The organism is Lysobacter spongiicola DSM 21749 (assembly GCF_900167055.1).
GTDB lineage: Bacteria > Pseudomonadota > Gammaproteobacteria > Xanthomonadales > Xanthomonadaceae > Novilysobacter > Novilysobacter spongiicola.
This window is the reverse complement of sequence record NZ_FUXP01000001.1, coordinates 1-53797: the sequence shown is the minus strand read 5'-3', so window position 1 is coordinate 53797 and position 53797 is coordinate 1. Positions and strand designations below refer to the sequence as shown.

Annotated in this window: 62 protein-coding genes (1 of these 62 cut by a window edge); 30 read left to right on the top strand and 32 right to left on the bottom strand. The window is 68.2% G+C overall.

Translation table 11 applies throughout. The annotated features are described in order from the left end of the window. Positions 1-336, top strand: partial view of a DEAD/DEAH box helicase gene (locus tag B5D37_RS00305; RefSeq protein WP_078756735.1) — the end only. Its footprint begins 1620 nt before the window's first position; the window shows 336 of its 1956 coding nt (coding positions 1621-1956); its start codon lies beyond the left edge, outside the window; it ends in the stop codon at positions 334-336. Further along, positions 337-780 (top strand): MgtC/SapB family protein, encoded by a 444-nt coding sequence (locus tag B5D37_RS00300; protein ID WP_078756734.1) that lies wholly within the window; start codon positions 337-339, stop codon positions 778-780. A 24-nt stretch (positions 781-804) separates the two neighbouring features. On the opposite strand, the gene B5D37_RS00295 is transcribed toward B5D37_RS00300, so the two are convergent. From B5D37_RS00295 to B5D37_RS00285, 3 genes are all read right to left on the bottom strand, one after another. After that, positions 805-1287: a DUF421 domain-containing protein gene (locus B5D37_RS00295; RefSeq protein WP_200809154.1), complete on the bottom strand. Its 483-nt coding sequence runs from the start codon at positions 1285-1287 to the stop codon at positions 805-807. A 53-nt stretch (positions 1288-1340) separates the two neighbouring features. After that, on the bottom strand, positions 1341-2228 hold the full coding sequence (locus tag B5D37_RS00290) for a pseudouridine synthase (RefSeq protein ID WP_234987654.1): 888 nt from the start codon (positions 2226-2228) through the stop codon (positions 1341-1343). 95 nt (positions 2229-2323) lie between these two features. Further along, complete coding sequence (locus B5D37_RS00285) at positions 2324-3649, bottom strand: erythromycin esterase family protein (protein ID WP_078756732.1); 1326 nt, start codon at positions 3647-3649, stop codon at positions 2324-2326. A 146-nt stretch (positions 3650-3795) separates the two neighbouring features. On the opposite strand from B5D37_RS00285, the gene B5D37_RS00280 reads away from it, so the two are divergent. The 3 genes from B5D37_RS00280 to B5D37_RS00270 all read left to right on the top strand — a co-directional run bounded on the left by B5D37_RS00280 (position 3796) and on the right by B5D37_RS00270 (position 6708). Beyond that, entirely contained in the window at positions 3796-4341 is a 546-nt protein-coding gene (locus B5D37_RS00280; protein WP_078756731.1) for a YaeQ family protein, read from the top strand. Between the two features lie 53 nt (positions 4342-4394). Beyond that, positions 4395-5525 (top strand): BaiN/RdsA family NAD(P)/FAD-dependent oxidoreductase, encoded by a 1131-nt coding sequence (locus tag B5D37_RS00275; protein ID WP_234987653.1) that lies wholly within the window; start codon positions 4395-4397, stop codon positions 5523-5525. 67 nt (positions 5526-5592) lie between these two features. Further along, the gene (locus tag B5D37_RS00270; protein WP_078756729.1) at positions 5593-6708 is read left to right on the top strand and encodes a sterol desaturase family protein; all 1116 of its coding nucleotides are present in this window, start codon (positions 5593-5595) and stop codon (positions 6706-6708) included. 45 nt (positions 6709-6753) lie between these two features. On the opposite strand, the gene B5D37_RS00265 is transcribed toward B5D37_RS00270, so the two are convergent. Beyond that, positions 6754-7149, bottom strand: coding sequence for a host attachment family protein (locus B5D37_RS00265; RefSeq protein WP_078756728.1), 396 nt, complete (start codon positions 7147-7149; stop codon positions 6754-6756). A gap of 95 nt (positions 7150-7244) precedes the next feature. Here B5D37_RS00265 and B5D37_RS00260 point away from each other — a divergent pair, with 95 nt between their 5' ends. Further along, positions 7245-7703 (top strand): FKBP-type peptidyl-prolyl cis-trans isomerase, encoded by a 459-nt coding sequence (locus B5D37_RS00260; protein ID WP_078756727.1) that lies wholly within the window; start codon positions 7245-7247, stop codon positions 7701-7703. A gap of 70 nt (positions 7704-7773) precedes the next feature. Here the strand turns inward: B5D37_RS00260 and B5D37_RS00255 are convergent, their stop codons facing one another. After that, complete coding sequence (locus tag B5D37_RS00255; protein WP_078756726.1) at positions 7774-8760, bottom strand: LLM class flavin-dependent oxidoreductase; 987 nt, start codon at positions 8758-8760, stop codon at positions 7774-7776. A 158-nt stretch (positions 8761-8918) separates the two neighbouring features. Here B5D37_RS00255 and B5D37_RS00250 point away from each other — a divergent pair, with 158 nt between their 5' ends. From B5D37_RS00250 to B5D37_RS00240, 3 genes are read left to right on the top strand one after another with little or no spacing between them, the layout of a single operon-like run. Further along, positions 8919-9971 (top strand): extracellular solute-binding protein, encoded by a 1053-nt coding sequence (locus B5D37_RS00250; protein WP_078756725.1) that lies wholly within the window; start codon positions 8919-8921, stop codon positions 9969-9971. Continuing rightward, positions 9955-11571: an ABC transporter permease gene (locus tag B5D37_RS00245; RefSeq protein WP_200809153.1), complete on the top strand. Its 1617-nt coding sequence runs from the start codon at positions 9955-9957 to the stop codon at positions 11569-11571. Before B5D37_RS00250 ends, B5D37_RS00245 begins: the two co-directional genes overlap by 17 nt. Further along, positions 11568-12626: an ABC transporter ATP-binding protein gene (locus B5D37_RS00240; RefSeq protein ID WP_078756724.1), complete on the top strand. Its 1059-nt coding sequence runs from the start codon at positions 11568-11570 to the stop codon at positions 12624-12626. Before B5D37_RS00245 ends, B5D37_RS00240 begins: the two co-directional genes overlap by 4 nt. Before the next feature lie 3 nt (positions 12627-12629). Here the strand turns inward: B5D37_RS00240 and B5D37_RS00235 are convergent, their stop codons facing one another. Continuing rightward, on the bottom strand, positions 12630-14270 hold the full coding sequence (locus B5D37_RS00235; RefSeq protein WP_078756723.1) for a serine hydrolase: 1641 nt from the start codon (positions 14268-14270) through the stop codon (positions 12630-12632). A gap of 101 nt (positions 14271-14371) precedes the next feature. On the opposite strand from B5D37_RS00235, the gene B5D37_RS00230 reads away from it, so the two are divergent. Beyond that, positions 14372-15637 (top strand): TIGR03862 family flavoprotein, encoded by a 1266-nt coding sequence (locus B5D37_RS00230; protein WP_078756722.1) that lies wholly within the window; start codon positions 14372-14374, stop codon positions 15635-15637. A gap of 185 nt (positions 15638-15822) precedes the next feature. On the opposite strand, the gene cueR is transcribed toward B5D37_RS00230, so the two are convergent. Genes cueR through B5D37_RS00215 form a run of 3 tightly spaced genes read right to left on the bottom strand, consistent with a single transcriptional unit; the run spans position 15823 to position 19553 of the window. After that, entirely contained in the window at positions 15823-16278 is a 456-nt protein-coding gene (gene cueR, locus B5D37_RS00225) for a Cu(I)-responsive transcriptional regulator (RefSeq protein WP_078756721.1), read from the bottom strand. A 1-nt stretch (position 16279) separates the two neighbouring features. Beyond that, the gene (locus tag B5D37_RS00220; RefSeq protein WP_078756720.1) at positions 16280-18730 is read right to left on the bottom strand and encodes a heavy metal translocating P-type ATPase; all 2451 of its coding nucleotides are present in this window, start codon (positions 18728-18730) and stop codon (positions 16280-16282) included. Between the two features lie 55 nt (positions 18731-18785). Beyond that, on the bottom strand, positions 18786-19553 hold the full coding sequence (locus tag B5D37_RS00215) for a sulfurtransferase (protein ID WP_078756719.1): 768 nt from the start codon (positions 19551-19553) through the stop codon (positions 18786-18788). Positions 19554-19670: 117 nt separating this feature from the next. Between B5D37_RS00215 and B5D37_RS00210 the strand changes: the two genes are divergently transcribed. Both B5D37_RS00210 and B5D37_RS00205 read left to right on the top strand, forming a co-directional pair. Next, entirely contained in the window at positions 19671-19982 is a 312-nt protein-coding gene (locus B5D37_RS00210) for an HPF/RaiA family ribosome-associated protein (protein WP_078756718.1), read from the top strand. A 72-nt stretch (positions 19983-20054) separates the two neighbouring features. Then, the gene (locus B5D37_RS00205; protein ID WP_078756717.1) at positions 20055-20765 is read left to right on the top strand and encodes an rRNA pseudouridine synthase; all 711 of its coding nucleotides are present in this window, start codon (positions 20055-20057) and stop codon (positions 20763-20765) included. Between the two features lie 21 nt (positions 20766-20786). Here the strand turns inward: B5D37_RS00205 and B5D37_RS00200 are convergent, their stop codons facing one another. The 4 genes from B5D37_RS00200 to B5D37_RS00185 all read right to left on the bottom strand — a co-directional run bounded on the left by B5D37_RS00200 (position 20787) and on the right by B5D37_RS00185 (position 23111). After that, positions 20787-21365 (bottom strand): COG4315 family predicted lipoprotein, encoded by a 579-nt coding sequence (locus B5D37_RS00200; protein WP_159447309.1) that lies wholly within the window; start codon positions 21363-21365, stop codon positions 20787-20789. Between the two features lie 88 nt (positions 21366-21453). Next, positions 21454-21819, bottom strand: coding sequence for a DUF6164 family protein (locus B5D37_RS00195; protein WP_078756715.1), 366 nt, complete (start codon positions 21817-21819; stop codon positions 21454-21456). A 1-nt stretch (position 21820) separates the two neighbouring features. Beyond that, positions 21821-22420, bottom strand: a complete 600-nt coding sequence (locus B5D37_RS00190) for a tetratricopeptide repeat protein (protein WP_078756714.1) — start codon at positions 22418-22420, stop codon at positions 21821-21823. A 73-nt stretch (positions 22421-22493) separates the two neighbouring features. Next, positions 22494-23111, bottom strand: a complete 618-nt coding sequence (locus B5D37_RS00185; protein ID WP_078756713.1) for a trimeric intracellular cation channel family protein — start codon at positions 23109-23111, stop codon at positions 22494-22496. Between the two features lie 162 nt (positions 23112-23273). Between B5D37_RS00185 and B5D37_RS00180 the strand changes: the two genes are divergently transcribed. After that, positions 23274-23735: an FKBP-type peptidyl-prolyl cis-trans isomerase gene (locus B5D37_RS00180; RefSeq protein ID WP_078756712.1), complete on the top strand. Its 462-nt coding sequence runs from the start codon at positions 23274-23276 to the stop codon at positions 23733-23735. A gap of 104 nt (positions 23736-23839) precedes the next feature. Here the strand turns inward: B5D37_RS00180 and B5D37_RS00175 are convergent, their stop codons facing one another. After that, positions 23840-24064: an oxidoreductase-like domain-containing protein gene (locus B5D37_RS00175; RefSeq protein ID WP_078756711.1), complete on the bottom strand. Its 225-nt coding sequence runs from the start codon at positions 24062-24064 to the stop codon at positions 23840-23842. A 178-nt stretch (positions 24065-24242) separates the two neighbouring features. Between B5D37_RS00175 and B5D37_RS00170 the strand changes: the two genes are divergently transcribed. Continuing rightward, entirely contained in the window at positions 24243-24836 is a 594-nt protein-coding gene (locus B5D37_RS00170) for a DUF4136 domain-containing protein (protein ID WP_234987652.1), read from the top strand. Here the strand turns inward: B5D37_RS00170 and trhA are convergent. Both trhA and B5D37_RS00160 read right to left on the bottom strand, forming a co-directional pair. After that, a complete protein-coding gene (gene trhA, locus B5D37_RS00165; protein ID WP_078756710.1) occupies positions 24829-25485 on the bottom strand; it encodes a PAQR family membrane homeostasis protein TrhA in 657 nt (218 codons plus the stop codon). The two genes, B5D37_RS00170 and trhA, sit on opposite strands and share 8 nt — an antisense overlap. Positions 25486-25522: 37 nt before the next feature. Continuing rightward, a complete protein-coding gene (locus tag B5D37_RS00160) occupies positions 25523-25855 on the bottom strand; it encodes a zinc ribbon domain-containing protein YjdM (protein WP_078756709.1) in 333 nt (110 codons plus the stop codon). Between the two features lie 374 nt (positions 25856-26229). On the opposite strand from B5D37_RS00160, the gene B5D37_RS00155 reads away from it, so the two are divergent. The 5 genes from B5D37_RS00155 to B5D37_RS00135 all read left to right on the top strand — a co-directional run bounded on the left by B5D37_RS00155 (position 26230) and on the right by B5D37_RS00135 (position 29346). Then, entirely contained in the window at positions 26230-26868 is a 639-nt protein-coding gene (locus B5D37_RS00155; protein ID WP_143814068.1) for a phasin family protein, read from the top strand. Further along, positions 26868-27308, top strand: a complete 441-nt coding sequence (locus B5D37_RS00150) for a phage holin family protein (RefSeq protein ID WP_078756707.1) — start codon at positions 26868-26870, stop codon at positions 27306-27308. Before B5D37_RS00155 ends, B5D37_RS00150 begins: the two co-directional genes overlap by 1 nt. Beyond that, positions 27305-28117, top strand: coding sequence for a DUF3618 domain-containing protein (locus tag B5D37_RS00145; protein ID WP_078756706.1), 813 nt, complete (start codon positions 27305-27307; stop codon positions 28115-28117). Before B5D37_RS00150 ends, B5D37_RS00145 begins: the two co-directional genes overlap by 4 nt. A gap of 183 nt (positions 28118-28300) precedes the next feature. Then, positions 28301-28972: a class I SAM-dependent methyltransferase gene (locus B5D37_RS00140; RefSeq protein ID WP_078756705.1), complete on the top strand. Its 672-nt coding sequence runs from the start codon at positions 28301-28303 to the stop codon at positions 28970-28972. Next, positions 28969-29346, top strand: coding sequence for a YkgJ family cysteine cluster protein (locus B5D37_RS00135; RefSeq protein WP_078756704.1), 378 nt, complete (start codon positions 28969-28971; stop codon positions 29344-29346). The genes B5D37_RS00140 and B5D37_RS00135 overlap by 4 nt, the downstream gene beginning before the upstream one ends. A gap of 4 nt (positions 29347-29350) precedes the next feature. Here B5D37_RS00135 and sstT read toward each other — a convergent pair whose 3' ends face one another. Then, positions 29351-30589, bottom strand: coding sequence for a serine/threonine transporter SstT (gene sstT / locus B5D37_RS00130; protein ID WP_200809152.1), 1239 nt, complete (start codon positions 30587-30589; stop codon positions 29351-29353). Between the two features lie 57 nt (positions 30590-30646). Here sstT and lplB point away from each other — a divergent pair, with 57 nt between their 5' ends. The 5 genes from lplB (at position 30647) to B5D37_RS00110 (ending at position 34468) form a co-directional block, all read left to right on the top strand. Continuing rightward, positions 30647-31015 (top strand): lipoate-protein ligase small subunit, encoded by a 369-nt coding sequence (gene lplB / locus B5D37_RS14555; protein ID WP_234987651.1) that lies wholly within the window; start codon positions 30647-30649, stop codon positions 31013-31015. Beyond that, on the top strand, positions 31012-31788 hold the full coding sequence (locus tag B5D37_RS00125; RefSeq protein WP_143814067.1) for a lipoate--protein ligase family protein: 777 nt from the start codon (positions 31012-31014) through the stop codon (positions 31786-31788). The genes lplB and B5D37_RS00125 overlap by 4 nt, the downstream gene beginning before the upstream one ends. Positions 31789-31944: 156 nt before the next feature. Further along, positions 31945-32424, top strand: coding sequence for an Hsp20/alpha crystallin family protein (locus tag B5D37_RS00120; RefSeq protein ID WP_078757403.1), 480 nt, complete (start codon positions 31945-31947; stop codon positions 32422-32424). Positions 32425-32556: 132 nt separating this feature from the next. Further along, entirely contained in the window at positions 32557-33468 is a 912-nt protein-coding gene (gene rssA, locus B5D37_RS00115) for a patatin-like phospholipase RssA (RefSeq protein ID WP_078757402.1), read from the top strand. A 76-nt stretch (positions 33469-33544) separates the two neighbouring features. Continuing rightward, positions 33545-34468 carry an NAD(P)/FAD-dependent oxidoreductase gene (locus tag B5D37_RS00110; protein WP_078756703.1) on the top strand — a complete coding sequence of 308 codons (924 nt, stop codon included), beginning with the start codon at positions 33545-33547 and terminating at the stop codon, positions 34466-34468. 24 nt (positions 34469-34492) lie between these two features. Here the strand turns inward: B5D37_RS00110 and pdeM are convergent, their stop codons facing one another. The 6 genes from pdeM to B5D37_RS00080 form a co-directional block, all read right to left on the bottom strand. Then, on the bottom strand, positions 34493-35134 hold the full coding sequence (pdeM, locus tag B5D37_RS00105; protein ID WP_200809183.1) for a ligase-associated DNA damage response endonuclease PdeM: 642 nt from the start codon (positions 35132-35134) through the stop codon (positions 34493-34495). Then, positions 35127-37622 carry a ligase-associated DNA damage response DEXH box helicase gene (locus B5D37_RS00100; RefSeq protein WP_234987691.1) on the bottom strand — a complete coding sequence of 832 codons (2496 nt, stop codon included), beginning with the start codon at positions 37620-37622 and terminating at the stop codon, positions 35127-35129. Before B5D37_RS00100 ends, pdeM begins: the two co-directional genes overlap by 8 nt. 2 nt (positions 37623-37624) lie before the next feature. After that, entirely contained in the window at positions 37625-39217 is a 1593-nt protein-coding gene (locus B5D37_RS00095) for an ATP-dependent DNA ligase (RefSeq protein ID WP_078756702.1), read from the bottom strand. A 3-nt stretch (positions 39218-39220) separates the two neighbouring features. After that, positions 39221-40222 carry a ligase-associated DNA damage response exonuclease gene (locus B5D37_RS00090; protein ID WP_078756701.1) on the bottom strand — a complete coding sequence of 334 codons (1002 nt, stop codon included), beginning with the start codon at positions 40220-40222 and terminating at the stop codon, positions 39221-39223. A 67-nt stretch (positions 40223-40289) separates the two neighbouring features. Continuing rightward, positions 40290-41975 carry an ABC1 kinase family protein gene (locus B5D37_RS00085; protein WP_078756700.1) on the bottom strand — a complete coding sequence of 562 codons (1686 nt, stop codon included), beginning with the start codon at positions 41973-41975 and terminating at the stop codon, positions 40290-40292. A gap of 28 nt (positions 41976-42003) precedes the next feature. Next, a complete protein-coding gene (locus B5D37_RS00080) occupies positions 42004-42861 on the bottom strand; it encodes a PA4780 family RIO1-like protein kinase (RefSeq protein ID WP_078757399.1) in 858 nt (285 codons plus the stop codon). 79 nt (positions 42862-42940) lie between these two features. Here B5D37_RS00080 and xth point away from each other — a divergent pair, with 79 nt between their 5' ends. The 4 genes from xth (at position 42941) to B5D37_RS00060 (ending at position 45513) form a co-directional block, all read left to right on the top strand. Beyond that, positions 42941-43726, top strand: coding sequence for an exodeoxyribonuclease III (gene xth, locus B5D37_RS00075; RefSeq protein ID WP_078756699.1), 786 nt, complete (start codon positions 42941-42943; stop codon positions 43724-43726). 80 nt (positions 43727-43806) lie between these two features. Then, complete coding sequence (locus B5D37_RS00070; RefSeq protein ID WP_078756698.1) at positions 43807-43998, top strand: hypothetical protein; 192 nt, start codon at positions 43807-43809, stop codon at positions 43996-43998. A 90-nt stretch (positions 43999-44088) separates the two neighbouring features. Continuing rightward, positions 44089-44610, top strand: coding sequence for a hemerythrin domain-containing protein (locus B5D37_RS00065; protein ID WP_143814066.1), 522 nt, complete (start codon positions 44089-44091; stop codon positions 44608-44610). A gap of 12 nt (positions 44611-44622) precedes the next feature. After that, the gene (locus tag B5D37_RS00060; protein ID WP_143814065.1) at positions 44623-45513 is read left to right on the top strand and encodes an SDR family NAD(P)-dependent oxidoreductase; all 891 of its coding nucleotides are present in this window, start codon (positions 44623-44625) and stop codon (positions 45511-45513) included. A 28-nt stretch (positions 45514-45541) separates the two neighbouring features. Here the strand turns inward: B5D37_RS00060 and B5D37_RS00055 are convergent, their stop codons facing one another. Next, entirely contained in the window at positions 45542-46753 is a 1212-nt protein-coding gene (locus B5D37_RS00055) for a GGDEF domain-containing protein (RefSeq protein ID WP_143814064.1), read from the bottom strand. Positions 46754-46960: 207 nt separating this feature from the next. Here B5D37_RS00055 and B5D37_RS00050 point away from each other — a divergent pair, with 207 nt between their 5' ends. Beyond that, positions 46961-47425, top strand: coding sequence for a hypothetical protein (locus B5D37_RS00050; protein ID WP_078756696.1), 465 nt, complete (start codon positions 46961-46963; stop codon positions 47423-47425). Positions 47426-47447: 22 nt separating this feature from the next. Here B5D37_RS00050 and B5D37_RS00045 read toward each other — a convergent pair whose 3' ends face one another. The 7 genes from B5D37_RS00045 to B5D37_RS15170 all read right to left on the bottom strand — a co-directional run bounded on the left by B5D37_RS00045 (position 47448) and on the right by B5D37_RS15170 (position 52193). After that, the gene (locus B5D37_RS00045; RefSeq protein WP_078756695.1) at positions 47448-47759 is read right to left on the bottom strand and encodes an Mpo1-like protein; all 312 of its coding nucleotides are present in this window, start codon (positions 47757-47759) and stop codon (positions 47448-47450) included. Positions 47760-47781: 22 nt separating this feature from the next. Beyond that, on the bottom strand, positions 47782-48045 hold the full coding sequence (locus B5D37_RS00040; RefSeq protein ID WP_078756694.1) for a DksA/TraR family C4-type zinc finger protein: 264 nt from the start codon (positions 48043-48045) through the stop codon (positions 47782-47784). Between the two features lie 77 nt (positions 48046-48122). Continuing rightward, entirely contained in the window at positions 48123-48974 is an 852-nt protein-coding gene (locus B5D37_RS00035) for a cyclic di-GMP-binding domain-containing protein, MshE-related (protein ID WP_078756693.1), read from the bottom strand. Positions 48975-48994: 20 nt separating this feature from the next. After that, on the bottom strand, positions 48995-49363 hold the full coding sequence (locus tag B5D37_RS00030) for a response regulator (protein ID WP_078756692.1): 369 nt from the start codon (positions 49361-49363) through the stop codon (positions 48995-48997). Positions 49364-49432: 69 nt separating this feature from the next. Beyond that, positions 49433-49849 carry a hypothetical protein gene (locus tag B5D37_RS00025; RefSeq protein ID WP_234987650.1) on the bottom strand — a complete coding sequence of 139 codons (417 nt, stop codon included), beginning with the start codon at positions 49847-49849 and terminating at the stop codon, positions 49433-49435. Between the two features lie 36 nt (positions 49850-49885). Beyond that, positions 49886-51046 carry a zinc-dependent alcohol dehydrogenase gene (locus tag B5D37_RS00020; RefSeq protein ID WP_078756690.1) on the bottom strand — a complete coding sequence of 387 codons (1161 nt, stop codon included), beginning with the start codon at positions 51044-51046 and terminating at the stop codon, positions 49886-49888. 73 nt (positions 51047-51119) lie between these two features. Beyond that, complete coding sequence (locus B5D37_RS15170; protein WP_159447308.1) at positions 51120-52193, bottom strand: sensor domain-containing diguanylate cyclase; 1074 nt, start codon at positions 52191-52193, stop codon at positions 51120-51122. Positions 52194-52337: 144 nt separating this feature from the next. Between B5D37_RS15170 and B5D37_RS00010 the strand changes: the two genes are divergently transcribed. Next, positions 52338-53465, top strand: a complete 1128-nt coding sequence (locus B5D37_RS00010) for a DNA alkylation repair protein (protein WP_078756688.1) — start codon at positions 52338-52340, stop codon at positions 53463-53465. 26 nt (positions 53466-53491) lie between these two features. On the opposite strand, the gene B5D37_RS00005 is transcribed toward B5D37_RS00010, so the two are convergent. After that, a partial coding sequence (locus B5D37_RS00005) for an integrase core domain-containing protein (RefSeq protein WP_143814063.1) occupies positions 53492-53797 on the bottom strand: 306 nt, incomplete at its 5' end.

The window sequence follows — 53797 nt, the reverse complement described above, 5'->3', positions numbered from 1 at the left end:
TTCCGCATCGAGGTCGGCCACGTCCATGGCGTGAAGCCTGGCAACATCGTCGGCGCCATCGCCAACGAAGCCGAGCTTGAAGCGCGCTACATCGGCCGGGTCGACATCCGGGACGACTACAGCCTCGTCGACCTGCCGGAAGGCATGCCGCGCGAGCTGATGGAGCACCTCAAGCGGGTGTATGTCGCGGGGCAATCACTGCGCATCCGCCATGCCGGACCGGAGGACGCCGAAGGGGGTCGCAGCCGTAGCCCGCGGCCCGGCGGTCCGCCGCGCGGCGGCAAGCCGCACGGTGCGGGGCCGCGCAAGCCGTTCAAGCCGCGCCCGCCGCGCTGAATGCCCGCGGTGGATGCGCTGGTCGCCCAACTGATCGGCCTGCTCCCCTTGCTGGGGGCTCTGCTGCTTGCGTTGCCGGTCGGATGGAACCGGGAGCGCAACGGCAACATCATGGGCATCAGGACGTTTCCGCTGGTGGCGGTGGGTGCGTGCGCCTACATCCTCATCGCCCGCACGTTCATCGGCGATGACGCACCCGACGCCACCGCGCGGGTGCTGCAGGGCCTGATGACGGGCATCGGGTTCGTCGGCGGCGGCGCCATCCTCAAGCACGACGACCACGTCAGCGGCACCGCTTCGGCGGCCAGCATCTGGATGATCGGCGCCATGGGCGCCGCGGCCGGTTTCGGTTATTGGGGCTATGCCATCGGTCTGTCGGTGATCAACCTGCTGGTGGTGACCGTCTTCAGCTGGTGGAAGCGCCGGGTCGACAGCAAGGAGTAGCGCCGGCTTCAAACAGCGCCCACGTCAACCAGGCGACTTCCTGATGATGCTGAAGCTGCCGTCGGTTTCCAGCACCACCGACTGCGCGCCCGATGGGTCCTCGATGCCGTGGTTGCGCAGTCCCTGCCGGACCTCCTGCTCGTTCACCCGCTCCCGCCGCATCGCCTGGTGCAGGAATCGGCCCTCGTGCAACAACAGGGTCGGCTCGCTCGCGACCAGTTCGTGCACCAGCCGCCAACGGGCCGACGACCAGGTGATGACGAACTGGAGCAGGATCAAGACGGCAAGGGCTGTTACGCCCTCGGCCAGCGACACCTCGGCGCTGAGCAGTATCGTCGCCAACGTGGATCCCAGTGCAATGGTGACCACGAAATCGAAGGCGTTCATCTTCGTCAACGTGCGCTTGCCCGATACCCGCAACAGCGCGATCAACGCGGCATAGGCGCAGACACCGATGGTGAGGACACGAAGCAGGTCGCTCCAGTTTTCAAAGAACCACTCGGACAACACGCCCTCCTGCAGCTTCTGGCAAGGGCGACATGACACAACACCGGCGTGCTTCAGGGCGTGAATCCATCCGGGCCGGGTTCCAGTCGCATCCACGGCAACCGTAGCGACAGCCGGCTCTCGAACCGCCGCGAACCACCGTGCACCGGATCCTCGAAGGACAATCCACGCGCCAGCAACTGCAGCGGACACTCGTGGTCATCGGGACCCTGTTCCCGCAGTGCGGGATAGAACGGATCGCCCAGTATCGGTGCGCCCAGTGCCGCCATATGCACGCGCAACTGGTGCTTGCGACCGGTCACGGGTTCCAGCGCGTAGTGCCACGTCCGTGGCCCGCGCTCCAGGACCTCGACCCGCGTTTCGCTGTTGGCGTCCCCCTCCACCTCCCGCATGCGGAAGAACGGTTCGCCGCGGGCCAGGCGGCTATGGTGGACGTGCGGGAACTCCATGTGGGGAAGCGGCAACGCCAACGCCTCGTAACGCTTCCGGATGCGGCGCTCGCGAAACAGCGACTGGTAGCAGGTGCGTGTCGCCGGGTTCGCGGAGAACAGGACCAAGCCGGCGGTCGCCCGATCGATCCGGTGCAGGGGTACCAGGTCGGGGTTGCCCAGGCGCCGCACGAGCCGGGCCAGCAGCGTTTCCTGGACGAAGCCGCCCGCCGGGGTCACCGGCAGGAAGTGCGGCTTGTCCGCCACCACGAGGTCATCGTCCACGTGGACCAGCCCTTCCTCGTAGGGGACGCGCGGCTCAACCTCGACCTCGCGGAAATAGCGGACTTCCATCCCGACCCGGTATGCCGTGGCCGCATCCAGGGGTTGTCCATCCGGCCCGAGGACCCGACCGCGGGAGAAGCGGTCGAGCCACGTTGAACGGTCGATTGCGGGAAACCGATCGCACAGGGCATCCAGCACCGTCGCCCAATGGCCCGGCGGCAGTTGCAATCGGCTGGGTGCCAATGCGCTGGCGATGTCGCCCGTTTGGGATCTCTGAGATTGCACATCCACAGCTTAGCTGCAGCCCGTTGCGTCAGCCGCGTTCAGAGCCCCGTCGGCCAAGTCTCCGGCGCCTCCCGCTGCTCCCAGTGCTCGGTGATGTCGAACGGCTCCACCGCGGTCGTCTCGTCGACGTGGATGATCGAATCGAACTGCCGGCCGAGCGATGCGCCGAAGTAGTGGCTCTGGCGCTCGGTGTCCGGCCGGTAGATGACGCCGATGGCTCGCTCCAGCCGTTCTTCGCCGATCACCTCCGCAGGCACCTTCGCTGTGGGCAGCCAGAACGCCGGGAGTCCGGTCCGGTGCAGCAGGTGCTCCCAGCTGTCGGGCCGCGATGGTCGCACCCAGCGATGCAGGGCGGGTTCACCCCAGTCTTCCGCGGCAGTGACGTGGCCGGTGTGGGTGGTGAAGCCGACCGAGTACACCGCTGCCGTACCCGCACGCTCGCGCAGCAACTGCCCCACGTTCCACTCGCCCTGGCGTCCCATCTCGGTCGCTCGTGCGTCGCCGAGATGGGAGTTGTGCGCCCAGACGACGACCCGACCCCTGCGGCCGGTAGCACGCAGGTGATCGCGCAAGGCGAGCACCGTATCCGTCATGTGCTCGTCGCGCAGGTTCCAGGTGTTGCCGCGGCGGCTGTACATGGACCGGTAGTAGCGCTCGGCGTTGGCCACCAGGCGCGCATTCATTTCCGCGTGGAAATACTCGTCGGCGGCGCTCCATCCCGTCCCCGTCGCGTGTGGCCGCTCCTGTTCCAGACGCTCGAACAGGCCCCGCACCGCTTCGCCGCAATCGGGCCGCATGCCGCGGGCAGCTTCGAAGCCGTATTCCTGCGGCTCCCGCACGTGGTCCAGGCACGCATAGGCGCGGCGGGCACGTTCCGCCGCTTCCGGGTCGCTCCTCGCGAGGTACTCCGTCACGGCTTCGGCCGAGCGGTACAGGCTGTACAGATCGATGCCATAAAAGCCGACGGCCGCCCCTCCCCGGCCGTCGTTGTGGCCGCGCATCCACTCCACCAGCGCGAGCACGTCCGTATTGCGCCACATCCAGGTGGGGAAACGCTGGAAGTCCGAAAAGGCCTCCCTCGGATGCTCTTCGCTGATTCCGCGTACGAACCGGTTCAGACGCTGGGCGTCGGGCCAGTCGGCCTCCACCGCGACTGCATCGAAGCCTTGCTCTTCGACTAGCCGCCGGGTGATCGTGCAACGCAGCTGGTAGAACTCGTGGGTGCCGTGGGTGGCCTCCCCCAGCAGGACGAAATCCGCGCCCTCCACGGCCGCGAGCAGCCCGTCCAGATCGCTCGGGGCACTTCCCAGCGGACGGGCATTTTCCGCAAGCGCCTGTACGGCCCTGTCGTCGTCTTTCGGCATGGTTGCGCTCCAGGATCACGACGGATCCCATGCTGCCTTCGCCGCGGTTGTCGGCCGGTGAAGCGATACCGCGCCTCTTCCGCCACGACGGCCTGGCAGATCAGGCTCCCGTAGAATGTCGTCCTTTCCCGCCCGGCACCCCTCTAATGGCCCTGAAGTCCACCGTCGTCAAAGCCGAGTTGCAGGTCAGCGACATGGACCGGCACTACTACGCCACCCACGCGCTCACGCTTGCGCAGCATCCGTCCGAAACCGATGAGCGGCTGATGGTGCGCCTGCTGGCATTCGCCCTCTATGCCGACGAACGGCTGGAGTTCGGCCGTGGACTGAGCGACGAGGACGAACCGGCGCTCTGGCGCCGCAGCTACACCGGCGAGCCGGAACTGTGGATCGAGCTGGGCCAGCCGGACGAGACCCGCATCAAGAAGGCCTGTGCCAAGGCGCAGCAGGTGGTGGTGGTCAACTACGGTGGCCGCGCATCGGACCTGTGGTGGGACCGCATCGCCAGCTCGCTGACCCGGCTGAAGAACCTCACCGTGATCGACATCCCCTCCGAGGTGGTCGACGCCCTGCCGGACATCGGTGAACGCGGCATGCGCCTCAATGCACTCATCCAGGACGGGGAGCTGCAGCTGATGGGTGATCGCGGCAGCACATCGCTGCGACCGACGGTGCGCATGGCCGCCGCCTGAGCGTGGTGGAGCACTACGATGCGCTGATTGTCGGGGGCGGCGCCGCCGGTCTCATGTGTGCGATCACCGCAGGCAGGCGTGGCAAGCGGGTTCTGGTGGTGGAACACGCCAACCGCGTCGGCAAGAAGATCCTCATGTCCGGCGGCGGGCGCTGCAACTTCACCAACACCGGCACCACGCCTGAAAACTACCTCTCGGCGAACCCGCACTTCTGCAAGTCCGCCCTCGCCCGCTACAGCCCGTGGCACTTCATCGACATGGTGGAGCGCCATCGCATCGCCTACCACGAGAAGGAACTGGGACAGCTCTTCTGCGACGAATCATCCAAGCTCATCGTCAGGATGCTGCTGGACGAATGCGCCAGCGCCGGCGTGCGCGTGGAGACGGGTTGCAGCATCGAACAGGTGCAGGCGCGGAATCCGGGATACGAGGTACGCACCAACCGTGGCGTTTTCCGTTCGGACGCACTGGTAGTCGCAAGCGGTGGGTTGTCGATTCCGGCCATGGGTGCTTCGGGATTCGGATACCAGCTGGCACGCCAGTTCGGCCATGACGTACTGCCTACGCGCGCGGGGCTGGTGCCGCTGACCCTGAGTGGTCGCCCGCTGGAGCAATTGGCGGATCTCAGCGGCGTCGCGTTTGCGGTGACGGCGACCAGCAACGGACAGGTCTTCAGCAATTCGATGCTGATCACGCACCGTGGCGTCAGCGGGCCAGCCATCCTGCAGATCTCCTCCTACTGGGAGCCGGGTGACCCGCTGTCGATCGACCTGTTGCCCGGGCGAGACGCGCTCGACGTGCTGCAACAGTGGCAGGCGGAGCGACCGGCTGCGGAGCTCAAGACCCTGCTGGGCGAACTCCTGCCCAAGCGGTTCGCCCAGCGGCTGTGCGAGGTGTGGCTGCCAAACCGTCCCATGCGGCAGTACAACCTGCCGCGGTTGCGTGAGATGGCGGCGACGCTCGCCGCGTGGCCGCTCGTCGCCAGCGGGACCGAAGGCTACCGGACGGCGGAAGTCACGCTCGGCGGTGTCGACACTGCCGGAGTCTCCTCGAGCACCATGGAATCGCGGCAGGTGCCGGGGCTGTATTTCATTGGTGAAGTGCTCGACGTCACCGGATGGCTGGGCGGATACAACTTCCAGTGGGCCTGGGCCTCCGGCCACGCCGCGGGTAGCGCCCTCTGAGGCCGGAGCTGGCGCTGCCCTTCACGCTGCGCTAACTTGCCGCCACCTTCAGCTTCCGGCATCGCGCATGGATCGCACGTCCCGCTCCTGGTTCGCCCACCTGTCCGCCGGCCTGGGGCTGTCCGCCCTGCTCGGCGTGCTGTGCTTCCACTTTCCGGACGTGCTGACCAGCCGTGAGTTCCGCACGGTCTACACCGAGCAGTTCGCCCGGCACCTGCTGCTGGCCGGGCTGGTCGCGGCATTCGTGCTGGGCACGCTGGCGATCCTGCGCAATCGCAACAAGCGGGTGGCCACCGTCGGCGTCTGCAGCGCTGCGCTGGCGGTGCTGCTGGGCGGCGCCACCGTGCATTTCAAGCAGATCGAACCCACGCCCTTCTCATTGGGTCTGGACTGGTTCGTGATCTCGCTGTTCTTCTCGGCCCTGGTGTTCATCCCCATCGAGAAGATGCTCGCCGTGCGGCCGATGTCGCCGCTTCGGCGCGAGTGGCGGACGGACCTGGGCTACTTCTTCATGAGCCACGTGCTGGTGCAGTTCGTGCTGATCGCGGTCACCGCATCCACTTCGGCAGTGGCGGCGTTCGCGGCGTTCCCGGCGCTGCAGCAATACATCCAGTCCTTCCCCGTGTGGGCGCAGTTCCTGCTGGCGGTGTTCCTGGCCGACCTTGCCCAGGCACTGTTGCACCGCACGTACCACAACGTGCCGTGGCTCTGGCGCTTCCATGCGGTGCACCACTCCAGCCGCCGCATGGACTGGCTTGCCGGTTCGCGCATCCACATCGCCGAGATCCTCATGACGCGCACCATGGTGCTGCTGCCGCTGGTGGTGCTGGGTTTCTCCGCGGAGGCGGTCAATGCCTACGTCATCCTCGTCGGCATCCAGGCGGTGCTCGCGCATGCCAACGTGCGGCTGGACTTCCGCTGGCTCGAGTACGTGCTGGTGACGCCCCGCTACCACCATTGGCACCACGCGCGCCACGCCGACTACCTGGACGTGAACTACGCCATCCACCTGCCGCTGGTGGACATGCTGATGGGCACTTTCAGGCGGCCACCGGCTGGCGAGTGGCCGGAAGAGTACGGGGTGATGAAGCTGGAAACGGTGCCGCGCGGCATCTGGCCGCAATCCCTGATGCCGCTGGCCCCGAAGGAGAAGTACGGGGATTTCGTAGGCCGCGAAGAATAGACCCGCCGCCGCAGGGGCGGCGACGGGCCGAGGGACCCTGCCCGGTCAGGACAGGATCTTCTGGATGTCATCCAGCGTCGAGTTGGTGAGGGTCTTGGCGACTTCCCGCCTCATCCGCTGCTGTGTTTCCTTGTGCAGCAGCGGTCGCATCTCGCCGAGGGTGTGTTCGTCAGCCACGAGCACCAGATCGTCGTACTTGCGGTTCAACGCACCGTCGTTCAGCCACTGCGCCAGTTGCTTCGCGAAGGTGGCCTTGTCGATCTGGTATCCGGTATCGCCATCGGGCTGCACACCGGCCGGACCCTCATCGTTCATGTTCATCAGTTCCCGCATCTCGAACTGATGGAGGGAGAGATGGCGGGCATCGCCGCGATTGCGAAAGACTCGTGCTCCGCCGCCGTCTGCGACGACGACCAAGGCGTCGGTGGGGATCGATTCCATTGCTGCTCCTGGTTGGACCGTTGTGGTGCACGCTAGGTCCGATCAGGTGATCCGCGCGTGTAGCCTGTACGCCCCGCTGCCAACGAGTGGAACGAATGCTGAACCTGCCCAGGTGGATCCATGCCGGCGCGACCGCCCTGCTGGCCCTCGCGCTCTCGACGTCGTGCAGCCAGCCCGGGCCGCCGCCCGGGGGGAGCGTCGCGGAACTGCGGCGCGTCGACGTTGCGGAGGGAACAGGGCCCGTGGCGCGCCCCGGGAGCCAGGTGCAAGTGCACTACACCGGCTGGATCTACGACGAGGATGCGCCACGGCAGCGTGGCGAGCAGTTCGACAGCTCCCGCGGGCGCGGGGAGCCGATCAGCTTCCTGCTGGGCGCGGGTCGCGTCATCCGCGGCTGGGACGAAGGCGTGGCAGGCATGCGCGTCGGCGGCAAGCGGGTGCTGATGATCCCGGCCGATCTTGCATACGGCCGCAATGGCGCGGGCGGCGTGATCCCACCGAATGCCTCCCTGGTGTTCGAGGTGGAGCTGGTGGGGGTGGAGCAGTCTCCTTAGTAGCGGGGTCCGTGGAGATTCCGGGAGCCGGCCGGCATGTGCCGGACCCCGGTCGCGGCTGAAGCCGCTCCTACAGGGGGGCCATGGCTTTGGCGGCCATCTCGAATGAGCGCAGGCGCTTTTCGTGGTCGAAAATGTTGGCCGTGAGCAACAGCTCGTCGGGGCGGTAGCGGGTGACGAAGTCCGAGATGCCGCGCTTCACCGTTTCAGCGCCGCCGATGACGGCGCATCCCAGCGCACGCTCGACCCCTGCCTTCTCCACCGGGCTCCACCACGCCTCGATATCGTCGATGGGCGGTGGCACCAGACCTGCCTGGCCCCGACGCAGGTTCACGAACGATTGCTGCTGCGTGGTGAACAGATGCCGGGCTTCTGCATCGTCTTCCGCCGCGACGACGTTGAGCGCGAGCATGACGTAGGGCTTGGCGAGCCGTGCCGAGGGCGTGAACTCGCGATGGTAGAGCGCCAGGGCATCGTCCATCGCGTCCGGCGCGAAGTGCGAGGCGAAGGCGAACGGCAGGCCTATCGCGGCAGCCAGCTGGGCACTAAAAAGGCTGGAGCCCAGCAGCCACACCGGCACCTGGATGCCCGCCCCCGGCACCGCCCTCACGGCCTGGCCCGGCTGGGCCGGCTCGAAGTAGTGCAGCAACTCCGCCACGTCCTGCGGGAACGCGTCGGCGCTTTCGGAGTAGCGCCTCAAGGCGCGGATGGTCGGGCGGTCGGTACCCGGTGCGCGTCCCAGGCCCAGGTCGATCCGGTCCGGGTGCAGCGCGGCGAGCGTCCCGAACTGCTCGGCCACCTGCAGCGGTGAATGGTTCGGCAACATGATGCCGCCCGCGCCGACCCGGATGGTGGACGTCCCGGCAGCCACGTGGGCGATCAGCACCGCCGTCGCGGCACTCGCGATTCCCGGCATGTTGTGGTGTTCGGCCAGCCAGAACCGGCGGTAGCCCCATTGCTCGGCGTGCCGGGCCAGGTCGAGGCTGTTCGCGAGCGCGGTTCCGACATCCGAACCTTCGGTCACGGGGGCGAGGTCGAGCAGCGAATACGGCACCATCGCGGAAATCTCGTTCTGGGGGATACAGGGACAGATGGGGGTGGGACGGCTGGCTTTCCAGCTGGCGACCGCGAACGACTTCGATTGGATTCCCCCAAGCAAACAATCCGGAGTTGTCAGACAATAGCGATTCTCATTTGCACAGCTCCGGAGGCTCCATGCGCCACCTGCCCCTTTCCGCCGCGATCGCGATCACCCTGGCTGCCTGTTCAGGCACGGATGCGCCCGCAGACAACGCGGCGACCGATGCAGCCCCTGCCGCCGCCGCTCCGACGGAGCTGGTCGTCTACACCTCCCGCAACGAGCAACTGGTCAAACCGCTGTTCGACCGCTACACGGAAGAGACCGGCGTCGAGATCACCTACATGACCGACAAGGCCCCGCCGCTGATGGAGCGCCTGAAGGCGGAAGGCACGCGTAGCCCGGCGGACGTGTTCATCACCGTCGACGCAGGCAACCTGTGGCAGGCCGCCAACCTGGGCCTGTTGCAGCCGGTCGAGTCGGCGACGCTGGAACAGAACATTCCGGAGAACCTGCGCGATCCGGAAAACCGCTGGTTCGGGCTGTCCGTGCGCGCCCGCACCATCATCCACAATCCCGAGCGGGCCCCTGCCAGCGAGTTGTCGAGCTATGAGGACCTCGCGGATCCGAAATGGAAGGGTCGCCTGTGCCTGCGCACCAGCAGCGCGGTCTACAACCAGAGCCTGGTGGCGACGATGATGGCCTCGCTCGGGGAGCAGGAAACCGAGCGCGCGGTCAAGGGATGGGTGGACAACCTTGCCGCCGCGCCGATGTCCAATGACAACGCCGTGATCGAAGCGATCGCCGCCGGCCGCTGCGACGTGGGCATCACCAACACCTACTACCTCGGGCGGGCGCTGCGTGAGAACCCCGGCCTGCCGGTGACGGTGTTCTGGCCGAACCAAGCCGAAGGCGAGCGCGGGGTGCACGTCAACGTGTCCGGTGCAGGCGTCACCCGCCACGCGCCGAATCCTGAAGCAGCCCGGGAGTTCATCGAATGGCTGTCGGGCGGGGAAGCGCAGCGCCTCTTCGCCGGCGAGAACCTCGAGTACCCGGCCAACCCGCAGGTACCTACTGCCGAGCTGATCAGCGAATGGGGCCAGTACCGCCAGGACCTGATCAACGTATCGCAGGCCGGTGAGATGCAGGCCGAGGCGGTGAAGCTGATGGACCGTGCCGGCTACCGCTGAGCAACCATGGGATGCCCGGCCCGCGCCGGGCATCCCTGTGCGCGGCTGGACCTGGCTCGCCATCGCGCTGACGGTGCCGGCCCTGGTACCGCTGCTGGCGACGCTGGCAGCGCTGTTCCGCCCGGACGAAGCCACCGTCCAGCACCTGTGGCAGTACGTGCTGCCACGGGCGGGCATCAACACACTCTGGCTGTTGCTCGGGGTCGGCGCCGGCACCGCCGTGCTGGGCACCGCGCTGGCCGCTCTGGTGGCGTTGTGCGAGTTCCCCGGGCGGCGGGTGTTCTCCTGGCTGCTGGTGCTGCCGCTGGCGCTGCCCGGCTACGTGCTGGCCGTTGCCTTCATCGGCCTGTTCGACTATGCGTCGCCGCTGGCCGGCTGGCTCCGCGAAAGCGCGGGCACGTCCCTGCCGGAAATCCGCTCCCGCGGTGGCCTGGTCGCGGTGATGACGCTGTCGCTGTACCCCTACGTGTACCTGGTGGCGAGCCAGGCGTTCGCCAGCCAGGGTGGCCGCGCGATCGAAGCGGCGCGTGCGTTGGGGATGGGGCCGTGGCGCGCGTTCTTCAGCGCAAGCCTGCCGCTGGCGCGCCCGTGGATCGCTGGCGGCACGTTGCTGGTCCTGATGGAAACCCTGGCCGACTTTGGCGCGGTGTCCGCGTTCAACTACGACACCTTCGCAACGGCAATCTACAAGGCGTGGTTCTCCCTCTTCTCCACTGATACCGCCCTGCAGATCGCAGCGGTCATGCTGCTGGTCGTACTCGCCCTGGTGGCGCTGGAAGCGGCATCGCGGCGGAGGCAGTCGTTCGTGTCCGTAGGCGCAACACCCGCCCAGCGTATCCCGCTGGGCCGCCGAGGGGGCTGGGCGACCGGCTTCTGCGCGGCCGTGCTGGTCCTGGCGCTCTTTCTCCCCATTGCGCAACTGCTCGCAGAAGGAATCGCACACCTTGACGACATCGATGCGCGTTACCTGCGCACGGTGCGCAACGCCCTTTCGCTTGCCGCGATGGCGGCGATACTGACCACCGCCGCCGCGTTCGTCGTCGCCCTGTCCGCGCGTGAGCAGCCCGGAGCCGTCACCACCACGGTCACCCGGATCACGACCCTGGGTTATGGACTGCCGGGCGCCCTGTTGGCCATCGGCCTCTACGTTCCGGTGGCCGGCCTTTCGACCTGGCTCGCGGAGCGGCATGGCCTGGACCTCGTGCTGGAGGGCGGACTGGTGTTGCTGCTGGTGGGCTACGGCATCCGGTTCCTTGCCGTGGCCCACGCGCCGGTCGCTGGCGGACTGCTGAGGATCCGTCCGAGCCTGCTGGAGGCCAGCCGGAGCCTCGGCGTCACCGGCACGCGCCAGTTGCGCACGGTGCACTGGCCGCTGTTGCGAGGCAGCTTCGCCACCGCCGCCCTGCTGGTCTTCGTCGATACCATGAAAGAGATGCCGATCACCCTGATGATGCGTCCGTTCGGCTGGGACACCCTCGCCACGCGCGTGTTCGAGCTCACAAGCGAAGGCGAATACGCCCGCGCGGCGGTGCCGTCGCTCGCGATCGCCCTGGTCGGGCTGCTGCCGGTGGTCGCCATGACGCGGAGGGGGACCCGATGAGGCTTGAACTCGACGGTGTCGCCGTAGGCTACCGGGGCCGGAAGGTGGTCCAGGACGCGTCGCTGGTGCTGCAGGAGGGCGAGATCGGCTGCCTGCTCGGGCCCTCCGGTGCCGGCAAGACCACCCTGCTCCGGGCCATCGCTGGCTTCGAGCCGCTGCTGGCCGGCCGGATCCTCTGCAATGGGCAGCCACTGGCGGGCGCGGACGTGCACTTGCCGCCGGAGCGCCGGCAGATTGGCATGGTGTTCCAGGACCACGCCCTGCTCCCGCACCTGGACGTGCTTGGCAACGTGCGCTTCGGCCTGTTCCGCCATTCCCGCGCGAAAGCCGAGGCGCGCGCCCGCGAGGTGCTCGAGCTGGTGGGCCTGGGCGAGTTCTCCGCCCGCCACCCCCACGAGCTCTCCGGCGGCCAGCAGCAACGGGTTGCACTGGCACGGGCACTGGCGCCGCAGCCGCGGCTGGTGCTGCTGGACGAACCGTTTTCGAGCCTGGACCCGGAACTGCGCGAGCGGCTGGCGGTGGAAGTACGCGATGCACTGAAGGCGACGGGCGTGGGCGCATTGCTGGTGACCCACTCCCAGGCCGAGGCCTTCGCCATGGCCGACCGGATCGGTGTCATCGGCCGGGGCCACCTGCAGCAGTGGGCGAGCCCCTACGATCTCTACCACCGCCCCGCCTGCCGTTTCGTCGCAGGCTTCGTCGGCGAGGGCGTGATGCTGCCGGCCCGGGTAGTGGATGAGCGACACGTGTCCACCGAACTGGGCGTGCTGGCCGCCGACCGCCAGCTGGCGTCGCCAGCCGGGTCGCAAGTGGACATGCTGCTGCGCCCCGACGACGTGGTCCACGACGACGACGCGACGCTGAAGGCGGTGATCGTGCGACGCCACTTCCGGGGCGCCGACTTCCTCTACACCCTCCGGCTTGAAAGCGGCCACATCGTGCAGGCCCTGGTGCCTTCCCACCATGACCACGCGGTCGGCCATGCCATCGGCATCCGGCTGGATCTCGAACACGTGGTGGTGTTCGAGGGGCCGTGCGAACCGGCAGGACCATAGCCGCTAGCCGGGATCGTCTCCCTTGGCGGGCTGCAACCGCAGGTGGTGGAAATCGAAGCTGAAATCGGTCATCGGCGAGATCGCCTCCATCCTGGCCTCGCGGATGGCGCCATCGACATCGAGCGAGAATGTGATGAACGCATCGGCATTGAGCCAGCGCTCATCCCAGCGGACGATGAAGGTATCGTGCTGCCAGTGCGACAGCGAACCGCGCAGCGAGGGCGTGTGGCTGAAGGCGATACGCAGCCCGCCCTTCGCATTCTCCACCTGGACGTCGCCATACCAGGGATCACGGTAGGTCCCCGCGTAGTCCGCGACTGGCAATGAGGGGCGGCTCCCGGCATCCCGGGCGGCGAGGTGCGCCTGCCAGTCCGACTCGGCCTCGCCGGCACGGTTCGCGGCAGCCTCGGTGTAGGCGGCGACCCAGTCGGTGGGCGGGGCATCGAGCAAGGCATCCAGTGCTTGCATCGTCACCGCGTTGAAGGCACCGGACACTTCGGCACTGGTCAGGACGATGATGCCCAGGCCGCGCTCGGGCACCATCGTGATGCGCGAATAGAAGCCGGGCCAGCCGCCGGTATGCCAGACCATTTTTTCGCCCCGGTAGTCGGACAGGTGCCAGCCCTCGCCGTAGCCACGGAAATCCGCCTGTGCGGCAGCCAGTGCGGGGATGCTGGAAGGCTCGCCCACCGGGATCGGCGTCAGCACCGACCACATCGCACGCTGGCGCTCCTCGCTGAAGAGGCGGGCTGTCCCGCCATGGGACCGCTCAAACTCGCCGCCGTCCAGGTGCATGCGCACCCACTGGGTGAGGTCGTGGACGCTGGAGTACATGCCGCCGGCGCCGGACACGTTGCCCCATGACATCAGCGGCGCCGGCACCAGCGTCTCGAAGTCGGCCTTGGAATAACCGGTGGCTACATTGTCGCCGGGCTGCAGGAAGTCGCTGTTGAAGCGCGTGCCTTGCATGCCCAGCGGCTGCAGGATGCGCTGGTCCAGGAACTCGCGGTAGGACTGGCCACTGGCGGCCTCGACCACCAGTTGCGCGACGCCGAACAGGATGTTGTCGTAGGCATACCGCTCACGGAAGCCGCCCTCGATCGGCACGTGGCGCAGCCTGCGGGCGACTTCTTCGGTCGACAGATCCGTGCCCGGCCAATACAGCAGGTCGCCGGCGCCCAAGGCCAGACCACTGCGGTGCGCGAGCAGGTCACGGATGCGCATCTCGCGGGTGATGTACGGGTCCGACATGCGGAACCACGGCAGGTGGTCGACCACCCGGTCGCGCATGTCCAGCTTGCCTTCGTCGGCCAGCATCGACAGCGAGGCAGAGGTGAACGCCTTGGTATTGGAGGCGATCGCGAACAGGGTGTGTTCGTCCACCGGCGCTTCTGTCTCGAGGTCCCGGACTCCGTAGCCGCGCTGAAGCACCACCTCGCCATCCCGGATGATCGCCACCGCGACACCGGGCACGTCGAACGCTTCACGGACCCGCTCGACGTGCGCGTCGAACTGCGCCAGCGCTGGCGGCGGAGACGCTGCGACCCGTGCCGCCCCGACGCCGGGCGCCAGCAGGCCCAGTAGCAGCACCACTACCGCATACCCGGCCTTCCCCCTGCCCCTCGTCCCGATGGAATCACGCATGCCTGCTCCCGAGTGCACTTCGCCAGCGGGGGACCATACCCCAGCACCGGCAGGTCAGGCGCCTGCGCCTGCATAATGGAGCGCCGCCACCCGCACAGGCCATGTTCGAGAACCCCGAGACTCTGCCAGGCATCGCCATCATCGGCGGCGGTCCGGCCGGCCTGATGGCTGCCGAGGTGGCGCGCAACGCGGGGGTTGAAGTCGACCTGTTCGAAGCCAAGGGATCGGTCGGCCGCAAGTTCCTGATCGCTGGCAAGGGCGGGCTCAACCTGACCCACGGCGAGCCGCGTCCGGCCTTCGACTCACGGTACCGGGAGCGCGCCACGGACGTGGGTGCGTGGCTCGACGGGTTCGATGCGGAAGCACTGCGCGAGTGGGCGCGTGGCCTCGGCGTGGATAGCTATGTCGGCAGCTCCGGCCGCGTCTTCCCGATGGACCGCAAGGCCGCCCCCCTGCTGCGTGGCTGGGTCCGCCGGTTGCGCCATCAGGGCGTCCGGTTCCACGTCGACCACCGGTGCACCGGCTGGGACGGTGACGGGTGCTTCACGTTCGAAACGCCTGCCGGTGAGCGGCGGCTCCGGGCACGGGCGACCGTGCTGGCGATGGGCGGCGCCAGCTGGCCGCAGCTGGGTTCCGACGGCGCCTGGCAGGAATGGCTGGCCGGGCATGGCGTGGATCTCGCGCCGTTGGTCCCGGCGAACTGCGGCTTCGACATCGGGTGGAGCGGTCACTTTCGTGAGCGGCATGCGGGCGCACCGCTGAAGCCGGTGGTCGCGCACTGGCTGGAGGACGGACGCGAACGTTCGCGGCAGGGCGAGTGCGTTGTCACCGAAACCGGAATCGAGGGGAGCCTGGTCTACGCCCTCTCCGCAACGTTGCGGGCGTCCATCGAACGTGATGGCGAGGCGCGGCTATGGCTCGACCTTGCCCCCGGACGAACCCGGGAGCGCCTGGAGACGGACCTCGCCCGCCCCCGCGCCGGTCGTAGCGCGACCGACCACCTGCGCCGGCAGACCGGAGTGACCGGCGTAAAGGCCGCCCTGCTCCACGAGGTGCTGGGCAGGGACGGCATGGCGGACGATGCCGCACTGGCCAGCGCAATCAAGCGCCTGCCACTCCGCCTGCAACGACCACGGCCCGTTGCCGAAGCCATCAGCAGCGCCGGCGGCATCAGGATCAAAGCAACGGATGAGCGCCTGATGCTGACGGCGGCACCGGGCGTCTTCTGCGCCGGCGAGATGCTCGATTGGGAAGCGCCTACCGGTGGCTACCTGCTGACCGCCTGCTTCGCAAGCGGACGGCGCGCCGGACTCGGCGCGGTCGACTGGATCCGCCATAAACGCGGCCGCCCCGCCTACCCCGTGTAGGAGCGGCTTCAGCCGCGATCGGGGCGCCGCCCGCCTGCGCCGGTTCCAGATCGCGGCTGAAGCCGCTCCTACAGGCGTTTGGGGTCCCGCGGGTGGGGGAATAGCGCAGGGGTAGAGGGTTATCGAGTCGCGACTGACATCGCTCCTACACGACGGCAGGGGCCGATGCAGGGTCTGCGCCGGCGTCAGCGGGGTGGGCTGCTTCCGGCGAGGTCATCGAGGATGGGGCAGTCCGGTCGTCCGTCCCCCTGGCACCGCCGGGCGAGTTGCTCCAGCGTGCGTTGCATGGCTTGCATGTCCTCGATCTTCCTGCCCAGTTCTTCCGCGTGCGCGAGCGCCATGCGCTTGACCTCGGCGCTGCTGCGCTCGCGGTCGTCCCAGAGCTCCAGCAACGTTTCGATCTGCTTGATCGGGAACCCCAGCGACCGGGCGCGCTTGATGAAGCGGAGCCGGTGCAGGTCGGTCTCGGAGTAGATGCGGTAGCCGGCAAAGGTCCGCGCGGCCTGTGGCAGCAGGCCGATCGATTCGTAGTGGCGGATCATCTTCGCCGACACGCCGCTCAGCCGCGCGGCCTCGCCGATGTTGTGCATGCCGTCGGCGCGTGCCTGCGCGAGTTCGGGTCGAACCGTCCTTGCCTGCATGTCACCTCCCTCCGGATGAGCGCGGCTTCCAGCGCCGCAGCAACAGCGTGTTGGACACCACGCTCACGCTCGACAGCGCCATCGCGGCCCCCGCTACCACGGGGCTGAGCAGGCCCGCGGCGGCCAATGGGATCCCAATGGCGTTGTACACGAATGCCCAGAACAGGTTCTGCCGGATCTTGCGGGTGGTGCGGCGCGAGATGTCGATCGCATCGGCCACCAGCCGCGGATCAGGGCGCATCAGCGTGATGCCGGCGGCATTCATCGCCACGTCGCTGCCGCTGCCCATGGCGATGCCGACATCGGCTGCACTCAGCGCGGGGGCGTCGTTGATGCCATCGCCGACCATCGCCACCGGGCCGTCGCCTCCCAGCGCGCCAACCGCATCGGCCTTGTCCCCGGGCAACACCTCAGCCCGCACATCGTCGATGCCGATCGCCGTGCCCACTGCGTTGGCCGCGCCCGCGTTGTCCCCGCTGATCATGACCGTACGGATCCCGCGCGCGTGCAGCGCGGCAATCGCCTCGGCGGCCGCGGCGCGGGGGGCGTCGCTGAAGGCGAGCAGCCCCAGGAGACGGCCACCGCCGGACACGCGCTCGGAGAGCCAGGATACGCTGTGTCCGGCCGCCGCCAGTTCGTCCGCCCGCTGCTGGAACCCGCGAAGGTCCACCCCTTCCTCCTGCATCAGCCGCGTGCTTCCCAACCGCAGCTCGCGGCCTTCGATGCGACCGGCCAGGCCACGGCCGGCCAACGCTTCCACGCCTTCTGCGGATGGCACGGCAATGTCGGCGGACGCCGCGGCTTCCAGCACTGCGAGTGCCAACGGGTGTTCGCTGCCGGACTGTAGCCCGGCCGCGAGTCGCAGCAGCGCCGGCTCGTCCCCGTCCGCCGCCTGGTGCACGGCCAGGGTCGGACGACCTTCGGTCAAAGTGCCTGTCTTGTCGAAGGCCACCACACGCACCGATCGGGCCACCTCCAGCACCTCCGCATCCCTGATCAGGATGCCGGCGCGGGCGGCGATGCCGGTGCCGGCCATGATTGCCGTTGGCGTCGCGAGGCCGAGTGCGCACGGGCACGCGATGACCAGCACCGCCACCGCGTTGAGGATCGCCGCGTCCCAGTCCCCGCCGACCAACCCCCAGCCCAGGACAGTGGCAACGGCGATGACCAGCACCACGGGCACGAAGACGGCACTGACGCGATCGACGATCCGCTGGATGGGTGCCTTCTTTGCCTGGGCATCCTCGACCAGCCGGATGATCCTGGCCAGCGCGGTCTCGGAACCGACCGCCAGGGTCCGCAGCCGCATGCGCCCTTCGGCGTTCAATGCGCCCCCGGTGACACGGTCCCCCGGCTCCTTGGCCACGGGCAGGGACTCGCCGGTGATCAGCGACTCGTCGGCATGGCTACGACCTTCAATCACTTCGGCATCGACCGGGATCCTCTCACCCGGACGAACCATGACCTCGTCGCCCACCCTGACCTGGTCCAGCGGAAGTTCCTGTTCGACGCCGTCGCGCAGCACCCGCGCGGTGTCGGGACGCAAGGCCTGCAGCGCTCGGATGGCTTCCGTGGTCTGTCGCTTCGCACGCGCCTCCAGCCACTTGCCCAGCAGCACCAGGGTGATGACCACCGCCGATGCCTCGAAATAGAGGTGGCTGCCGCCGTGCACGGCGCCCTCCGCGAACAGGTTGAACACGCTCAAGCCGTAACCCGCGCTGGTCCCGAGCGCGACCAGCAGGTCCATGTTGCCGGTGCGCGCCTTCAACGCAGCCCAGCCGGCACGATAGAAGCGGGCACCGAGCCAGAACTGCACGGGAGTGGCCAGTGCCCACTGCAGCCATCCCGGGAGCATCCAGTCCAGTCCCAGCGGCAGGCCCAGCATCGGCAAGACCAGCGGCGCCGACAGCAGCGCCGCCAACACCAGGTGCCGCAGCTCCTGCGATCCCGGCTGGGAAAAGCGGACGCGGGGGTCGCCCTCCCGCATTTCCCCTGCAGCACCAGCGGACGGCGCCGTGACCGTCGCCGCATAACCCGCATCGGCAACGGCCGCCGCCAGTCGCGATGGATCCGGCTCGCCCAGCACCTGTACGCGCGCACGCTCGGTTGCCAGGTTGACCGTCGCTTCCACCACGCCCGGCACCGCGCGCAACGCCTTCTCGATACGTCCCACGCAGGAGGCACAGCTCATGCCCTTCAGCTCAAGGTCGACCGAGCTGGTGGCGGGCCGGTAGCCGGCCGCCGTCACTGCGTCGGTGAGGGTGCCGGCGGTCACCTCCCCTGATGCATGCACTTCCACCTGCTCGGTAGCCAGGTTGACCTCTGCCGTGGACACGCCCGGCACTGCCAGCAGCGCCTTCTCGACCCGGCCGGCGCAGGAGGCGCACGTCATCCCGCCGACGCCGAAGCGGAATCCCGGGGATTGCAGGTTGGCGGTCTGTGCGCTCGTCATGGTGGCTCCAGGACAGGATGTTGGGACGATCGTCCCGATTACCACCATGGGAAGGTCAAGCGGCGGCAGGAGCTCCGTCCGCCGGGGCAGTGCCGGTGCGCAGCGGTTCCAGCGCCGGCGACAGGGCCACGCGCTCGTCGAACACGAAGCAGTCGCCGCTGTATCCCGCCCCGCCCACATGCTCGAAGTAGCCCAGGATGCCGCCGTCCAGCTGCACCAGGTTGTCCATGCCGTCCGCCCGCAGCCACAAGGCCGCCTTCTCGCACCGTATGCCGCCGGTGCAGAAGCTCACCACCGTCGCGTCGGCAAGCATCTCGCGGTGGGGCGCCAGCGCTTCGGGGAGCTCGGTGAAATTGTCGATCGGCAGCGTCAGCGCGCCTTCGAAGGTGCCGTAGGCCACTTCCTCCCGATTGCGGGTGTCGAGCAGGACCAGCCGCCGGCCGTCGTCGTCGCGGCCACGCTGGATCCAGCGCTGCAGGTCTCCTGGCGCCACCGCCGGCGCCCGTCCCTCCAGCGGCGACGCGCCATCGCGCCGGAAACTGATGATCTCCGGCTTCACCTTCACTTTCAGGCGGCCGAACGGCTGCGACGTGCTGCGGCTGTACTTGACCACGATGTCGGCGAAGCGCTCGTCCTGGCGCAGCTCCGCGACGAACGAGACCACGCCCGGCTCGGGCCCGGCCAGGAACATGTTCAGTCCCTCCCCCGCGACCAGGATCGTCCCCCTCAGGTCGGCGGCTTCGGCGCGCACGCGCAGGCGGGCCGCCAGCATCGCGGGGTCGGCGACGGGCGTGAAGTGGTAAGCGGCGAGGTTCAGGATCATCCGGGGATTTTATCCCGCCGCGGCCTTCTCGCGCCCTCCATGGAAAGGACGCTACGGTAGGGGCAATCGCGGCGCCGCCAGCCGGCACCGCCGCCCATTGCCCCCGGAGGATGATGAATGAAGGTCCAGCTCAACACCGACAAGAACGTGCAGGCAGACGAGTCGCTGGTGAACCACGCCCAGGAAGCGCTGGAGACCGCGCTTGGCCGCTTCGGCGACCAGATCCTCCGGGTCGAGGTGCATGTCAGCGACGTCAATGGCGGCAAGTCGGGTGACAACGACAAGCACTGCACCATGGAGGCGCGCGTGGAAAACCGTCCGCCGGTGGTCGCAAGCCATGATGCGGACACCGTCCGGGCCGCCGTGACGGGCGCCGCCAGGAAGCTGCAACGCGTCCTCGACTCTTCGTTCGGCAAGCTCGGGGCCTGATCGGGCACTCCAGATCCACCGGCGCGGCGCCATAGTCCCTAGACTGTGCGCCCGCCACCGTTCCCCAGCCCCATGCCAGACCCCACCCGGCTTTCCCGATGCGTCGCCGACCTGGCCCGCTGCTCACGCGCGCAGGCGGAACAACTGATCGAGGGCGGATGGGTCCGGGTGGATGGCCAGGTCGTGGAAACCCCGCAGACGATGGTCGATGCGGAAACTGTAGAGGTGGATGAGGCGGCTGATCCGCAGGCAACGGAGCCCGCCACGCTGTTGCTGCACAAGCCTGCCGGAGTCTCGATGGAAGAGGCCGGCGCACTCGCCGCTCCAGCAAACCGGCTCGACGGCGACCCGTCAGGCATCCGCCTCCTGCAACGCCATTTCGCGCACCTGCAGCCCTTGATGCCACTGGATCGGGATGCGAGTGGACTGGTCGTTTTCAGCCAGGATCCGCGAGTGGCGCGCCGCATCAAGGAGGATGGACCGCGCCTGGAGCAGGAATACCTGGTGGAAGTGAAGGGGGAAACCGGCCCCTACACCCTGTCCCGCCTCTCCCGCGGCATGGTCATCGATGGAAGGACGTTGCCGCCCTGCAAGGTCAGCTGGCAGAACGAGGTCCGCTTGCGGTTCGCGATCAAGGATGTCCATCCGGGGCAGCTGCCCCGGATGTGCGCGCAGGTTGGCTTCGAGGTCGTGGCGATCCGGCGGCTGCGGATCGGACGCGTCGGCCTGAACAAGCTGCCTGTCGGGCAATGGCGCTACCTCCCGGGCGACCAGCGGTTCTAATGCCGCTGGCCGCGGCCTTTCCTACTCGGCACCGGCTTCCATGCGCTCGCCTTCCGGTGTCACCAGGTACCAGTGGCCCCACTGGTCTTCGACCCCGTGGCCGGCCGTCCTGCCGGTGCCTGTATCCGCCGCATATCGATACAGCGGGTGGCCGTTGTAGGTGACCTGGCTGCTGCCATCCTCACGCTCGATCGTCCCCACCATTCCCGCCTGCAGCCGCTCGCTGCCGCTGGGCGCGACATCTCCCACCAGCAGTGGCGGCCAAGCATCCAGGCACGCATCGACGCAGCCACTGCCGTCGCTGTCATCCTCGAGGGTATAGAGCGAGCTGCCCGCACTGTCGGTGAGGTAGGCGCCGGACTGGCCTTCCGTCGAAACATCGAGGCGGCCGTCGGTTGCTTCCGCACCCGCGGCCGGCAGCCGGCCATCGATGGCGGGCTCGGCCGGCGCCGCACCGGCGAGGGTGCCACCCACGTCCCCCACTTCTTCCCCGCGGGTGTCGCCAATCTGGTCTTCGGCGTCCGCGGGACGGTTGTCGTTGCAGCCAGCCAGGCCCAGCGCGAGCAGCGCGGTGGCGATGGCGGTCATTGGTGTCTTCATGCATCTACTCCCTTGCCGTATACGGAAGGACACCACCAATAGGCCAAGCCATGTCAACGTGGAGTCGGCATGTGCCCGTAGGGGCCGGCTAGTTCCGCAGCAGGATCGCAGGCAGGGCCACAAGCAGCAGCAGGGCGACAATGGCTGCCGCTGTGAGCAGCACCCGGAGCGGATCGCCCCGTACGACATCCATGAAACGCTCGTCCCTGCCCTCCCGCACGGCGGCTTCGTGCTCCGCCCTGGCGCGTCGCTGCCGCTCGCGCTGGTAGTCCGCCATCAGCGCCTTGGCCTTGGCCATGTCGGCCTCGTCGGTTACCCAGATTCCGCCGTGCGAGATGCCCCACCGGCTGGGCGCGGTCTCGTAGAACCCGATGCCCGCCGCGTCCAGCATCTCCCGGACCTCGCGGCTCTCGTCCTCGGGCACCATGCGCAGGTTGAGGAGCAGGCGGCCCACGTCAGTCCCCGCCCAGGACGTCCAGCGGATCGGCGGACTTGCGAGCTTCCTCTGCCTTCTTCCCCGGCCGCTGCGCCTTGTAGGCGGACAGCACCTGGTCGGCATATTCCACGAGCGCGGCTTCCGGCAGGACATCGAGACCGAAGACGGCGGTGAGGTGGTCGACGATGCTGCGGGCCTGCGCCAGGTGGGCGGACGCGGCCGCGGGCTCGCCCCGGCCGAGCCTGCTTGCGGCCCGTTCGGCCAGAACGAGCGAGTTGTGGATGAACAGCTCGTGCGCTTCAGCATCGGCCGGGTCCCTCGCCAACACTTCCTGCGCGGCGGAGAGCGCGCGTACCGGCTGTCCCGACGTCGTGCGCACGCGGGCAGTCTCCAGCCATGGTTCCTTGCGGGCGGGCGCCCGGGCGGCCGCACGCTCGAACGCCTGCAGCGCGCGCGCCGGCTGTCCCTGCTCCAGTGCCGCTGCGCCATCGGCCATGTGGTCGTCGTAACCCGGAGGGCCCTCACCCCCGCCTGCCATCGTGGCGCATCCGCCGACCAGCGCCAGGGTGCCCACGCACAGGGCCAAAGCAGCCATGGTCTTGAGTCTCGCCAGTTGCATCAGGTGCCTCCGAAGGCCACGGGCCGCATATGCGGCCACTGGACCGGTAATGGTATCCGCTCCGGAGGCTGGTTCACGGATCCCTGTGTTGCGCAACCGGGAGTCCCCACCCGTGCCTGATGGACATGTAGCGCAGTCCGAAGCAGATGAGGGCACCGGCTACGGCGACCGCCGCCTCCGGCAACGCCAGCCAGTGCCCGGCCACCACCACTGCCGCACCCGCCATCGCGGCCACGGCGTAGAGATCCGCCTGCAAGACTACCGGCGTGCGCGCCACCAGCATGTCGCGGGCGATGCCCCCGCCGATGCCGGTCAACATTCCCAGCAGGGTCGCCGACACCGGCCCCAGGCCGAACTCCAGGGCCTTGGTCGCGCCGGAAACGGCAAACAGCGCCAGTCCCATTGCATCGAACAACTGCACCGGGTTGCGCAGTCGCTCGATATCCGCATACCGGTGGAAGGTGACCAGCCCGGCGACGCAGGCGACGGCGAGGTAGTGCCAGTTGACCAGGGCCACCGGCGGCGTGGCGCCGATCAACACGTCACGCGCGATGCCGCCGGACGTCGCGGCCGCGAACGACAGCACCAGCACGCCGAACAGGTCCAGCCGGTTGCGCACGCCGACGGTCGCGCCACTGATCGCGAACACGAAGGTGCCGAGCAAATCGAGAACAAGCAGGAACAGGTCCATGGTCCGGGCGGCCGCCACTGATCAGGGCCCGGAAGAATGACACGGAGCGGCGCCGCGGTTGCCATCCGCGCCCGTTTTCCCTAGCCTGCCCGGCGAAACATCTATCGCGCCGTGGTTCTGCCGGTGCACCTCCCCACTCCCATCTACCTTGCGAGGTTCCCCATGGAAATCGCCGATCGCCGTGTTGCCACGGTGCACTACACCCTGACCAATGACGCCGGCGAAGTCATCGACAAGTCGCCCGCCGACGCACCACTGAGCTACCTCCATGGAGCCGGCAACATCGTGCCGGGCCTGGAGAAGGCGCTGGAAGGCAAGAGCGCGGGCGACAAGCTGCAGGCCGACGTCCCCCCGGAAGAAGGCTACGGCCCCCGCCACGACGGGCTGGTCCAGGTGGTGCCGCGCGCGGCGTTCCAGGGCGTCGACAAGGTCGAGGCCGGCATGCAGTTCGAGGCCACCACGGCGCACGGGCCGCTTCTGGTCACCGTCACCGAGGTCGGGGAAGAGCAGGTCACGGTGGATGGCAACCATCCCCTGGCCGGCCAGACGCTGCACTTTGCGGTGGAAGTCACCGACGTGCGCGAAGCCTCCAGCGAGGAGCAGGAGCAGGGCCGGGTCGGCTGACGGCAGGCACTCCCCAGGAAGCACCGCTTCCAGACGGAACCCGCGCATTGCGCGGGTTCTTTTTTGGGCGCGTGTTTGGGCACGTGCGCGAGCGACCTGCCTGATTACCCGCCGGCCGCCTCGCCGCCAGCTGCACCGCCACGGCCGGCCCGTTCCTTCCAGCGCCGCAGATCCTGTTCGTACGCCTCCAGCTCTTCCGCGTAGATGTCTTGCACGCAAGGGTCGCATCCACCGTCGCAACAGTCGCCGGGCAGTGGCTTCTCCGGCGGCGATGGCTTCGGCGGGTCGGTGGTGGCGGGTCCTCCCGTGGGGGATCGGGGTGCGCCCATGTATCTCTCTCCGGGGCCAGCCGCCAGGCCACGACGGCGATTTCACACGTCGCTGCCGGTACACGGCCTAACGTTCGATTGCGCCCGGGCCACGGCTGCAGAGGCCCGGTTCTGCCGACCATGATAACGGCGGCCCGTGCGATCCGGCCGTCAAGACGTCCGCCCTCCAGGAGGCCGCATGCGCCCGCACCACGCCCTCACCCGTGTCCTGACCGCCCTGTTCGCATTGTTCGTGCTGGCCGCTTGCGCCACCGGCCCGCGGGTCAGCACCGACGCCGACCCGCGGACCGACTTCAGCCGCTTCCAGACCTACGCCTTCTACGACCCCATCGCAATGGAGCAGTCGGGCTATACCAGCTACCTCACCGAACAGATCCGCGGCAGCGTACGGCGGGAAATGGACCGCCGGGGCTACGTGTTCGATGACACCGATCCCGACCTCCGCGTCAACTTCCAGGGCGTGATCCGGGAGAAGACGAACGTCTACAGCATCCCGCGCAGTGACGTGCACTACTTCTACAGCTATCGGGCGAGGAGCTACGTTGGGGTACCCGTCTGGTACGACGACACCGAGGTGAACCAGTACACCGAAGGGACCCTGACCATCGATCTGGTCGATGCAGACCGCAACCACCTGGTGTGGACCGGATCGGCCATCGGGCGGGTGGTGCAGCGCAGCCCGGCCGAGCGGGCAGCCGAAGCGGATCGCGCGGTCACCGCCATATTCGAAGCCTTTCCCTTCCAGGCCGGCACCGCGCCGCCGGTCAGATGACCTGGGCCATCACCGATATGTAGTGGCAGACGCTACCGGCCACCACGAACAGGTGCCATATGGCGTGGGAGTACCGGATCGAGGGGCGGTGGTAGAAGATCGTGCCCAGGGTGTAACAGGCGCCGCCGGCGAACAGCCATGACAGCGTCCATGTGTCGAGCGCGGCCCACAGCGGCTTGACCGCCACCAGCACCAGCCAGCCCATGGCCAGGTAGATGAGCGTCGACAGCCGTTTGAAGCGACCGGTGTAGAACAGCTTGAACACCACCCCGGCCAGCGCAAGCGCCCATATCGCGGCGAACAGGCTCCATCCCCACGCGCCGCGCAGGCCGACAAGGGTGAAGGGTGTGTACGTGCCCGCGATCAACAGGTAGATCGCGCAATGGTCGAAGACCTTCAACCTGCCCTTCGCCACCGGCTCGCTGATGGCGTGGTACAGCGTCGACGCCAGGTACAGCAGCAACAGGCAGACCCCGAATACGATCGCCCCTGCCACCTGCCAGCCATCGCCGTGGATGGCGGCCAATGTCACCAGCACTGCTCCGCCCGCAAGCGCGGCGGCCGCTCCCAGCCCGTGGGTCAACGCATTGGCGAGTTCTTCGGCCGGGTCGGCGACCTCTGTTCCCGCATTTTCAGTACGCCTGCGCATGGGCCGATGGTAGCGGCTTTTCGCGGCGGCGCGATGGCTAAGCCTTCCGGAGGAAGCAGGTCTTCAGCACCAGCCCTTTGATCTTCTCGGAGTGCCCTTCAATGTGTTCCTCGTCGCCCTCCACCAACCGGATGTTGCGGATGACGGTGCCCTGTTTCAGCGGTATCGAGGAGCCCTTGACCTTGAGGTCCTTGATGACAACCACCGTGTCACCGTTGGCCAGCACGTTGCCGTGGGTGTCGCGGACGCAAAGCGCATCGCCGGCTTCCCCTTCCACCCATTCGTGGCCGCAGTCGGCGCAGACAAGGGTGGCTCCATCGGGGTAGGTGTTCGCCATGCCGCACTGGGGGCATGCAGGTGTGTCGGCCATCAGGGTCCGCTCGTGAAGACAGCCATCGATTATACGGCGCCCGCCCCATGTTCCCGGGCGCCGCCAGATGTCGAAGCGAGCTGAATGCGGCCGCCATGCAAACCCTTTGAACACAACGCTTTACGGCGCTGTCACGCATGTATCGGCACTATCTTCGGCAAGCGGTTCATCGACAGATGCACCGCGCACAAGTAAACGCGTCGCCTCCGAATCACGGACGGGCCAGGGCGACGCTCCTGAAGACGATGTCACGCCGGTCGCCACAGGCCGCCAGATTCGACCGACAGGCATCGTGGGGCGGGACTCCCGCCGCTGGAACAACAGGACCGTGATCCGTGTGCTTGGCGGCCGCCACCAACATGGAGAAGCAACCCATGATCACACCCCCACAGAACCAGAACGGCCAGGCCGGTACCCAGCAGGGCTCGGCCTCCGGCGCGCGAGCCGGCACCACGGGCAACGGTAATGACGAGCAGCGCCTGAAGGATTCGGCCAAGCACTTGGGCGAACAGGCCCGGGACGAGGGCAAGCAGCGCGTCGAAGAGGCCCGCGGTACGGCCGCCGGCAAGGTCGACACGCTGGCCGACAGCGTCAAGGCAGCTGCATCGCAGCTGTCCGAAAACGATATCGGCCACCTTTCGGAGTACGTGTCCGACCTGGCCGAAAACATGAGCCGCCTGTCGACCTCGCTGCGGGAAAAGAGCGGCGACGAGATGCTGCGTGACGTCACCCGTCTGGCACGCGAGAACCCGGCGCTCTTCATCACCGGAAGCCTCGCGATCGGCTTCGGCCTCTCGCGTTTCGCACGCGCTTCGGGAAGGCATGACCATTCCAGCGACAGCGAGACCGGCCGCGACACGGCCCGCACCTCCGGCTCCTACGACGCCGGAACCACCTACGGCACGACGGGCACCACCACGGGATCCGGAAGTGACCTGGCGGGCACCACGGGTGTCACCGGCACCACTGCTTCCACTGATAGCAGCTACACCACACGAGGAGGGACCCACTGATGAGCGCCCAACCCAACTTCGAAAACCGACCGGACCCGGCGGCCACCCGCGTTGACGCGACCGAGGACGCCTCCGTCGGCGGACTGCTGAAGCAACTCGCGCGGGAAATCCCCGCGATGCTGACCAACGAAGTCGCTCTGGCCAAGAGCGAGGCCCGCGAAAGCCTCCGCCAAGGCAAGGAAGCAGCCGGTGCCGTCCTCAGCGGAGGCGCGGTCGCCATGGCCGGTTTCATCATCCTGTTGCTGGCAGCCGTATACGCCCTCAGCAACGTGGTGGCGCCCTGGCTGGCTGCGCTGATCGTCGGTGGCGTGGTGACTTTCGCCGGCTTCGCCATGGTGCAGGCAGGCAAGAAGAAGTTCACCGAAGAGTCCATGCGCCCACAACACACCATCAATTCCTTGCACAAGGACAAAGACGCCATTCGCGGGAGGACGCCATGAACACTTCGGACACCGTTCGCATTCAGTCCCAGAAGGACCCGGCACAGCTCGAGCGTGAGATCGACCAGCAGCGCAACCACATCGGTGAGCTGATCGGCGCGCTCGAGAACAAGATGTCGCCCGGTCAGATCTTCGACATGGTCATCAGCCGCGGCAAGGGTGGCGGGCACGAGTTCACCAGTAACCTCGCCCGCACCGTCAAGCAGAACCCGATGCCCACCCTGCTGACCGCCGCGGGCCTCGCATGGCTGATGGCCGGCCAGCGCCACGGCGATTCGACCAGCCACGCCACCGCTTACTCCAGCGATACCCACCCGGACAAGCCGGGTATTGGGGAGCGCGTGGGGCAGGCCCGCCACAACGCTGGCGAGAAAATCGGCGCCGCGCGTGAGCGCATCGGCGACTCGGCCCACCATGCGGTGGACTCGGTCAAGGACCGGGCACGCCGTGCCAACGAGGGCGTCCACAACATGATGGACGAGAATCCGCTGGCCTTGGGTGCCATGGGCATCGCGGTGGGCGCGCTGCTCGGCGCCATGCTGCCGGCGACCCGCAAGGAAGACGAGTTGATGGGCCCCACCCGCGACAGGTTCATGGACAAGGGGCGCGACAAGCTGGAAGAAGGCTACCGGAAAGCTTCCGAGGCGGGCCATGACATTTCCTCTGGCGGCAGCGATACCGGCACTGGCCGCTCCCCTGGCAGTTCCGCGACGGGAGCCACGGCAACCGGCACCCGAACCTCGGCATCGTCGGGTACGGCGGGCAACGGCGGCGTTACACGCCCTTCGGCAGGAACCGGCTCCCTCTGAGCCGGCTCCGGCTGCCCCGCAGTCCTAAAAGCTGAACCGGATGAAGGCGGGCGCGGGTCATCCGCGTCCGCCTTCCTGCATTCGCGTAGGATGCGGTGACATCCCGTTCCCGCGCGCGGCGCATCCCCGCCGATATCGCGCTCCTCCGCTGCCTGCGATGCAGGCCAGCCCACGGGACCTCCCATGCCGGGCTACACCACCATCCAGCAGTTGATCCGCATCGGCGGCATCGACTATCGCATCCGCGCGCTCAGCGACCTGCAGCAGTTCTCGGACCCCGACGGGCACGCCGCACGGCTGGGGATCTCTTCTGCCCAATGGTGCCTGTTCGGGCAGTTGTGGCCTGCCGGGCAACTGTTGGCCGAAGCAATGAGCAGCTTCGACATCGGTGGCAAGCGCATCCTGGAAATCGGCTGCGGCCTCGGACTGGCGAGCCTGGTATTGAAACGCCGCGGCGCCGACGTCGTCGCGAGCGACATCCATCCGAATGCCGAGCCATTCCTGGCATACAACGCTGCCCTGAACGGGTTGCCGGCCGTCCCGTACCGCCAGTTGCAGTGGGATGTCCCGCTGCCCGCGCTGGGACGCTTCGACGTGATCATCGGCAGCGACATCCTCTACGAGCGCGGGCATGCGCTCCTCCTGGCGTCCCTGATGGATCGCCACCTGAACCCCACCGCGGAGATCGTGGTGAGCGACCCGGGCCGCGGAAACAGCAACCCGTTCACGCGCGAACTGGCCAGGATGGGATTCCAGGCAAGCGAGGTCCGCGCCGCCATGGGCCCGAGCGACCTGGCCCCGTTCCGCGGACGCCTGCTGCACTACTCGCGTCCCGCCGCAACGGCGGCGGCATGAGCGTCTCCGCGAGTCCGCAAGTGCTCGACGACGAAGCCATCGATCCTGCCGTGTCCTGCAGCAGTTGCGACGCGGTGTGCTGCCGGCTCACTGTCGTCGTCATGCCCGACGACCCCGTGCCCCGACACCTGGTATGGCGTGACCACCGCGGTCTGGACGTCATGGCGCGCGACGAAGATGGATGGTGTGTCGCGGTCGACCAGACGCGGATGTGTTGCAGCATCTACGAGCTGCGGCCAAAAACCTGCCGCAAGTTCGTGATGGGCAGTGCCTACTGCCGCAGCGAGCGCAGTGCCTACGGCCATGCCGATCCGCGTGAAGCGGCCATCCCGATCACGCTGCTGCCACCCGCTACGGGTGGGCTCGGCGCCTGACCCGCTACAACGGGTCCGGCACTGCGTCCGGAGGCGGTGCCGCCGCCGCGGTGAAGAGCACGTCGGTGGAGGAATTGAGCGCCGTCTCCGCCGAGTCCTGCACCACGCCGACGATGAATCCGATCGCCACCACCTGCATCGCGATGTCCGTGGAAATTCCGAACAGCCCGCTCGCCAGCGGCACCAGCAACAGCGACCCGCCCGGCACGCCCGAGGCGCCGCAAGCCGCTACCGCCGCGACCACGCTCAGCAGCAACGCCGTCGGGAGGTCTACTGCGATTCCCAGCGTATGCACCGCAGCCAGCGTCAGCACGGTGATGGTGATCGCCGCGCCCGCCATGTTGATCGTCGCCCCGATCGGGATCGAGACCGAATAGGTCTCCTCATGCAGTCCAAGCCGGCGGCTCAGCTCCATGTTGACCGGGATGTTGGCGGCGGAGCTGCGGGTAAAGAACGCGGTGATCCCGCTCTCGCGCAGGCAGGTGAACACCAGCGGGTACGGGTTGCGGCGGGTCTTGGCGAATACGATCAGCGGATTCGCCACCAGGGCCATGAACAGCATGCAGCCGACCAGGACCGCCAGCAGGCGCAGGTAGTCGGCCAGGGCGGACAGTCCCGTCTCGGCCAGGGTGGCCGCCACCAGTCCGAAGATGCCCAGCGGTGCCAACCGGATCACCGCCCGCACCAACCGGGTGATGGCGGCGGACAGGTCCCCCACCACCTGCCGCGTTGCGTCGGATGCATGCCGGAACGCCAATCCCAGCCCGATCGCCCAGGCGAGGATGCCGATGAAGTTGCCGGTCACCAGTGCGTTCACCGGATTGTCGACCACCTGCAACAGCAGGGTCCGCAACACTTCGCCAATGCCTTCCGGCGGTGCGAGCTCGGTGTCGGCGGGGACCGCGAGCGCCAGGCTGGTCGGGAACAGGAAACTCGCGAACACCGCGACCAGCGCGGCCGCCAGGGTGCCGAACAGGTACAGCACCAGGATCGGCCGGATGTGCGTGCGTTGCCCCCGCGCGTGGTTGGCGATCGAGGCGGTGACCAGCACCAGGACCAGCACCGGGGCGACCGCCTTGAGCGCGGAAACGAACACCGACCCCAGCAGCCCGGCGGAAGCCGCGCCGGCGGGCCAGGCCAGCGCCAGCACCACGCCCGCCACCAGGCCGACGACGATCTGGCTGACAAGGCTGGTACGCATGATCAGCGCAAAGAAGCGTTGCAGGAATCCGGGCATCGGCATGCGGTCCAATCGGTTGGGCAGCGGGCATTGTGGCCGACAGCGGCCCCGGATGCGCAAATGACATGGGTCATTGAACGCGCGGGCACCGCCGCACACCATGTCCACAACTTCAACGGGAGCCGTCGCATGCACGGTGAGTACAAGGAACCGGGTGGAAAACTCGTGGTCGTCGACCTGACCGTGGAGGAGGGCCGGCTGCGCCGCGTGCAGGTCAGTGGGGATTTCTTCCTCGAACCCGACTCATCGCTGGATGCCATCAACCGGGCGCTGGAGGGACTTCCCGCCGACAGCAGCGAAGACCAACTCGCAACGGCGGTGGCCGAAGGCCTGGATCCCGCTGCCCACCTCTACGGCATCTCTGCGCGCGGAGTCGCGGTGGCCGTCCGCCGCGCCCTGGCCGTCGAGGGCACGGAGGACCGCGCATGAGCCGCACCCGCTGGCGCGACCACGACTGGCAGCTGATCCACATGGAGCCGCAGTCCCCGGCCATGCACATGGCCCTGGACGAAGTCCTTGCCAACGAGGTATCCGCGGGCCGCCGCCGCCCCACCCTGCGCGTGTGGGAATGGGCTTCGCCGGCGGTAGTGATCGGGCGGTTCCAATCGCTGCGCAACGAAGTCGATGCCGAAGCCGCCCGCCGCCATGGCGTGGAAGTGGTCCGCCGGATCAGCGGCGGCGGCGCGATGTTCATCGAGCCCGGGAACACCATCACCTATTCGATCTGCGCCCCGCTGTCTCTGGTGGAGGACCTGTCCTTCCAGGAGTCCTACCGGCAGATGGACGAATGGGTGATCCGCGCCCTCGCCGACCTCGGTATCGAGGCCTGGTACCAGCCACTCAACGACATCACCTCCGCCGCCGGCAAGATCGCCGGCGCCGCCCAGGCCCGCAAGCCCCACGCGGTGCTGCACCACGTGACCATGGCCTACGACATCGATGCGACGAAGATGCTGGAGGTGCTGCGCATCGGCAGGGAGAAACTCTCCGACAAGGGCACCGCCAGCGCCGCCAAGCGGGTCGACCCGCTGCGCAGCCAGACCGGCCTGCCGCGCGAAGCGGTGATCAAACGGATGGTCGATACCTTCCGCCGCGACCACGGCCTGAGCGTCGACGCGCTCACGCCCGATGAGCTGGGGCAGGCGCTGCAGCTTGTCGAAAGCAAGTTCTCCACCGCCAGTTGGACCTCGGTGGTGCCCTGACCGACTGGACGCTGAATCCCGGCAGGGGCCTGCTCGCGGGACCCTTGATTTGACCGCGGCCTGCGCCTAGTTACCGCGTCAGTGGACCATGGGTCCCGAGACACATCCAGCGATACATCCCAGCGAGAACCAGGGAGACGAGCAATGAGCAACAACATGACCCGCCGCAACAACAACCAGTGGCCGCAGCAGGGCCTGCGGCAGGATCCGATCCGCCAGATCTTCGATCGGCTGTTCGACAACCAGCTGTTCCAGGAAGGCTCCACGGATGACTCCTCGGTGGTCACCAGCCAGTGGATCCCGCGCGTGGACATCAAGGAAGAGAACGACCGCTTCGTGCTGATGGCCGACCTGCCGGGCATCGACCCCGAACAGATCGAAGTCAGCATGGACAAGGGCATCCTCACCATCAAGGGCGAGCGCCAGAGCGAGAACCGCACCGAAACCGAGCGCTACTCGCGCATCGAGCGGGCGCACGGCACCTTCCACCGGCGCTTCGCGCTGCCCGACAGCGCCGACCCGGACGGCATCACCGCGGACGGCCGCAACGGTGTGCTGGAGATCACCATCCCCAAGCGCCCCGAGACGACGCCCCGCCGCATCCAGGTGGGTGGCGGCCAGCGCCAGGAGCACTGACCAAGCGGGCCGCCAAGAGACGGCTGCGCAGTACCCGACGCCGGAGCCTCGCGCTCCGGCGTTTCTTCGTGGGCGGCCGGGGCTTCAGGCCTGCGTGGCAGAATGCGCCATGCCCGGCCCGACCTTCTGACCATGCCCCGCACACCCCGCATCGGCCTCGCCCTTGGAGGCGGCTCCGCCCGCGGATGGGCCCACATCGGGGTGATCCGCGCCCTGTCGGACCTCGGGATCAGGCCCGACATCGTCGCCGGCACCTCCATCGGTGCGCTGGTCGGCGCCACACTGGCGGCCGGTGAACTCGACCGCCTGGAGGAGTGGGTACGCAAGCTGGCGCGCCGCGAGATCTTCGCGCTGATGGATTTCCAGCTCGGCGGCGGGATGCTCAAGGGCGAGCGGCTGATGTCGCTGTTCCGCGATTACTTCCACGACCGACCGATCGAAGCGCTCGACCTGGAATTCGGCGCGACCGCGACGGTGCTGCAGACCGGCGCGGAGGTCTGGCTCCGGCACGGCTCCACGCTCGATGCCGTGCGCGCCTCGATCGCCCTGCCCGCCCTGCTGGCCCCGGTGTGGCGCGACGACCAATTGCTGGTCGACGGTGGCCTGGTCAACCCCGTTCCCATTTCGCTGGCGCGGGCCATGGAGGCCGATATCGTGATCGCCGTCGACCTGGCCTCCGACATCCTGGGCCGCGCCCTGCGTGAACCGGTCCCGGAGCCGGAGCCCGTGCCGGATGCGACGAACGGCAGCGACTGGATGCAGCGCCTCAACCGGGGCCTGAGCGGCCTGCTGCCCGGCCAGGGCAGCGACACGCGCCGCGCGCCCTCGATGCTGGGGGTGGTCACTGCGAGCATCGACATCATGCAGGTCCGCATCACCCGCAGCCGGATGGCCGGGGACCCGCCCGACGTCAACATCACGCCGCGGCTGGGCCACGTGGGCGTGCTGGAATTCGATCGCGCGGCCGAAGCCATCGAGGCGGGCCGGCTGGCGGTACAGGCTTCGCTGCCTGCGCTCGACGCCGCCGGCCTGCTGTCGCACTGACCACGCGCCGGGGTCCGCTACTTCGCGTTCACGGTGAAGTGGGCCAAGCTCGCATGCCCGACCTCGTGGATAAGACGTGCCCACCCCTGCCGCCGACACCGCACCCGACCTGCTCGACTGCCTGATCATCGGTGGCGGGCCTGGAGGACTGACCGCAGCCACCTACCTGGCCCGATTCCGGCGGCGCACTGCCCTGATCGACGCCGGCGAAAGCCGTGCCCGATGGATTCCCGCCAGCCACAACTGCCCCGGCTTCCCATTCGGGGTCGCCGGCAACGAGCTGCTGGCGCGATTCCGCACCCATGCCGCGGAATACGGCGTGGAGCCGGTGGAGGCGCGGGTCGAGGGCCTGGAGCGGAACGGCCAGGCATTCATCGCGACTGCCGGAGGGCGGCAATGGCACGCGCGCAAGGTCATCCTGGCGACGGGTGCCAAGGACCGGTTGCCGGGATTCGAAGGCATCGAAGATGCGATCGCGCGCGGGGTCGTCCGGTTGTGCGCTGTCTGCGACGGCTACGAGGCCAGCGACGACGCCATCGCCGTATTCGCGCCTGCCGAACAGGCAATCTCGCACGCTGGGTTCCTGCGATCGTTCTCCAGCGACGTCACCGCCATCGACAGCAGCGGCAGCGATTGCAGTGATCCGGAGCTGCTCGCCATGGCCGAAGCAGCCGGCGTGACGCTGCGTTCGACGCCGACGCGCATGGTGCTGGAGGACGGCGCGTGCCGGGTCGAGTTCGCGGACGCGGAACCCGGCCGCTTCGATACGATCTATCCGGTGCTCGGCGCGGAAAACGGGTCCGGGCTGGCGGTCGCCCTGGGGGCACGGGTCGACGAGGAAGACGCGCTGGTCGTGGACGACCACCTGCAGACCAGCGTGCCGGGCCTGTACGCCATCGGCGATGTCGTCAGCGCCCTGAACCAGATCGCGGTCGCGGTGGGCCATGCGGCGATCGCTGCCACCGCGGTGCACCGGGCGCTGCCCGCCAATCCCCGCTGAGCGGTGCAACCGCGGCGGCGAGCCTCAGCCGCGCACCATCGTGACCGATCCCTGGGCGCAGACGGCGAGGCGTTCCCCCGCAGAGGGCTGCACCACCACTCCGCCGGTGAAGGCCGAGAACGCCGGCAGTACCGTCACCCCCGGCCTCAGCCAGAACGCAGGCAGGCGCCGGCGCAGGCCGGGCAGCGCCACCTGGGGGTGGAGGTGGCCGCACATTACGTGCAGCGATGCGTGGGCGGTGGGCTCGTGACGGAAAGCGAAGGGCGCCTCGTCCACTGCCGCCCCGAGCAGGTCGATCTCCATGCCGGAAGCCGCAAGGGCCCGGTCATGGTTGCCCACCAGCGAAGCGACCCGCAGCGAGGCGTGCGCCACCCGCCATCCCCGCCACGCGTGCTGCCATGCCGTCTCGTACACCGGTCCGTGCAGCAGGTCGCCGAGCACCCACAGCTCTTCGGCACGTGTCGCGGCGACCAGCCGCGCCAGGCGCTCGAGATCGTGGCTGGTCCCGCCACGGGGCAGCGCGATACCGGCACGCCGGAACACGTCGCCCTTGCCCAGGTGCAGGTCGGCCACCAGCAGGCGACGCCTGGTTGGCCAGTGGAGGGCACGATCGGCAAGCAGCTCCAACCGCTCGCCGGCCACCTCCACCATCAGGCGATCATCCACCATGGCGTTGCTCCAGTCGGACAGCGGCGCGCTGCACACGCGTCTTCCAGTCCTCCGTGCTCAGCTGCCCACGCATGCCTTCGGCCCAGAGCGGGAACGAAAGCGGAGTGAGCGTGCGCGGGCGATGCATGTCGATGTCGCGCTGGCCGATCCCCTCCAGTGCATCCCGCAGCCGCTGGACCTCCAGCTGGCCGGACAGTACTTCGCTGCGGGCAAGCGCAAGCAGCATGTGGTCCGGATCGTAGCGCTCGAGCACGTCGTACAGCAGCCCGCTCGAGGCCTGCACCTGTCGCATCGATCGCGGCGCGCGACCGGGCAGCGACGGCGGCAACAGCCCGGCGACACGCGCGATCTCGCGGAACTGCCGTCGCGCCAGCTCGCCGATGTTCATGCTGTCGAGCAGGTCCTCCAGCAGGTTCTCCTGCCCGAGGAATCCGCGCAGCTCGTCCTCGTCGAGTACGTCATCGACGTCGGGCAACAGCGCGAATCCGTAGTCATTGGCGGCCAAACCGAAGGTATTGGGTCGATGCCTGCCCCAGCGCATTGCCAACAACGCCGCCAGCCCCTCGTGCGCAGCCCGGCCGGCGAACGGGTACACGAACAGGTAGCGGCCATCTCGCGCCTTCACCGTCTCCACCAGCAAGCGTCCGGGTCTAGGCAAGGACGACAGGCGCTGCTGCAGGTCCAGCAGGCCGGCGATGCTCCGCAGCTCCGGTGTGTCCCGCGGGCCGGCGAGCACCGCCTCCACCCGATGCGCCAGCTCCGAGGACAGCGGCATCCTTCCACCCGCCCACTTGGGCACCTTGCCGCCACTGCCGCGCGCGAGGCGGACGTAGGCGGTCATGTCCTCCAGCCGTACAAGGCTCAGGCTCCGGCCGGCGAACTGGAAGATGTCGCCCGGGCGCAGGCGGGCAATGAAGCTCTCTTCCACCGACCCGAGCCGGCCGCCCTTGAGGTACTTGATCGATACCGACCCATCGCTGGTGATGGTGCCGATCGACAGGCGGTGGCGGAAGGCGACGCGGCGCTCCTCCACCCGGTACACGCCGTCTTCCCCCCGCACCACGCGCCGGTAGTCCGGGTAGTGCTCCAGAGCCCGGCCGCCCTGGACAATGAAGTCCAGCACGGCCTGCCAGCTTTCCGCATCCAGCGCAGCAAACGCATGGGTCGCGCGGACCTCCGCGAAGAGTTCGTCGGGTTTGAAACCCCCACCCAGGGCCAGGGTGACGCAGTGTTGCGCGAGCACATCCAGGCTGAGGCGCGGAGGTCGACGGGCTTCGATCTCGCCGGCCGCCACCGCCTCCCGTGCCGCTGCGTACTCGACCACCTCCAGTACGTGGGTCGGCACGCAGACCACCTCGCCGGATTCACCCGGTCGATGTTTGGCCCTGCCCGCCCGCTGCAGCAGGCGCGCTGCGCCTTTCGGGCTGCCGATCTGCAGCACCTGGTCCACCGCGGGGAAATCGACGCCGAGGTCGAGGCTGGAAGTGGCGACCACGCAGCGCAGGCTGCCGTCGCGCAAGCCGCTCTCCGCCAGCGCGCGCAACTTCGGGTCCAGTGACCCGTGGTGCAGCGCCAGGGTCGCCGGATCCTCACGCCAGACCGCCGACAGCGCCTGGTGCCACAACTCCGCATGGGCGCGGGTGTTGGTGAACAACAGGCTGGTGCGCACCTTGAACAGTTGCTCCACCACCCGTTGCAGCTGCGAAAGCCCGAGGTGGCCCGCCCACGGGAAGCGCGCCCCTGCAGGTGGCAGCAGCGTAGTCAGCTTCATCGGTCGTGGCCTGGCACCCGCCACCACCGGTGCCCCCGGCAGGTGCGGCAACAGCACGTCACGGGCTTCCGCCAGGTTCCCGAGGGTGGCCGAGAGCCCCCACAGCCGCATTCCCGGCGCAAGCGCCCGCAGCCTGGCCAGCGCCAACTGCAGCAGCACGCCGCGCTTGTTGCCCAGCAGCTCATGCCATTCGTCGACCACCACGCAACGCAGCCCCGCAAGGTGGCTGGCGGTATCGGGATAGGACAGGAGCAGCGACAGTGACTCGGGCGTCGTCACCAGCACGTCCAGCCGGCCACTGCGCGCCAACCGCTTGTCGCGCGCCGAGGCATCGCCGGTCCGCAGGCCCACCTGCCATTCCAGCCCAAGCCCCTCGATCGGCTCGCGCAGGGCGCGGACGGTGTCACTGGCCAGCGCGCGCAGGGGCGTGATCCACAGCACCTTGAGCACAGGCGCCGGGACCTTGCGGCGCTTCGCCGGACTTGCCGCGGGCGCACTCGGCCCCTGCCCTCCCGTAGCCAAGGCTTCCAGCAGCGCACCGCCGAACGCGGCCAGCGTCTTGCCGCTGCCGGTCGGGGTGTGCAGCAGGCCGGATTCGCCCGCAAGGTAGCGGCGCCACAACTCGCGCTGGAACGGCATCGGTTTCCAGCCGCGATCGAGGAACCAGTCGGTGAGCCGGCGCCGGGCCGACTGCAGCGCCCGCCGTGTCGGCACCGTCACCGCGCCAGCGCCTTCAACGTCTCGAGGTGGTCCGCCTCGCTGGCCGGCTTGTCATCGCGCCAGCGAAGGATCCGCGGGAAGCGGACCGCGATGCCGGACTTGTGTCGGCTCGAGCGGTTGACCGCCTCGAACGCCAGCTCGAACACGTGCACCGCCGGCACCGAGCGGACCGGGCCGAAGCGCTCCAGCGTATTCGCCCGGACCCACCGGTCGAGCCGCAGGATTTCCTTGTCATCGAGGCCCGAGTACGCCTTGGCGACCGGCACCAGCGCCTCGCCGTCCCACAATCCGAAGGTGTAGTCGGTATGCAGGTTGCTGCGCCGCCCGTGCCCGGACTGCGCATAGATCAGCACCGCGTCAATGGTCAGCGGGTCGATCTTCCATTTCCACCAGTCACCCCGACGGCGGCCCGCCTGGTACACCGAGGACCGACGCTTGAGCATGAGGCCTTCGACGGCACGTTCCCGCGCGCCTGCGCGCAGCGCGGCCGCGGCGTCCCAGTCCGGCACGGAGACCTCCGGCGACAACGCGATGCGTCGATCCCCGGTCGCCGCCAGCAGCTCGTGCAGCCGGCTGCGTCGCTGGGACAGCGGGTGTCCCCGGAGGTCATCGCCGTCGAGCTCCAGCAGGTCATAGGCAAGCACGCGCACCGGCGTCGCGGAGAGGGTCTTGGGCCCCGGCTTGCGGCGCTGGATGCGGGTCTGCAGCGCGGTGAACGGCATTGGCTGGTGGGGCGTGTCGTCGTGCCAGCCGAGCAGCTCACCGTCAATCACGCAATCGCGCGGCAGCGCGGCAGCCGCGGTTTCGATTTCCGGGAAACGCCCGTCCAGCCGCTCCTCGCCGCGCGACCACAGTGCTACCTCGCCCTCCCGGCGGATCAACTGCAGGCGGATGCCATCCCATTTCCACTCCAGCAACCAGTCGTCCACCGGCCCGAGTGAGGCCACCGCCGCCTCCAGCGGCGAGGCCAGGAAGAACGGGTACGGCTGCCGCCTGTCTCCGGGCAGCTCACCCGGCGTCAGCAGGTCCCGCAGGAACGCTTCGCTGGGCTGCCAGCTGCCGAGCATGCGCTGGGCAATGCGCGCGATGTCGATGCCGGACATCTCAGCCAGTGCCTGCTGCACCAGTCGCTGCGATACGCCCACCCGCAGTGCACCGGTGAGCAGCTTGTTGAACGCCAGCCGCCCGTCGTGGCAGAGCCCGCGCCAGCCATCGAGTACCGCCGCGTGGCGACGCGCGGCATCGGCACCCGAGACCGGCCACAGGCATCGTTCGATCCACTCGTGCAGGGGGCGATCGACCTCTTCCGTCGGGTCGTGCAGCAGCAGCGTGAGGGTTTCCGCGAGGTCGCCGACGTGGTCGTGGCTTTCGTCGACCAGCCACTGCGGCAGTCCACTCTCCTCGCCGATCCACTCGCGCAGCTCGCGGGTGTTGGCGATTCGCGAGACCTTGCCGCCCGACAGCAGCCACAGTGCCCAGGCCGAGTCGCGCGGCGGCGCCTCGCGAAAGTAGTCAATCAGCGCCGCGCGCTTGTCGGTGGTTGCCGTGCTGCGGTCGAGCTCGACGTAGAGGGCGGCGAAGCGTTTCAACGGCTATTCCTCGCCATCGCCGTAGTCGGTGCGGAATGCCTCTGCCGGCACGCCGCTCTCGTTGAGGTGGCGGATGATGGCGTCGGTGTTGCCATGGGTGGCGATGATCCGCCGCGCGCCCGTCTCGCGGATGGTGCGCAGCAGCGCCGGCCAGTCGGCGTGGTCGGACACGATGAAGCCGCGGTCGTAGTTGCGACGCCGTCGGTTGCCGCGCACGCGCATCCAGCCCGAAGCGAAACCCAGCTGGGACCTTCGGAAGCGCCGCATCCATGGGCTGCCGGCCGCGGACGGTGGCGCCAGCACCAGTTGCCCCGCGAAGTCCGCGCCGCGCTCCTGCTCCGATACCGGCAGTGTCGGCAGCATCCGGATGCCGGCCTCGCGGTAGACCTGCACGCCCGTCTCGATCGCGCCGTGCACCAGCGCCGGCTGGTCGGTGAAGGCGTCGAGTTCCGCCAGCAGGCGTTGGGCCTTGCCCAGCGCATAGCACAGCAGTACGGCCGCCTCCCCGCGGGCGCGGCAATGCTCTCGCCAGGACACGATCTCCCGGGCGACCTCGGGGGTGTCGGGCCACCGGTAGACCGGCAGGGCGAACGTCGCCTCGGTGATGAAGACGTCGCAGGGCACCACTTCAAACGGGGCGCAGGTCGGGTCGGGCTGGCGCTTGTAGTCGCCCGAGGCGACCCAGACGCGGCCGTCGACCTCGATCCGCACCTGCGCAGAGCCCAGCACGTGCCCGGCGGAATGCAAGGACACCCGCGCGTCTCCAAGCCGGAAGGCCTCGCCATACGCATGCACCGCGTACGCCTGTTCGCCGAGCCGCCATTGCAGGATGGGCAGCCCCGGCTCCGCCAGGTGGTACTCGCCCATCCCACCCCGGGCATGGTCACCGTGGCCATGGGTGATCACTGCACGCGGCACCGGACGCCACGGGTCGATGTGGAATCCACCGGCCGGGCAGTACAGCCCCTCCTTCGTCAATACCACCAGGTCATCGTTGGCGCGCATGGCCAAACCGTACGGGCGACGGTGTCAGCGCCCTGCATAGGCGCTGGTGCGTCGACGGCAATGCCGCCTACTTCCCTCCGCCGCTGCGCCAGATAGACACCACCAGCCACGCGCCCGCCACCGCCGCGCCGAGGAAGCCCAGCAGTCCGAACACCGGCAGGCCGAGCAGCGTGGGTCCGCCGTCGACGGTCAGGGTGATGGACGAGCCGACGATCAGCGCCGCAAGCACGATGCCGACGGTGAGGCGGTTGGCCGAATGGTCGACCTGGTTGCCGAACCGCTGCAGGTGGTCCACGTCCAGGTGCAGTTTGAAGTTGCCGGCCCTTGCCGAACGCAGCAGACGCCGGATGTCCCGCGGCAGCCCCGCCAGGATCCCGGCGGTGTCGCTGACCGCCTGCATGCCCTCGCGCGCCACCGTCGCCGGCGAGTAGCGCTCGATCATCGCCTGCCGCAGGAAAGGCTCCGCCTCGGTCGCCATGTCGAACTCGGGGTCGAGCAGGCGTCCCAGCCCCTCCAGCGTGAGGAACACCTTGATCAGCAGCGCAAGGTCCGCCGGCAACACCAGCCGGTTCGCCCGCAACAGGTTCGTCACCTCCACGAGCATGCCTGGAAGGTCGAGCTGGCCCAGCGGCACGCCATGCCAACGGTCGACCATCGCATCCACGTCCTGCGCGAGCAGGCCCTCGTCGACATCGGGTGGCTGGTGCGCCCAGTCAAGCAGCACGTCGGTCACGCCCTCGGCATCACGCCGGACCAGTGCATCGAGCAGGCCCACGACCTGGCGGCGGCGCGCCTCGGAAAGCCGCCCGACCATGCCGAAGTCGATCAGCCCGATGCGGTTGCCCGGCAGCACGAACACGTTGCCTGGATGCGGGTCGGCGTGGAAGAAGCCGTCCTCGAACATCATGCCCAGAACCAGCTGCGCCCCGCGCCGCGCCACCGCCCGCCGGTCCAGACCGGCGGCCTCCATGGCCGCCAGGTCGGCCACGCCGATGCCCTGTACGAAATCCTGCACGTTCATGCGTTCGCTGGTGTAGTCCCAGTGCACCGTGGGCACTACCAGGTCGTCGCAGCCGGCGAAGTTCGCGGCGATGCGCTCCGCGTTGCGGCATTCCGCTGCCAGGTCCAGCTCGCGGGTGAGCGAAGCCTTGAACTGCCGGACCACACCGAGTGGCTGGAACTGCCGCATCTCGGGGAAGCGCGACTCCAGCGCCTGCGCCGCACGCTGCATCAACCGCATGTCGGCCTCCACCACCCGCCGGATGCCGGGACGGCGGACCTTGACCACCACCTCGGTGCCATCGTGCAGCCGGGCCCGGTGGACCTGTGCGATCGAAGCAGCCGCCAGGGGCTTCGGGTCCAGCACCTCGAAGACCTCTTCGGGGGCGGCACCCAGGTCCTCCAGCATCTGCTGGCGGATCGCATCGAACGGCACCGCCGGCGCGTGGCTCTGCAGCTTGCCGAATTCCGCGATCCAGTCCGGCGGAAACAGGTCCACGCGGGTCGCCAGGACCTGGCCGAGCTTCACGAACGTCGGACCCATCTCCTCCAATGCGCGGCGAAGGCGGACCGGCGTGGGCAGCTCGACCAGTTCCTCCAGTTGCGCCAACGGCAGCAGCTTGCCGGCACCCGCCAGGATCCGGGCCAGCCCCATGCGGCGCACCATGTCGCCGAACCCGTAGCGGATCAGGATCGACGCGAGCTCCTGCAGGCGTCCCAGGTCACGGGTGGCGGCGAGGCCTTCGGTCCACATCGTCGCGTCTCTCCGGTGGGTGGTGCGGTCAATCGTCCTCGGCAGCAGCCTCGCGGCCCTGCTGACGGATCAGGTTCTCCTGGCGCGCATCCTCGATGGACATGCGCACCGCGTGCACGTCGGCCTTGCGCTGGTCGAACACGAAGCGGCCGGTGAGCTCGCTGTCCGGCTGCAGATCGCCCTTCTCGTAGAGCGCCCACATCTCTTCGCCGAAATGGGTGGTCGCCAGCTCGGGCGCAAACCGGGCGAGGCTGTCGCGGATGTTGTGCACGTCGCGCAGCAGCATCTCCCGCGCGGCGTTGTTGCCGGCCGCACTGACCACCTGCGGGAAGTCGATGATCACCGGGCCATCGGGCGTCACCAGCACGTTGTATTCCGAGAGGTCGCCGTGGATCAGCCCCAGGCACAACATCCGCACCACGTCGCGCACCAGCCGGCGGTGGTAGTCGCGGGCCTCCTCGGGGGCCAGCTCCACTTCGCCGAGGCGGGCGGCACTGTGGCCGTCGGCATCGGTGACCAGGGCCATGAGCAGCACGCCGTTGAAGTAGCCGTGGGGCCTGGGGACGCTGACGCCCGCGTCGGCGAGCTGGTAGAGCGCGTCGACCTCGGTGTTCTTCCAGGCGGCCTCCTGCTCACGGCGGCCGAACTTGCTCGCCTTTCCGATCGCGCGTGCCTGCCGGCTGCCGCGCACCTTCCGGCCTTCCTGGTATTGCACCCGCGCCTGGAAGCTGCGTTGCGCCATGTCCTTGTAGACCTTGGCGCACATCACCTCGCCGCCGCTGCGCACGACGTACACGGACGCTTCCTTGCCGCTCTTGAGGGGACGCACCACCTCGTCGACGATGCCGTCGTCGACCAGCGGCTGCAGGCCGGGAGGGGTTTTCATCGTATCGGGGCAGTGGTCGTGGGCATGGGCGGACATTATGGTGCAATGCGCGTCGACACGCCGGAGGCCATCGCCCGCCATGTCCACACTGAAGATCGCCACCTTCAACATCAACGGGGTCCGATCGCGCATCGGCGCACTGGTCGAATGGCTGGAGCGCGAGGCGCCGGACATCGTCTGCCTGCAGGAACTGAAGGCACCGGACGATGCTTTTCCCATCGACGAGATCCGCGCCGCCGGCTACGGGGCCATCTGGCACGGCCAGCGGTCCTGGAACGGCGTCGCCATCCTCGCGCGTGGCATGGAGCCCTTGGAAAGCAGGCGCGGTCTGCCCGGTGATCCTGCCGATGAGCAGAGCCGGTACCTGGAAGGCGTGGCCCATGGCGTGATCGTCGGCTGCCTCTACCTGCCCAACGGCAATCCGCAGCCCGGGCCGAAGTTCGATTACAAGCTGGCCTGGTTCGAGCGGCTGATCGAGCATGCCGCGAGCCTCCACGGCACGGGCCATCCGGTGGTGCTGGCCGGCGACTACAACGTGGTACCGACCGACGAGCTGGACATCTACAACCCGCGTTCCTGGAAGAAGGACGCGCTCCTCCAGCCCGAGAGCCGCGACGCCTACGCCCGCCTGCTTGCACAGGGATGGACGGACGCGGTGAGGGCCCTGCACCCGGAGGAGAAGATATTCACCTTCTGGGACTACTTCCGGAAACACTGGGAGCGCGATGCCGGGCTGCGGATCGACCACCTGCTGCTGAGTCCCGGCCTCTTGCCGCGGCTACGGGAAGCCGGCGTGGACCGCTGGGTGCGTGGACGACCCAAACCCAGTGACCACGCCCCGACCTGGATCGTCCTGGACGAGTGACGCGGCGATAGCGCTAAACACACGTGGAATTTACCGGCGCAGGTCCAGCGTGGGTCACACCCCCCAACTGGAGACGAGACATGTCCAGCTCCGAACGCAACCGCGAAGCCCAGGGCGCCGACAAGGGCAAGAACCTGGGCCAGGGCGTCGCCAACATCAACGACAAGGACCGGCGAGACCTGGCCGGCACCGGGGACGATGCCGCCACGGAGGACCAGGAGCGCGATCCCGCCGCCCCCGGTGGATTCCGCGACGGCGCGGACAAAGGCTGATCCCCGACCCGGCACCGCCCGATCACACCGTTTTGCCCGCTCGCCGGCTAGCGTGGTGGCAGGGAACGATGAATTCACGGGAGGAGTTCCATGGCACGCGACATCCTGAAGACGCTCAAGGCCGAACACGATGCACTGCGCAAACTGTTCAAGGAGATGGAAGGCACCACCGACCGCGCGGTGAAGACCCGGCAGGAGCTGCTGGAGAAGATCGAGGCCAACCTGCTGCCCCACGCCAAGTGGGAGGAAGAGGTCTTCTATCCGGAGTTCGCCGACCGCGCCGACCGCGACGGCCTCAAGACCCATGCAGAAGCGGTGCAAGAGCACCGTGCGGTGGAACTGGTGGTGTTGCCCGATCTCAAGTCGAACGAGCCGGACACCCCGCAGTTCGCCGGCTCGGCCAAGGTACTGGGCGAGTTGATCGACCACCACGCGAAGGAGGAGGAAACCACCATGTTCGACATGGCGCGCAAACTCTTCTCCGCCGAGGAACTGGCCGGGCTGGACCAGCAGTACGAGGACTGGAAGGAGTCGCCGGAGGGCAATGCCGCCGTCGCCCACGCGGGTACGAAGTCGGAGCTCAAGGCGGCGTTCGAATCGCTGATGCGCTAGGAGGACGGTCCGATGGCGAAGACCATTGTCATCACCGGCGCCTCCAGCGGGTTCGGCCGCGGGATGGCATTGCGCCTCGCCGCCGAGGGGCACCAACTGGTCCTCGCGGCGCGCCGTGGCCAGTTGTTGCAGGAACTCGCCCGCGAGTGCGGCCCCGGTGCCATGGCTGTCACCACCGACGTGGGCAATCCGGATGACGTGGAGAAGCTGTCAAAGGCGGCACTGGCGAAGTTCCCGCGCATCGATGTCTGGATCAACAACGCCGGTGTCGCCGCGCTGGGTCGATTCGACGAGATCCCGCTGCGCGACCACCAGCGGGTGTTGCAGACCAACCTCGGCGGTACGGTGAACGGCAGCCACGTCGCGCTGCGCCATTTCCGGCAGATGCAGGCGGGCACGCTGATCAACGTCGCCTCCATGCTGGCGCGCACGCCCTCGCCCTATTACGGGTCCTACTGCGCATCCAAGTACGGGATCCTTGGGCTGTCCCAGTCGCTACGGCAGGAACTGGCGGCCAATGGCGAGCGCAACATCGCCGTATGCACCATCCTTCCCATGGCCGCCGATACGCCGTTCTACGAGCACGCCGCCAACTACACCGGCTACAGCCTCCACCCCTACCCGCTCACGGACGCGGAAGAGGTCATCGACGCTATCGTGGCCGCCGTACACGCCCCCGGCGAAGACATCACGGTCGGGCTGCCCGCCACCGCCGCGGTCGCCGCGGAGCGTTTGGCGCCATGGCTGACCCACGCAGTGACCGGGGCGGTGTCCCACCAGTTACAGATGGCGGAGGCACCACAGGCAGCCCGCACGGGCGGCAACCTGCACACGCCATCGGCAATCGGGACGGGCGTGCACGGGGCCATTCGCGCCCGGCTGGAGGCCGAACGCCGGGGCTGACCGGCGGGGGCGATCCGGCCCGGTTCCCTCAGGACTGGATGACCTGCCCGCGGCCTGCACGCTTGGCCTGGTACATCGCCTCGTCCGCACGCGCGACCACCTGATCGATCGTCTCGCCGGGCCGGTATTCCACGACCCCGGCGGAAAACGAGACCGCCGGCCCTTCGCTCTCCGGCAGCGCCAGCACCTTCGACAGCACCCGCTCCACGCTGCACCGGGCCGCAGCTGCGCCCGTCCCCGGCATCAGCAACAGGAACTCCTCGCCCCCCCAGCGGCCAAGGACGTCGGTGGCCCGCAGGGTCCGCGACGCTGCCCCCGCGAACGTCCGCAGCACTTCGTCCCCACCCGCGTGGCCATGGGCGTCGTTGATGCGTTTGAAATGGTCGAGATCGATCACCGCGATACTGAAGGGATGGCCAAAACGCTCACAGCGGGCCAGCTCGACGTCCAGCCGATGCTGCATGTCGCGACGGTTGGCCAGCCCCGTCAGCTCGTCATGGGTCGCAAGCCGTTGCACCTCCAGCAACGCTCCTGCCAGGGCGGATCGCTCCGCCCGCAGCTTCAGGCGGAGCGAAGACAGGCGCATCGAACCGAGTGACAGCATGGGCAGCAGGATCGCGACCATCGCGGCGTTGATGAGGTCCAGCCGGAAACCCGGGTCCTCGAATGACCAGACCGCCCCGTTGCCCACGATGTTCAATCCGATGATCGTCGCCAACAGGCTCGCCAGCGCAAACCCGGTCAATGCGGCGATCGTGCGCCAGTGCAGGGAGAACGCGCCATAGATGAAGGCCATCAGCAGCGGGTACAACGCAACGCTGCGTGCGGGGCCGACGATCGCATAGGCCCAGTCGACCGCGACGATTCCGAACACGATCTGCGCGGCGGTCAGCGAAGCATCTTCGAAACGGGCACTCCACCCGCTGCGCAGGGCCGCGTAGACGCCGGCCAATACCACGGCCACGTACCCGCACCACGCGCCGAACAGGCCCGCGCTGAACGCTTCGTACGTAGCGCCCATGGCCAGCACCGCCGCACCACCCAGGTACACCGGCACCGTCACCAGCCATTGTCCGACCCGGATGCGGATCCGGCGGTCGCCGCCGAGGAACAGCTGGAGCAGGCGCGCGACCCCGCCCGGAGGCGACGGTGCCTCCATTGCGTCAGGGGGTTCCGGGGCCGGGTGGTCCCGGCCGGGGTCCGGTGTGCCGTCGCTCATCACTGCGGAATACGTGCTCAATAAAGGGATCCGGTGGTTCCGGCCTACAAGATATCGGCCCGCCACTGAACGTCCCGAGGAACGGCTGGCGGAACCGTGACCAGCATCCGCTCCGACCTCCGGTTTTGCCGGACCGGTCACGCTTGACCCGGGACGCGTCGCTGGTTGGCGGCGCGCTCTTCGTGTGTCTATATTGTCCCCCTTGAGAACGGTTGACCGGGGGAAGACATGATATTCAAGGGCTTGGCGATGGCACTCCTGGTGCTGCCGTTTGCAGCGACGGCCGCATCGGGCATCGATGTCGAGAAGGACAGACCGTTTCCGGAGCAGAAAGCCGAGGTGCAGGCGGCCCTGGCTGACGGCGAGACCTACGCCGAAATAAACCCTCAGGACCGGTCTGCGGTCCTGGGTGCGTTGGAGCGAATCGAGTTCGAGCTGGAGTCCGCCGGCGGCATCGATGTACTTGACCGTGAGGCGCAGGTGCGTGTATTCAACGACCAGGAACTGGTGAATAACCTGCTTACGCGTGCTGGCGAAGACAGCCGTCTTGTCTGTCGGCGATCAAGGAAGGTCGGGTCGCATTTCCCCACCAACGTCTGCCAGACCGTGGCAGAGCAGCGACGCCTGAGGGAAGCTTCGCAAGACCAGATGAAACAACTCAACTCCCATCGGATGTTGCCGCCCGGGGGCTGACGCACCGCCATCGCCCGCTGCGCTAAAAGCGCAGCCTACCGGTCAGTGTGTCCCACCACATCCGCCAGTCCCCGACGAGGCTGTAGAGCGGGTACTTGAACGTGGCGGGGCGGTTGTGCTCGAAGAAGAAGTGGCCGATCCAGGCGAATCCGTAGGCCTGCACCAGTGCCACGGCAAGCAGCCACCACGTCTGCGTTGAAATCGCGGCGACCACCAGTACCAGCACCAGGGTGGTGCCCACGAAGTGCAGCCGCCGGGACACGGGGTGCCCGTGCTCGCTCAGGTAGAACGGGTAGAACTCCCGGAATGTCCGGAATCGCTTGCCCGGTGACATCGGCAACCTCTTGGTACGCGCGTCAACGAAGCTGGCTGTCCTTGCTGCCGCGGCGGTTGATGCTGCCACCAACTTCTTCACGATCGGCTGCGGCCTGGCAGGACACACACAGACGCACGCCGGGAACGGCCTTGCGCCGCGCCTCCGGGATCGGCTCGTCGCACTCTTCGCAGTGGGTCAGCCCCGGCCCCTGGCGCAGCCGGCTGCGCGCGCGCTTGATCGCGTCCTCGACGGTCGCGTCGATCTGGTCTTGTACGGCTCCGTCTCCCGCCCAACCCGTTGCCATGGGACCTCCGGTATTCGATCCGGAGAAAAGCATACTCCGCCCCGGGTGAATTCCAGGGCAGCGCAAGGGCGGGCCAATCAGCCCGAGACGATCACGACAAACCCGCCCAGCTGGGAGGTCATCGCAACGGCCAGGTGCGAAGGCCCGGCTCCGAGGAACCCGCTGGCGGGCACGTTGAAAGCCGGTGGTTCGGGCCGATAGCTGGCGTCGTCGGGCAGCGCGTCCTTGGCAACATAGCCCATCACCACATTGACCAGTTCGCCCAGCGCGTCGAGCGCAAGGCCCTCATCACAATCATCCGGCGAGATCCCCAGGAACGAAGTCGCGATGTTGTCGGCGGTGTCCGGATCGCAGGCAATCGCGATGCGCAGTGGGCGTTCCCCGCCGATCCGGACCAGCGCATTGACCTGCCCCGGGTGGATCGCGTCGGCCACGTCCAGAGCGCTCGAAATCTGCGCGGGTGTCTTCAACAGCCTCGGGAACAGCCGTCCGCAGGTGGCCAGCGCGGCTTCCATGACGTCGCCGGCGGGGTGACCTGCCAGCCCCAGCTCGACCGACTGCAGGGCCACCTCGCGTTCACGCTGGTGCACCCGCAGGGCCTCCGCCAGTTGCTCCGCGGCCAGTGCCCCCTGCTCCACCAGGATCTCGCCGAACAGTTTGCGGCCCTGCTTCTGCTGCGCCAGGAGTGCGTCGACCTGGGCGGCACCCAGCAGCCCCATCTCCAGGGCAAGGTCACCGAAGCGCTTGTCTTCACTGCGCTGCCGCTCGTTGATGCGTTGTGCCTGGGCGGGCTCCAGCATTCCCGCGGCCACCGCCAGTTCACCCAACAGCGGATTGGAGGCGCGTTGCGTTTCCAGGGCATCGAGCAGTTGCTGCCGGTCGATGAGGCCCTGTTCGAGCAGGAACTGACCAAGGAATTTTGCAGCCATGGATTCGTCTCCTGCCCGGCTCAGCCGATGACCTGGCGCAGCACGCGCACCATGGCGTCGGGATCGATGGGCTTTTGCAGGTAGGAAGCTGCCCCCAGTCGCAGGCACTCCTCGATGTCCCCCTGTGCTCCGAGCGAACTCAGGATCACCACCCTGGCCTGCGGATCGAACGACAGGATCTCCTGCAACGCCTGCTTTCCGTCCAGCTCCGGCATCACCAGGTCGAGCAGGACCACGTCCGGCTCATTGGCCTCGTAATAGTCGCGCGCCTCGCGGCCGTTGCCGGCCTCCGCGATGACCTCGAAACCGGCTTCGGCCAGCTGGCGGGCCGTCAGCATGCGCAGGGCGCGGGAATCGTCGCAGAGCAGGACGGTGGGACGGTCGGACATCGGGCGGCTCCAGTCGGAAAGGTCGCATGGGCGGACTCTCCAACGGGAACGGCCGAGGGCCGGGAATCTTTAACGGTCGCTGGCCCGTGACAGCCACCACGCCGCGACCACGAATCCGGCACCGATCGCCAGCGCCTTGCCGGGCGAACGCCGCGCGTCCTCGAGCACCCCTTCGACAGCGTTGACCCGGTCGGCGGCAATGAGCATCAGCCAGTGGCGCAGATCGTTCTCGCTGCGTTTGAACGCCTGACGCCGCATGTATCCGCTCAAACCGGAGGGCGGGACACTGGTGCCGAATACCGACGACAGCCCCGGCCGCTCGATCGAATGGAGGACTTCCACCCGCTGCGCCTGTTGGGTCGGCGGCCCGGACGGCGCGTCCTCGAGCCGGGGCGGCTTGCGCTCCATCGGCACCGCAGGACGGTCGGCCGGATCGAGGTCGGCGCCCCACCCCTGGATGTGTGCGTACTGCTCTGGAATGGTCACGTGTGCCTCCTTCTGGTCTTCGCCCATCGCGGGCGGTCAGTGGGCGTTCGCCGCCGAAGGCGGGACGAGCACCGGCTTGATGCAGCCATCCAGCTTCGAAGAGAAGATGTGGTACGCCTCGGCCACCTCTTCGAGCGGTACCCGGTGGGTGATGATCTCCCGCGGCGATATTCGGCCGGCCTGGATGTGCTCGATCAGGCGCGGCAGGTGACGCTTCACGCTGCACTGGTTCATCCGCAGGGTCAGCCCCTTGTTGACGGCGTTGCCGATGGGCACCGCGTTGAAGGTCGGGCCGTACACACCGACGATGGACACCCGGCCACCCTTGCGGGCGCAGTTGATCGCCCAGTGCAGCGCCGTCGCCGAGCCCGCCTGCATCTTCATCTTCTTGCCGGTCACGGTCTGGGCGAAGTTGCCCGCCGCCTCGCACCCGACGGCGTCGATGCAGACATCGGCTCCCAACCAGTCGGTGATCTTCTTGATGTGCACCGCCATGTCATCGATCTCCCGGAAATCGATGACTTCGCACTGGGCGAACTTCTTCACGAACTCGAGCCGGTAGTCGACGTGGTCGACCACGATCACGCGCCCGGCACCCATGAACCAGGCGCTCTTGGCGGCGAAGATGCCAACCGGCCCGGCACCGAAGACCACCACCGTGTCGCCCTGGCGGATGTCGCCCATCTCGGCGGCCTGGTAGCCCGTCGGGTAGGCGTCCGTCAGCAACACCGCGTCCTCGATGTGCAGGTCGTCGGGGATGACGGTGGGGCCGACGTCCGCGAACGGCACCCGGACGTATTCGGCCTGCCCGCCGTTGTACCCGCCCGCCGTATGCGAGTAGCCATAGATGCCCCCCACCGCGCTGGCCTGGGAGTTCACGTTCTGGCAGTTGCTGTACAGCTCCCGCTGGCAATAGAAGCAGCTGCCGCAGAAGATGTTGAAAGGCACCAGGACCCGGTCGCCCACCTTCAGGTTGCGGACCGCCGGCCCAACCTCTTCCACCACGCCGGTGAACTCGTGGCCGAAGATCGACCCCACCCGCGTGTCCGGGACGAGCCCATGGTAAAGGTGCAGGTCCGAGCCGCAGACACATGAACGGGTGACGCGGACGATGGCGTCGCCGGGGTGCTCGATCTCGGGTTCCGGCATCTGTTCGGCCCGGACCTTGTACGGCCGGCGGTAGTTCATGGCCAACATCGCAGTTCCTCCGCTTCGGATGGGCAAACCATCCGCCATCGGTCGTGAAGGCCGCGACAGAAAAACAGCAGGATCAGTCGGGCGTCTGCCGCGACTTCTTGTGCCGGTACATGGCGGCATCGGCCTTCGCCAGCAACGCCGATACGGTGGCTTCCCCGTCGTGCACCACCCAGCCCACGCTGGCATTGATGGGCAGTTCCAGTCCGTTGACCGGCCTTGGCTGTGCAAGCGCCGCCACCAGGCCTTCGGCGATTCGCGGCACGTCCCTGCCGCCGTCACGCAGGCCATCCAGCAGCACCACGAATTCGTCGCCACCGAGCCGCGCGATCAGGTCGCCGTCGCGAAGTGCATTTCGGAGGGTGGATGCCGCCTCCCGGAGCACCGCATCGCCGGTGGCATGGCCGTGGGTATCGTTGATCGCCTTGAAGTCGTCCAGGTCCAGGAACAGCACGGCAAAGTCCTGGGCGCCTGCGTGCAACTGGCAAGCCTGCTCCAGCCGGGCCAGGAAATGGCTCCGGTTCGGCAGGCGGGTCAAGGCGTCGTACATCGCCGCATCCTGGTACTCGCGCGCCTGCGCCCGCGTGGACTCCAGCGCCGTCTCCAGCTGGGCCAGCAGCTTGGCGTTGTCGTCCAGCGCAATCTGCCGCCCGAGCGCGCCGCCCAGCGCGTTGCCGATGAGCGCCACGGCCTGGGCATCGATGCCGTCGAAAGCCCGCGGGACGCTGGAGCAGACTTCCAGCACCCCCAGCACGTCGTCGCCGAACCTCAGCGGTGTCGCAATCAGGGAGTGCAGCGACCGCTCCTCCCGGGTCCTGCCGTGCAAGCGGGGGTCGGCAAGCGCCACTTCGCTGTGCAGGGCCTGGTGGCTGCGCAGGCACTCCCGCGCCAGCGTCTCCCCACCATCGAACGCGGCACGGCCGACGCGCCGCATCTGGCCCCGCACGGAGGCCACCCGCAGTGCCTCGCCTTGGGCGATCAGCACGGCAGCGCCTGTTGCCCGCGTCAGCTCCATGACCGTGGCGGTGGCTTCCTCGAGGAAGGAACGAGTATCGCCGGCATGTTCAGCGATGCGGACGAGCGCGTCGACCACGCTGCGCAGGCGCAGGTACTCGCTCCTGCCGTGCGCAGCCGATGCCCACGGAACCATCCGGGGAACCGCCTGATGCCCATTGGCCAGACCCATCAACCGCCACCCACCCCTGCACGTGCAATCGCTGATAATCGGCCAGCACCGGTCAAGCGCGGGTGAGGGCTGGCACAGTAGCCATCTACGACTCCGGCTCCCGACTCCATGGCTGAACCCTTCAAGAACCTGATCAACCCCGCGGTGGTCCAGAGCTGTGGTGAGCACCTCCAGCGCGCCTGGCCCGGGTTCGAACGCCCGCGGTTCGAGCAACAGGCCCTGCACGGGCTGGAAGACCTGGAGATGAAGGCCCGCGCCATGCAGGTGGCCGATGCGCTGGAGGCTACACTGCCGCGCGATTTCGACCATGCCGCGTCGGTGGTGGAGGCAGCCTTGGCCCCGGCGGCCACGGGCGACGAACTGGGGTTCGCGATCTCGCCTGCAGGCCTGGCCGGTTGGATCGGGTGGCCGCTGGGAGAATTCATTGCCCGCCGCGGGCTGGATGATCCGAAACGTGGGCTTGCGGCGCTGCACGCCCTGACCCAGCGTTTCACCGTTGAGTTCGCGATCCGCCCCTTCCTCGTGCACCACCCCGACTTCACCCTGGCCACCCTCACCGGGTGGTTGCGCGATCCCAGCCCCCACGTGAGACGGCTGGTCAGCGAAGGCAGCCGTCCCCGTTTGCCATGGGGCCTGCAGATCAAGCAGCTGATCCGCGATCCGCGCCCGACCCTGCCCCTCCTCCGGGCATTGCAGGACGACCCAAGCGCCTACGTGCGCCGGAGCGTCGCCAACCACCTCAACGACATCGCCAAGGACCACCCTTCAATCGTCGCCGACTGGCTCGAATCGCACCTGCCGGGGGCCGATGCACAACGCCGGCAGTTGCTGCGACACGCCAGCCGCACTCTGCTCAAGCAAGGCGACCGGCGCGTGCTCTCGGCCTGGGGACTCGGCCAGCCGCTGGCGGGAAGCGCGCGGCTACGGCTTCCCGGGCCCCGCCTGAACGTGGGAGACCGCTTGGCGCTCTCGCTCACGCTGGTCTCGGAGTCCGACCAGGTGCAGCCGCTGGCGATCGACTACGTGGTGCATCACGTGAAAGCCAATGGCAGCACCTCGCCCAAGGTGTTCAAGGGCTGGAAGCTGGAACTGGCGCCGCGGGAGGAGAAGGTGCTGCTCAAGCACCATTCGCTGAAACCGGTCACCACGCGCAGCTACCATCCGGGCGAGCACCGGATCGACATACAGGCCAACGGGCAGGTGGTCGCCGGCGGGAGTTTCCTGCTCGACACCTGAGGCTATGCTCGGGAAACCGGTGCCGGCTAGCTGTGTAAACCCAGCACGTTGTTCAGCGGGATGCGGGTAATGGGCGGCTTGTAGCCAAGACTGGCGTGTAGCCGATGCCAGTTGTAGTGGTGCAGCCAGCCCGGGAGGGCGCCTGCGCGCTGTTCGGAGTTGGCATAGGAGCGTGCGTAGGCCCATTCGCGCAGGCAGGTCTGGACCAGCCGCTCGGCCTTGCCGTTGGTACGCGGGGTATAGGGGCGCGTGCGCAGGTGGCGCATGCCGAGCCGGTGGACCAGGCGGCGGAAGCTGCGCGATCTGTAGCAGGCACCGTTGTCGGTCAGGAC

Bases quoted from the DNA above. Each gene is read 5' to 3' on its own strand.
- B5D37_RS00300 (WP_078756734.1), top strand. From the start codon at position 337: ATGCCCGCGGTGGATGCGCTGGTCGCCCAACTGATCGGCCTGCTCCCC.
- B5D37_RS00285 (WP_078756732.1), bottom strand. From the start codon at position 3,649: ATGCCGAAAGACGACGACAGGGCCGTACAGGCGCTTGCGGAAAATGCC.
- B5D37_RS00280 (WP_078756731.1), top strand. From the start codon at position 3,796: ATGGCCCTGAAGTCCACCGTCGTCAAAGCCGAGTTGCAGGTCAGCGAC.
- B5D37_RS00275 (WP_234987653.1), top strand. From the start codon at position 4,395: ATGTGTGCGATCACCGCAGGCAGGCGTGGCAAGCGGGTTCTGGTGGTG.
- B5D37_RS00270 (WP_078756729.1), top strand. From the start codon at position 5,593: ATGGATCGCACGTCCCGCTCCTGGTTCGCCCACCTGTCCGCCGGCCTG.
- B5D37_RS00265 (WP_078756728.1), bottom strand. From the start codon at position 7,149: ATGGAATCGATCCCCACCGACGCCTTGGTCGTCGTCGCAGACGGCGGC.
- B5D37_RS00260 (WP_078756727.1), top strand. From the start codon at position 7,245: ATGCTGAACCTGCCCAGGTGGATCCATGCCGGCGCGACCGCCCTGCTG.
- B5D37_RS00255 (WP_078756726.1), bottom strand. From the start codon at position 8,760: ATGGTGCCGTATTCGCTGCTCGACCTCGCCCCCGTGACCGAAGGTTCG.
- B5D37_RS00250 (WP_078756725.1), top strand. From the start codon at position 8,919: ATGCGCCACCTGCCCCTTTCCGCCGCGATCGCGATCACCCTGGCTGCC.
- B5D37_RS00240 (WP_078756724.1), top strand. From the start codon at position 11,568: ATGAGGCTTGAACTCGACGGTGTCGCCGTAGGCTACCGGGGCCGGAAG.
- B5D37_RS00235 (WP_078756723.1), bottom strand. From the start codon at position 14,270: ATGCGTGATTCCATCGGGACGAGGGGCAGGGGGAAGGCCGGGTATGCG.
- B5D37_RS00230 (WP_078756722.1), top strand. From the start codon at position 14,372: ATGTTCGAGAACCCCGAGACTCTGCCAGGCATCGCCATCATCGGCGGC.
- cueR (WP_078756721.1), bottom strand. From the start codon at position 16,278: ATGCAGGCAAGGACGGTTCGACCCGAACTCGCGCAGGCACGCGCCGAC.
- B5D37_RS00220 (WP_078756720.1), bottom strand. From the start codon at position 18,730: ATGACGAGCGCACAGACCGCCAACCTGCAATCCCCGGGATTCCGCTTC.
- B5D37_RS00215 (WP_078756719.1), bottom strand. From the start codon at position 19,553: ATGATCCTGAACCTCGCCGCTTACCACTTCACGCCCGTCGCCGACCCC.
- B5D37_RS00210 (WP_078756718.1), top strand. From the start codon at position 19,671: ATGAAGGTCCAGCTCAACACCGACAAGAACGTGCAGGCAGACGAGTCG.
- B5D37_RS00205 (WP_078756717.1), top strand. From the start codon at position 20,055: ATGCCAGACCCCACCCGGCTTTCCCGATGCGTCGCCGACCTGGCCCGC.
- B5D37_RS00200 (WP_159447309.1), bottom strand. From the start codon at position 21,365: ATGAAGACACCAATGACCGCCATCGCCACCGCGCTGCTCGCGCTGGGC.
- B5D37_RS00190 (WP_078756714.1), bottom strand. From the start codon at position 22,420: ATGCAACTGGCGAGACTCAAGACCATGGCTGCTTTGGCCCTGTGCGTG.
- B5D37_RS00185 (WP_078756713.1), bottom strand. From the start codon at position 23,111: ATGGACCTGTTCCTGCTTGTTCTCGATTTGCTCGGCACCTTCGTGTTC.
- B5D37_RS00180 (WP_078756712.1), top strand. From the start codon at position 23,274: ATGGAAATCGCCGATCGCCGTGTTGCCACGGTGCACTACACCCTGACC.
- B5D37_RS00175 (WP_078756711.1), bottom strand. From the start codon at position 24,064: ATGGGCGCACCCCGATCCCCCACGGGAGGACCCGCCACCACCGACCCG.
- B5D37_RS00170 (WP_234987652.1), top strand. From the start codon at position 24,243: ATGCGCCCGCACCACGCCCTCACCCGTGTCCTGACCGCCCTGTTCGCA.
- trhA (WP_078756710.1), bottom strand. From the start codon at position 25,485: ATGCGCAGGCGTACTGAAAATGCGGGAACAGAGGTCGCCGACCCGGCC.
- B5D37_RS00160 (WP_078756709.1), bottom strand. From the start codon at position 25,855: ATGGCCGACACACCTGCATGCCCCCAGTGCGGCATGGCGAACACCTAC.
- B5D37_RS00155 (WP_143814068.1), top strand. From the start codon at position 26,230: ATGATCACACCCCCACAGAACCAGAACGGCCAGGCCGGTACCCAGCAG.
- B5D37_RS00150 (WP_078756707.1), top strand. From the start codon at position 26,868: ATGAGCGCCCAACCCAACTTCGAAAACCGACCGGACCCGGCGGCCACC.
- B5D37_RS00145 (WP_078756706.1), top strand. From the start codon at position 27,305: ATGAACACTTCGGACACCGTTCGCATTCAGTCCCAGAAGGACCCGGCA.
- B5D37_RS00140 (WP_078756705.1), top strand. From the start codon at position 28,301: ATGCCGGGCTACACCACCATCCAGCAGTTGATCCGCATCGGCGGCATC.
- B5D37_RS00135 (WP_078756704.1), top strand. From the start codon at position 28,969: ATGAGCGTCTCCGCGAGTCCGCAAGTGCTCGACGACGAAGCCATCGAT.
- sstT (WP_200809152.1), bottom strand. From the start codon at position 30,589: ATGCCGATGCCCGGATTCCTGCAACGCTTCTTTGCGCTGATCATGCGT.
- lplB (WP_234987651.1), top strand. From the start codon at position 30,647: ATGACATGGGTCATTGAACGCGCGGGCACCGCCGCACACCATGTCCAC.
- B5D37_RS00125 (WP_143814067.1), top strand. From the start codon at position 31,012: ATGAGCCGCACCCGCTGGCGCGACCACGACTGGCAGCTGATCCACATG.
- B5D37_RS00120 (WP_078757403.1), top strand. From the start codon at position 31,945: ATGACCCGCCGCAACAACAACCAGTGGCCGCAGCAGGGCCTGCGGCAG.
- rssA (WP_078757402.1), top strand. From the start codon at position 32,557: ATGCCCCGCACACCCCGCATCGGCCTCGCCCTTGGAGGCGGCTCCGCC.
- B5D37_RS00090 (WP_078756701.1), bottom strand. From the start codon at position 40,222: ATGCGCGCCAACGATGACCTGGTGGTATTGACGAAGGAGGGGCTGTAC.
- B5D37_RS00085 (WP_078756700.1), bottom strand. From the start codon at position 41,975: ATGTGGACCGAAGGCCTCGCCGCCACCCGTGACCTGGGACGCCTGCAG.
- B5D37_RS00080 (WP_078757399.1), bottom strand. From the start codon at position 42,861: ATGAAAACCCCTCCCGGCCTGCAGCCGCTGGTCGACGACGGCATCGTC.
- xth (WP_078756699.1), top strand. From the start codon at position 42,941: ATGTCCACACTGAAGATCGCCACCTTCAACATCAACGGGGTCCGATCG.
- B5D37_RS00070 (WP_078756698.1), top strand. From the start codon at position 43,807: ATGTCCAGCTCCGAACGCAACCGCGAAGCCCAGGGCGCCGACAAGGGC.
- B5D37_RS00065 (WP_143814066.1), top strand. From the start codon at position 44,089: ATGGCACGCGACATCCTGAAGACGCTCAAGGCCGAACACGATGCACTG.
- B5D37_RS00060 (WP_143814065.1), top strand. From the start codon at position 44,623: ATGGCGAAGACCATTGTCATCACCGGCGCCTCCAGCGGGTTCGGCCGC.
- B5D37_RS00050 (WP_078756696.1), top strand. From the start codon at position 46,961: ATGATATTCAAGGGCTTGGCGATGGCACTCCTGGTGCTGCCGTTTGCA.
- B5D37_RS00045 (WP_078756695.1), bottom strand. From the start codon at position 47,759: ATGTCACCGGGCAAGCGATTCCGGACATTCCGGGAGTTCTACCCGTTC.
- B5D37_RS00040 (WP_078756694.1), bottom strand. From the start codon at position 48,045: ATGGCAACGGGTTGGGCGGGAGACGGAGCCGTACAAGACCAGATCGAC.
- B5D37_RS00035 (WP_078756693.1), bottom strand. From the start codon at position 48,974: ATGGCTGCAAAATTCCTTGGTCAGTTCCTGCTCGAACAGGGCCTCATC.
- B5D37_RS00030 (WP_078756692.1), bottom strand. From the start codon at position 49,363: ATGTCCGACCGTCCCACCGTCCTGCTCTGCGACGATTCCCGCGCCCTG.
- B5D37_RS00020 (WP_078756690.1), bottom strand. From the start codon at position 51,046: ATGTTGGCCATGAACTACCGCCGGCCGTACAAGGTCCGGGCCGAACAG.
- B5D37_RS15170 (WP_159447308.1), bottom strand. From the start codon at position 52,193: ATGGTTCCGTGGGCATCGGCTGCGCACGGCAGGAGCGAGTACCTGCGC.
- B5D37_RS00010 (WP_078756688.1), top strand. From the start codon at position 52,338: ATGGCTGAACCCTTCAAGAACCTGATCAACCCCGCGGTGGTCCAGAGC.